Consider the following 57399-nt stretch of genomic DNA (forward strand, 5'->3'; position numbering starts at 1 on the left):
AGCGGTGTGTTGACCGGGCCCGGGCAGAGCGCGTTGACGCGGATGCCCTCGCGGGCGAACTGGACCCCCAGCTCGCGGGACATGGCGAGGACGCCGCCCTTGGACGCGGTGTAGGAGATCTGCGAGGTCGCCGCGCCCATCCTGGCGACGAACGAGGCGGTGTTGATGATGGAGCCCTTGCCCTGGCGCCGCATGTAGGGGATGGCGGCCTTGCAGCACAGGTAGACGGAGGTGAGGTTGACGTCCTGGACGCGCTTCCAGGCCTCCAGGCCGGTGTCCAGGATGGAGTCGTCGTCGGGCGGTGAGATGCCCGCGTTGTTGAAGGCGATGTCGACGGAGCCGTAGGTGTCGTAGGCGGTCCTGAAGAGCGCCTCGACCTCCTCGGCGTCGGTGACGTCGACGCGTACGAAGGTCCCGCCGACCTCCTCGGCGGCGGCCTTGCCCGCGCTCTCGTCGATGTCGCCGCAGACGACGTGGGCGCCTTCGGAGGCGAGGCGGCGCGCGGTGGCGAGGCCGATGCCGCTGCCGGCGCCGGTGATGACGGCGGTGCGGCCGACGAGGCGGCGGCAGATGTTCTCTGACATGGGGTTCAGGCCTCCGTGCTGATGAAGACGTTCTTGGTTTCGGTGAAGGCGTGCAGCGCGTCCGGGCCCAGCTCGCGCCCGAGGCCGGACTGCTTGTAGCCCCCGAAGGGGGTCCAGTAGCGCACGCTGGAGTGCGAGTTGACGGAGAGGTTCCCGGCCCTGACGGCCTCGGAGACCCGCAGGGCCCGGCCCACGTCCCGCGTCCAGATGGAGCCGGACAGGCCGTACGGCGAGGCGTTCGCGAGGCGGATCGCGTCCTGTTCGTCGGTGAAGGGCAGCAGCACCGCGACGGGGCCGAAGATCTCCTCGACGGCGGCGGGTGAGTCGGGCCGCTCGGCGGTCAGGACGGTCGGGGGGAACCAGAAGCCGGGCCCGGTGGGGGCGCTGCCGCGGATGCCGGGCGCCTCGTCCGGCACGAGCGCGCGCACGTTCTCCAGCTGCCGGCGGGAGATCAGCGGACCCATCTGCGTCTTCGCATCCCGCGGATCGCCCACGACGACCTCGCCGAGCGCCTCGGTCAGCAGCGCCGCGACCTCGTCGTACACCGACTCCTGTACGAGGACGCGGGTGCGGGCGCAGCAGTCCTGGCCGGAGTTGTCGAGGAAGGAGAAGGGGTCGGTGGCGGCCTTGAGGTCCGCGTCGGCGAAGACGATGTTGGGGCTCTTGCCGCCCAGTTCCAGGGTGAGCCGTTTGACCTGGCCCGCGCAGCGCTCCATGATCTCGCGGCCGGTGCGCGTGGAGCCCGTGAAGACGATCTTGGCGACGTCGGGGTGGTCGACCAGGGCGCGGCCGGTGATGTGGCCGTGGCCGGGCAGCACCTGGAAGACGTGCTCGGGCAGTCCGGCCTCCAGGGCCAGTTCGGCGAGTCGCAGGGCGGTGAGCGGGGTGGTCTCGGCGGGCTTGAGCAGGACGGTGTTGCCCGCGGCGAGGGCGGGGGCGAAGCCCCAGGCGGCGATGGGCATCGGGAAGTTCCAGGGGGCGATGACGCCCACCACGCTCAGCGGTTCCCGGAAGGTGACGTTCCAGCCGCCGGGCGCCGGGATCTGCTGCCCGGTGAGGCGTTCGGCGCCCCCGGCCGCGTACAGGAGCAGGTCCCGGACGTTGCCCGCCTCCCAGCGGGCGTTGCCCGGCAGGTGACCGGCCTCGCGGACCTCCAGATCGGCCAGCTCGTCGAGGTGGCCGTCGACGGTGTCGGCGAAGCGGCGCAGCAGCCGGGCGCGGTCTGCGGGGGCGACGGCGGCCCAGGCCCGCTGGGCGCCCACGGCCCGCTCCACGGCGCGCCGCACGTCGTCCGCGTCGGCGGCGGGGACGGTCGCGATGACCTCTTCCGTCGCCGGGTTCAGTACGTCGAGCAAGGCTGCCTCACAAGCGTTCGAAGGAGCGGCGGAGCTCCCAGTCGGTCACCGCGGAGTCGAAGGCGGTCAGCTCGACCCGCGCCATGTTGCGGTAGTGCGCGACCACCTCGTCGCCGAAGGCGGCCTTGGCGATGGGGCTGTTCTCCCACAGCTCGGCGGCCTCGCGCAGGGTGGTGGGGACGTGGGCGTAGTCGCCGGTGTAGGCGTTGCCGGTGCACTCGTCCGGCAGTTCGAGCTTGTGCTCGACGCCGTACAGGCCGGCGGCGACCAGCGCCGCGACCGCGAGGTAGGGGTTCACGTCGCCGCCGGGCAGCCGGTTCTCGAAGCGCAGGGAGCGGCCGTGGCCGACGACGCGCAGCGCGCAGGTGCGGTTGTCGTGGCCCCACGCGGCGGCGGTCGGCGCGAAGGAGCCGGGCACGAACCGCTTGTAGGAGTTGATGTTGGGCGCGTAGAGGAGGGAGAAGTCGCGCAGCGCGGCGAGCTGGCCGGCGAGGAAGTGCCGCATGAGGGGCGACATGCCGCCGGGGTCGTCCGGGGAGCCGGCCATGGCGTTGGCGCCGTCGGCGTCCTGGAGCGAGAGGTGGATGTGGCAGGAGTTGCCCTCGCGCTCGTTGAACTTGGCCATGAAGGTGAGCGAGACACCTTCCTGGGCCGCGATCTCCTTGGCGCCCGTCTTGTAGATGGCGTGCTGGTCGCAGGTGACGAGGGCCTCGTCGTAGCGGAACACGATCTCGTGCTGGCCGGGGTTGCACTCGCCCTTGGCCGACTCGACGACGAGCCCGGCGGCCGCCATCTCGTTGCGGATGCGGCGCAGCAGGGGTTCGACGCGGCCGGTCCCGAGGACGGAGTAGTCGATGTTGTACTGGTTGGCGGGCGTGAGGTTCTTGTAGCCGGCGTCCCAGGCCCGCTCGTAGGTGTCCTTGAAGACGATGAACTCCAGCTCGGTCCCCACGTGCGCGCTGTAACCGAGCTCCGCGAGCCGGTCGAGCTGGTGGCGCAGTATCTGGCGGGGGGCCGCGACGACGGGTGAGCCGTCGTTCCAGGCGAGGTCCGCCATCAGCATCGCGGTGCCCTCGTTCCAGGGGACGCGGCGCAAGGTGGTGAGGTCGGCGTGCAGGGCGAAGTCGCCGTAGCCGCTCTCCCAGGAGGACATGGCGTATCCGTCGACGGTGTTCATCTCCGTGTCGACGGCGAGGAGGTAGTTGCAGCCCTCCGTGCCGTGTTCGAGGACCTCGTCGAGGAAGAAGCGGGCGGCGAACCGCTTGCCCTGGAGCCGCCCCTGCATATCGGGGAAGGCCAGGACGACAGTGTCGATCTCGCCGCTCGCGACGAGGGCGGTCAGCTCCTCGACGGCGAGCGGGGGTGTGCGGTCTGCCACGGGAAATGCCTCCTTGGGTCAGCCGGGAGCCATAAGGTATTGCGGAGAACCTTTGCTTGGGAAGGGGGTACGGAGATGTCGCACCCGGAAGAGGGCAGATCTCCCGTGTCGCGGGACGCGGACGGGCTGACTCCGGTACTGCGCCCGGTGCGGGCGGGCAACGGCTTCGAGGAGGCGCTGGAGCAGATCCTCCAGGTCGTCCGCCTCGGCCTGGTGCCGGGCGGCGAACGCCTGCCGTCGGAGCGGGAGTTGGCCGACCGCCTCGGCATCAGCCGGGTCACGCTGCGGGAGGTCCTGAAGGTGCTGACCGACCAGGGCCTGGTCGAGTCGCGGCGCGGGCGGTACGGCGGCACCTTCGTGCGCCCGCGCCCCGAGGCGGCGGGCGAGGACGAGCTGCGCCGGCGGATCGCGGACGTGGACGTGGAGGACGCGCTGCGCTTCCGGGAGGTCCTGGAGGTGGGGGCGGCCGGGCTGTGCGCGGCGCACGGCCTCACCGGCGACCAGGCTGACCGGCTGCGGGCGGCGCTCGCGCGGACGCACGACGCGCCCCTGTCGCAGTACCGCCGCCTGGACACGCTGCTGCACCTGACGCTCGCCGAGCTGTGCGGCTCCCCCACGCTCACCGCACAGTACGCCGCGGTGCGGGCGACCGTGAACGACCTGCTGGACTGCATCCCGCTGCTGGTGCGCAACCTGGAGCACTCGCAGCGCCAGCACACCGCGCTCGTGGAGGCGGTGCTCGACGGGGACGCGGACGGGGCGCGAGAGATGATGCGGGAGCACTGCGCGGGCACGGCGGCGCTGCTGCGGGGGTTCTTGACGTGAGGCGGCCTTTTACCTCTCCGTAACGCACGGGTCTTGCTTTCCCGCCCCCGGCACGGCAAAGGTATGCATCCGTTCCATTGAATCGCCCAGCGGCCCAGCGGCCCAGCCGCCCAGTCGCCAAGCCACTAAGCCGCCCAGCCCTCCCCCTCCCCGCCCCGCAGTGCCGCCGCCGCAGAGGAGCCGTGCCATGACCGTGGAGTCCAGCAAGCCGAGCCCCGCCGAACCGGCGGACGACTATCTGGAGCGCAGGACGCTCCGCCGGGGCAGCGCGGGGTGGCTGCTGCTCACCGGCCTCGGCGTCGCCTACGTCGTGTCGGGCGACTTCTCGGGCTGGAACTTCGGCCTGGCCGAGGGCGGCTTCGGCGGCCTCGGGATCGCCATGGCCCTGATGGGCGTGATGTACGCCTGCATGGTCTTCTCGCTCGCCGAGCTCTCCTCCGTGCTGCCCACGGCCGGCGGCGGCTACGGCTTCGCGCGCCGGGCGCTCGGCCCTTGGGGCGGCTTCCTGACCGGCACGGCGATCCTCATCGAGTACATCCTGGCGCCCGCCGCGATCTCCATCTTCATCGGCGACTACGTCGAGTCGCTCGGCCTGTTCGGCCTCACCTCCGGCTGGCCCGTCTACCTCGCCTGCTTCGTCGTCTTCATCGGCATCCACCTGTGGGGCGTCGGCGAGGCGCTGCGCTTCAGCTTCGTCGTGACCGGCGTCGCCGTGGCGGCGCTGCTGGTCTTCGCCGTCGGCGCGTTCCTGGACTTCGACGCCGCCCGACTGAACGACATACCCGTGGACGCGGACGCCTTCGGCGCCAACTCCTGGCTGCCGATGGGCCTGCTGGGCATCTGGGCGGCGTTCCCGTTCGGCATGTGGTTCTTCCTCGGGGTGGAGGGCGTGCCGCTGGCCGCCGAGGAGACGAAGGACCCGGCGCGCACGCTGCCGCGGGCGATCCGCTGGTCGATGGCCATCCTCGTCGCCCTCGCGCTCCTCACCTTCTTCGCCTCGGCCGGCGCGCGCGGCGCCGACGCGCTCCAGGACGCGGGCAACCCGCTGGTCGAGGCGCTGCAGCCGGACGGCGAGGCGACGGGCCTGAGCCGCGTCATCAACTACGCCGGTCTCGCGGGGCTCGTGGCGTCCTTCTTCTCCCTCATCTACGCGGGCTCGCGCCAGCTCTTCGCGCTCTCCCGCGCCGGCTACCTCCCCCGCTTCCTGTCGCTCACCAGCAGCCGCAAGGCGCCCTACCTGGGTCTGCTCGTGCCCGGCGCGATCGGCTTCGGGCTGGCCGCGGCGACCGGGGACGGCGCCCGCATGCTGAACGTCGCGGTGTTCGGCGCCACCATCTCGTACGCGCTGATGTCGCTCTCGCACATCGTGCTGCGCCGCCGCGAGCCGGGCCTCGAGCGCCCCTACCGCACGCCCGGCGGCGTCCTGACCTCGTCGGTCGCGCTGGTCCTCGCCTGTGCGGCGCTGGTCGCCACCTTCCTGGTGGACGTGACGGCGGCGGTCATCGCGCTCGTGGTGTACGGGGTGGCCATCGCCTACTTCGGGCTGTACAGCCGCCGCCACCTGGTGGCGAGCGCGCCGGAGGAGGAGTTCGCGGCGCTCGCGGCCGCCGAGGCAGAGCTGGAGCGGGACTGAGCACCTCCGCGCGGACAGCGGCGAGGACGACGAGGACCACGAGGACGACGACGAGGGAGAACGCAGTGGGCGGCAGGCCGCTGATCGGTGTCAGCACCTATCTGGAGGAGCGGGCGAGCTGGCGCGTGTGGGAGCTGCCCGCGGCGCTGCTGCCCGCCGCGTACCCGAACCTGGTGCGGCGGGCGGGCGCCCTCGCCGCCCTGCTGCCGCCGGACGACCCGTCGTACGCGCGTTCCGTCGTCGCCCGGCTGGACGGCGTGGTCATCGCGGGCGGGCCCGACGTCGAGCCCGGGCGGTACGGGGCGCGGCGCGAGGAGCTGACCGGGCCGCCCGCGCCGGAGCGGGACACCTGGGAACTGGCCCTGATCGAGGCCGCGCTGGAGTCCGGGACGCCGCTGCTCGGCATCTGCCGGGGCATGCAGCTGCTGAACGTGGCGCTCGGCGGCACGCTGGTGCAGCACCTGGACGGGCACGCGGTGGCGCCGGGCGTCTTCGGCACGCACACGGTGAAACCGGTGCCGGGCACGCTCTACGCGTCCCTCGCCTCGGACGCGGCGTCGGACGTGCCGACGTACCACCATCAGGCCGTGGACCGCCTCGGCGAGGGCCTCACGGTCTCGGCCCACGCGGAGGACGGCACCGTGGAGGCCATCGAACTGGCTCCGCCCGCCTGGGCGTTGGGCGTGCAGTGGCACCCGGAGATGGGGGAGGACACGCGGGTCATGGCGGCGCTGGTCCGAGCCGCCTCCTGAGCGCGGCCCGCTGCGCCCTGCGACTCCGCCGCCCCTACGGCCGCGCCCCCGCTCGGCTCAGCGCCCGCCCCGCGTGAGCGTCAAGAGGTCCCTTCCCGGGCCCGTCGGGCGGTGGCCCGTGGGCCAGACGGCGCGCAGTTCGCGGCGCAGGCGGATCTCCCGCAGGGGGATCTCCACCAGGCGGCGCGCCGCCAGCTCCTCGCCCACGGCGAGTTCGCTCAGGACCGAGGGGCCCGCGCCGCTGACCGCCGCGGCCTTGACCGCCGTCGTCGAGGACAGTTCGATCAGCGGGCGGGCCAGGCCGCCGAGTGCCGCGTCCAAAACCTGGCGGGTGCCCGAGCCCTCCTCGCGCAGGATCAGCGGCGTCGCCGCCAGCTCCTGGGCGCCGAGCGGTTCGCCGCGCCGCGCCCAGGGGTGCCCGGGCGCCGTCACGACGACCAGCCGGTCGTGCGCGATGACCACGTCGTCGAGACCGGCCGGCACCGTGAGCCCCTCGACGAAGCCGAGGTCCGCCTCGTCGGCCAGCAGCCGCGACGCCACGGCCGCGGAGTTGCCCGCGAGGAGCGAGACGGCCGTGTCGGGGCGCTGGCTCCGCAGCGCGATCAGCCAGCCCGGCAGCAGATACTCGGCGATCGTCATGCTCGCCGCCACCCGCAGCCGCGAGTCCCTGCGGTCGCGCAGCGCCTGCGCCCCCGCGTCGAAGGCCTCCGCCGCCTCCACGATCCGCCCCGCCCAGTCGGTGACGAGCGCCCCGGCGTCCGTCAGGCGCGAGCCGCGCGGCGACCGGTCGACCAGCGCGACGCCCAGCTGCCGCTCCATCGCGCGGACCCTGCTGCTCGCCGCCGGCTGCGTGATGCCCAGCTCCCGCGCGGCCCGCCCGAGGCTGCCGAGCCGGGCCACGGCCAGCAGCAGCTGGAGCGCCCCGAGGTCGGGGACGCGGTGGGCGAGCGCCGCCTGCGCCGATGCGGGCGGCGGAGCTGACGGAGAGGGCTGACTCATAAAGCCAGCTTATGTCCTCATAGGAACGTACTCCCTGGCGCGGCCCCCCGTCCGCGTACGACGGTGGAGCCATGGTCACCGTCGCCCGCCCGGCTCCTCCCGCTCCCCCCACCCCCGGCCCCCGGCTCCCCGCCGTCCGCCACCTCGGCCCGAACTGGTACGCGTCCGTCATGGGCACCGCCATCGTCGCCACGGCGGGCGCCACCCTCCCCTACCGGGTCCCGGGCCTGCGGACGGCCTGCACCGCCGTCTGGGCGCTGTCCCTCGTGCTGCTCGCCGTGCTGCTCATCGCCCGCGCCGGGCACTGGGCCCACCACCGCGACCAGGCCCGTGCCCATCTCCTCGACCCGGCCGTGGCCCCCTTCTACGGCTGCCTGTCCATGGCGCTGCTCGCGGTCGGCGGCGGCGCGCTGATCGTCGGCGAGGACTGGATCAGCGCCGGCGCCGCCGTCGCGGTCGACGCCGTGCTGTTCACCCTCGGCACCCTGATCGGCCTCGCCGGCGCCGTCGTCATCCCGTATCTGATGGTGGTCCGCCATCGCATCACCGCCGACCAGGCCTCGCCCGTGTGGCTGCTGCCGGTGGTGGCCCCGATGGTGTCGGCGGCCCTCGGCCCGCTGCTGATACCCCGGCTGCCCGAGGGCACGGCCCAGCGGACACTGCTGTACGCCTGCCTGGCGATGTTCGGCCTGAGCCTGCTCGCCACCCTGGTCGTCCTGCCGGTGGTCTTCGCCCGTCTGGTGACCTCGGGCCCGCCGCCCCTGGCGCTCACCCCGACCCTGTTCCTGGTGCTCGGCCCGCTGGGCCAGTCGACGACCGCCGCCAACAAGTTCGCGGACGCCGCCCCCGGCGTCGTACCCGCCCCGCTCGACCAGGGCTTCCTCGTCCTCGCCGTGCTCTACGGCGTGCCCGTGACGGGCTTCGCCCTGCTGTGGCTGGCACTCGCTCTCGCCCTGGTGCGGCGCGCCCGGCGCGCCGGGATGGGCTTCGCGATGACCTGGTGGGCGTTCACCTTCCCCGTCGGCACCTGCGTGACGGGCGCCGAGGGGCTGGGCGGGCACACCGGCCTGCCGGTGTTCGACTGGCTCGCGGCCGGGCTCTACACCTTCCTCGTCGCCGCCTGGGCGGTGGCGCTGGCGCTCACCGCGCGCGGTGTCGTCACCGGCGAGCTGCTCGCAGGGCCGCGCCGAGCACGGCGGGTGCCTCCGCCAGCGAAGGCCCGTACCAGGTGAGGTGACGGCCGCTGACCAGCGCGACGGGCAGGCCGGGGAACGCCTCGGGGCCGTCCTCGGGCGTGAAGCGGTACGGCTCGTCGGGCAGGACGACCAGGTCGAGACCGGCCGCGCACAGCTCCTCGGCCGGGATGCGCGGATACCGCTCGGCGTGGCCGGCGCAGGCGTTGTCGATGCCCAGGCGGGCGAGCAGGTCCCCCGCGAACGTGTCCCGGCCGAGGACCATCCACGGCCGCCGCCAGATCGGGATCGCCGCCCGCAGCCGGGCCGGCGGGCGGGGCAGCCGCCACGCCGCCTCCGCCGCGGCCGGCCAGCGTGCGGAGCCGGCCCCGCACGCCGCGAGGACCCTGCGCAGTTCCCGGAAGGCCTGATCCAGCGTCCGCACCTCGGTCAGCAGGACCTCGATGCCCGCCGCGCGCAGGGCGGCCAGGTCGGGGGCGCGGTTCTCCTCCTCGTTGGCGATCACCAGGTCGGGGGCGAGGGAGATGATCCGGGGCACGTCGGGGTTCTTCGTGCCGCCCACCCGGGTGACGTCCAGGTCCGGCGGGTGGTCGCACCAGTCCGTGGCCCCGACCAGCGCGCCGGGCACGCTCACGGCGACCGCCTCGGTCAGCGAGGGCACCAGCGAGACGACCCGCAGCGGCCCCCGCGTCCCGGGCACCTCAGCGCCCGCCGTCGTCGATCGCCTCGATGTGGTCCCCCACGGCGACCACCAGGACCCGGGTGTCCGCCACCGTGGCCCGCCAGCGGTGGCGCACCCCTCCGGTGAGGAAGACGCTGTCGCCGCGCCCGAGGCGGTAGGCGCGGCCCTCCGCCTCCATCTCGACGGCGCCCTCGACGACGTACATCAACTCGTCGTTGCGGTGCTGGAGTTCGCGGCCCTCGTCGTGGTCGCCGACGAATTCGAGGACCTGGAGCTGGTGGTGGCCGCGGGCGAGCAGGCGTACGCGCGCCTCGGGTGTGGAGGTGTCGAGGTCCGTGTCGTCGTCGGCGCGCACGACATCGACGGTGCGGGCCGGGTCCGCCGCGGCGAGCAGCTCGACGTCGGTGGTGCGCAGGGCGTCCGCGACGCGCTGGAGGGAGCGTCTGCTGGGCCGGGCGCGTTCGTTCTCGATCTGGCTGAGGAAGGGCACCGACAGGCCGCTGCGCTCGGCGACGACGGCGAGGGTGAGCTCCAGCTGCCGGCGGCGCCGCCGCACGGCCGAGCCCACCCGGAGGGTCTCCTTGTGCTCGTCCATCGCCTCGGCTCCCTTCGGCGCGTCGGTCCACTCTCCACCCTGCGGGGTCCTTGGCACCCTACGCATGTTCACCGGGCGGTTCCGCCCCGTCGGCCGGATGGTCACACGCCCCCGACGCCGATCGAAGCCTGTGCCAGTACAGCAGCTGACCGGCCTCCGCGGGGGCGGAACCCTCGGCCGGGACGAACAGACTGACGAGCAGCGCGGGCCGGCCCCCCGGGTCGGTCAGCAAGGTCGCGGAGGGGTTGGCGAAGGCGCGGCTGCCGCCGTGGGTGCGTACGTCGAGGCTGTCGGCGCGGCCGCTCACGGGATCGTAGGCGTACAGGCCCCAGCTGCCGAAGTCAGCGCGCCGCCCCTGCCCCTCGACGAGGACGGCGCCCTGCCCGCCGAGCGCGACGGGCGTCCGGTCGCCGATGTTGCCGCCGGTGCCCCAGGCGCGCACGGCGCGGTCCAGGCGCCGGTCGGGTTCGGCGTGCCAGTGCCGGAAGCCGGTGAGGGTGGCCCGCAGCTGGCGGTCGGTGTCGCAGGCGGCGCGGTAGTGCCCGGTGAGGTGGATGGTGCCGCCGCGCACGGCGGTGACGCCGGGGGTGCCCTCGGCGCAGCGCGACAGGGTGCGGGGCGCGTCGAAGGCGCGATCCGCGCGGCCGTGGAGCAGCGCCGCCGTGTTCTCGTAGGCGCGGACGGCGATGTGGTTGCGGGGGTCCTTCTCGTACGCGAGGACGTAGCCGCCGCGCCCGTCGTGGGCGAGCGAGGCCTGGTGGGTGCCGGGGCCGAAGTCGTGGCGGCGCCGCCAGTGCCGCAGGTCGGTGGAGGTGGCGACGGCGGCGTGGAAGCGGCCGTCGGGCAGCAGCGTGTGGTAGACGGCGAGGTAGCGGCCGTCCTGGGCCTGCTCGATCTCGGCGGCGTCCATGGTGCGCCCGGTGTGGTCCCGCGCGTCGTAGCGGTGGCCGTCGGCGGTGGTGACGTCGGAGGCGAGCGCGGCCAGGCGGGCGGTGGCCGCGGAGGCGGGGGCGGCGTCCGCGCGGGCCAGCTGCGCGAGGAGCAGGGCGACGGAGAGGGCCAGGGCCGAGGTGACGGCGAGGCGGGGCGTCGTGCGGACGGTCACGGCGGGGCAGCACTTACGTTCGAGTGGAGGGGCGGGTGCCCAGCCTAGGGAGCGGCGGGAGCCCCGGGAACGCCCCGAGGGGTGGGCTTCGCCACAGGGCGAGGCCCACCCCTCGGGAGCGGGACACGGGGAGGAAGGGATCGGCCTACTGCGCGGGCGTCATCTTCTCCTCGAAGCCCGGGTTCTTCTTCAGCCAGGAGTCGACGGCCGCGGGCTCATGGCCCTTGCCCGCCTTGTTGATCTCGTTCTCCAGGCCGGCCAGTTCCTTCTCGCTCATCTTGAAGTGCTTGAGCCACTTCGTGAGCCGCGGGTACTGCTCCGGGAACTCCTTGCTGGAGATCGTCCGGATGGTGTCGCCCTTGCCGAAGGCGGCCTTGGGGTCCTTGAGCTTGGTCAGCTCGTACTCGTTGTACGCCCAGTGCGGCGACCAGAGCAGGACCGCGACCGGCTCCTTCTTGGCGTACGCCGACTTCAGCTCGGAGAGCATCGCGGGCGTCGAACCGGAGACGATCTTGTACTCGTCGTCCAGGCCGTAGCCGGGCAGGACCTTGTCCTTGAGCGCCGTCATCACACCCGTGCCGGGCTCGATGCCGACGATCCTGCCCTTGAACCTGTCGCCCTTGCCCTTGAGGTCCGCCAGCGACTTCACGTCCTTGACGTAGGAGGGGACGGCGACCTCCAGCGACGTCGGGCTGTACCAGGAGCCCAGGTCCTCGAGGTTCGCCTTGTTCTTCTCCCAGTACTGCTTCTGGGCGGTGGGCAGCCAGGCGTCGAGGTCCAGGTCGAGGTCGCCCTGGGCGAGCGCGGTGTAGACGGGGCCGACGTCGGAGGGCGTCAGCTTCATCTTGTAGCCGCGCTTCTCCAGGACCCGCTTCCAGAGATTGGTGACGGCGACGTTCTCGTCCCAGGCGAAGTACGCGGCGTTCAGCGGGCGCTTCGCCTCGGCGGGCGTGGACTTCTCCGGCAGCGGGGCCAGCTTGTCGACGACGCCCGGGTTCTTCTTCAGCCAGGCGCGGACGGCTTCCTGCTGCTTGCCCTTGCCCGCCTTGTTGATCTCCGCCTCAAGGCCCGTGAGCTGCTTCTCGCTCATCTTGAAGTCCTTGAGCCACTTGGCGACCTGCGGGTTCTGGGCCGAGAAGCCCTTGCGCGCCAGCGTGTGCACGCCGTCGCCCTTGCCCCAGGCGCCCTTGGGGTCCTTGAGCTTCTTCAGGTCGAAGTCGCTGTACGCCCAGTGCGGCGACCAGAGCGTGGTGACGATCGGCTCCTTCTTGGCGTACGCGCGCTTCAGCTCGGCCAGCATCGCGGGCGTGGAGCCGTCGACGACCTTGTACTCCTTGTCCAGGCCGTAGGCCCCGAGCACCTTGTCCTTGAGCAGGCCCATCATCCCGGCGCTCGACTCGATGCCGACGATCTTGCCGTGGAACGTGCCGCTCCTGCCCTTGAGGTCCGCCAGCGAGTCGACGCCCTTCACGTACGAGGGCACGGACAGCTCCAGCGAGGTCGGGCCGAACCACGCGCCCAGGTCCTCCAGCTTGTCGCCGTACTTCTTCCAGTACGCGGCGTGCGTCGTCGGCAGCCAGGAGTCGGTCTGGAAGTCCACGCCGCCCTGCGCCAGCGAGGTGTAGAGCGGGCCCGCCTCCAGCTGCTTGGTCTGCGGCTCGAAGCCGCGCTGCTCCAGGATCTCCTTCCAGAGGAAGGTGGAGGCCACGCCCTCGTCCCAGGGGATGTACCCGATGTTGATCTTCGCGCCCCGGCCGACGTTCGCAGCGTCCGCGGTGGTTTCCTCGGACTTCGAGCCGCCGAAGACGCCCATGCCGCCCGCGACGAGGGCGAGGACGACCACGCCGACGACCGCGACCGCGGCCTGCGGCCGGTAGGTCCAGATGTTCAGGCCCCGCGCGGCACGCGCCTTGGCGGCGGCGCGCCGGCCCAGCGGGGAGACCTGGGTGCCCAGCGAGCCGGTCATCCGGTCCAGGTAGATCGCCAGGATGACGATGGCGACGCCGGCCTCGGAGCCGAGGCCCACGTTGAGCTGGCCGATGGCCTCGTTGACGTCGGCGCCCAGGCCCTCCGTGCCGACCATGCCCGCGATGGCGGCCATGGACAGGCCCAGCATGATGACCTGGTTGACACCGGCCATGATCGTGGGGAGGGCGAGGGGCAGCTGGACGCGCAGCAGGATGTTGCGCGGGGTGGTGCCGAACGCGTCGGCGGCCTCGACCAGTTCCTTGTCGACCTGGCGGATGCCCAGCTCCGTCATGCGCACGCCGGGGGCGAGCGCGAAGATCAGGGTGGCGACGATGCCGGCGGGGGCGCCCATCCCGAAGAAGAGGATGGCGGGGATGAGGTAGATCATCGCCGGCAGCGTCTGCATGAAGTCGAGCACCGGGCGGACGATGCCGCTGACCGTGTTCGACCGTGCCGCCCAGATGCCCACCGGCACGGAGACGACCAGCGCGATGACCGTCGAGACGAGCACCAGGGCCAGCGTCATCATCGCGTGGTCCCACAGCTCCAGCGAAACGATGAACGCGAAGCCCGCGAAGGTCAGCACACCGGCGACCACACCGCGCAGCCAGAACGCGATGACGGCGAAGATGCCCGCGAGCAGCAGCGGCTCGGGCGCCTGGAGCACGTCGGCTATGCCGTCGTAGGCGCCCTGGAAGACGGTCTTGAAGAAGTCGAACAGCCACGACATGTGGCTGAGCAGCCAGTCGACGGTGTCGTTGACCCACTCACCGAACGGAATCCTAGGCACCGCTGACCACCTTCTCGCTGTCCCGCGGTTCGTCCTCGGGGCTCATCGGCTCGCCCAGTACGGCCAGCAGCCGCTCCCGCGGCACGACGCCGACGAGCTCGCCGTCCGCGTCGGTCACGGCGACCGGCACCACGCTGGTGGAGCAGGGCGTGAACAGGTCGATGATCGGGGTGTCGGCGGTGACCGCGGCGGGCGCGTCGGCCCGTACGTAGCCGCTGTCCGGGTCCGCCATGATCGCGCCGGCGGTGAGCACCCGGGCGCGGTCGACGTCCTGCGTGAACGCGGCGACGTAGTCGTTGGCCGGGGTGACCAGGATGTCCTCGGCGGTGCCGATCTGGACGATGCGGCCGTCGCGCATGACGGCGATCTGGTCGCCCAGGCGCATGGCCTCGTTCAGGTCGTGGGTGATGAAGACGATCGTCTTCTTCAGCCGCTTCTGGAGTTCGAGGAGCTGGTCCTGCATGTCGCGCCGGATCAGCGGGTCGAGCGCGCTGAACGACTCGTCCATCAGGAGCAGGTCGGCGTCGGTGGCGAGCGCGCGGGCCAGGCCCACCCGCTGCTGCATGCCGCCGGACAGCTCGTCGGGCCAGGACTTCTCCCAGCCCTTGAGGCCGGCGAGCTCCAGCGCCTCCGTGGCGCGCTTCTCGCGCTCGGCGCGCGGCACGCCCTGGACCTCCAGGCCGTAGCCCGCGTTCTCCAGCACGCTGCGGTGCGGGAAGAGCGCGAAGTGCTGGAAGACCATGCTGATCTTCTTGGAGCGCACCTGGCGCATCTGGCGCGCGCTCAGCTCGGTGAGGTCCTGGCCGTCGAAGCGGACGTGACCGGCCGTCGGCTCCGACAACCCGTTGAGCATGCGCAGCAACGTGGACTTACCGGATCCGGAGAGACCCATGACGACGAAGATCTGGCCCGGTTCGACCTCGAAGGAGGCGTCGATCACGGCGGCGGTGGTGCCGTCGGCGCGCAGCTCCTCCCGGTCGGCTCCGTGGCGGAGTCGCTCCACCGCGTCAGCGGGTCGTCTGCCGAACACCTTGTACAAGTGCTCGGCCTGCAGCCTGGACACATACACCTCTCGGGTCGAACCAAGACGGCCCGCCTCCCCCGCCGGCGGGCCGTGGAGCACCGTGGCCTCTGCCCACTTGCCCGGTCAAAATGTTGAATCCTCGACGGGGTGCACTCCGGCGGCGCGCCTGCCCCGACTCATGAGAACCAAACACAGAAGTGACCCAGCTCACTCCACCGCCGGTCCGCATGTCGTCGCCCCAGGTCGGGGGAGGCTGTCGGTGCCGTGCGGCATGATGCGGACCGTGACTCAGCGAACACGACGGCTCATGCTCCTCGACACGGCCTCCCTCTACTTCCGGGCCTACTTCGGCGTCCCGGACTCCGTGAAGGCCCCGGACGGCACGCCGGTCAACGCCGTGCGCGGGCTGCTCGACTTCATCGCCCGCCTCGTCCAGGACCACCGGCCCGACGACCTGGTCGCGTGCATGGACGCGGACTGGCGCCCGCACTGGCGCGTCGAGCTCATCCCCTCCTACAAGGCGCACCGCGTCGCCGAGGAGAGCGCGCAGGGCCCGGACGCCGAGGAGGTCCCCGACACCCTCTCCCCGCAGGTGCCGGTGATCGAGGCGGTCCTGGACGCGCTGGGCATCGCCCGGGTGGGCGTGCCGGCGTACGAGGCCGACGACGTGATCGGCACCTTCGCGGCCCGCGCCACGGGACCGGTCGACATCGTCACCGGCGACCGCGACCTCTACCAGCTGGTGGACGACGCGCGCGGCATCCGCGTCCTGTACCCCCTCAAGGGCGTCGGCACCCTCCAGGTCACCGACGAGGCGTGGCTGCGCGGGAAGTACGGCGTGGACGGCCCGGGCTACGTCGATCTGGCGCTGCTGCGGGGCGATCCGAGCGACGGCCTGCCCGGGGTGCCCGGCATCGGCGAGAAGACGGCGGCCAAACTCCTGGACGCCTACGGCGACCTGGCCGGGATCATGGCCGCCGTGGACGACCCGCGCTCGAAGCTCACCCCCTCCCAGCGCAGGCGCCTGGACGAGTCCCGGCCGTACGTGGCCGTCGCGCCGAAGGTCGTCCGGGTCGCCGCCGACGTCCCGCTGCCCGAGGTCGACGTGGCACTCCCCCGCGCGCCCCGCGACGCGGCGGCCCTCGAAGAGCTGGCCGAGCGGTGGAACCTGGGCGGCTCGCTCCACCGCCTCCTCGCCACGCTCCAGCCCTGAAGTGCTAGCTTAGGTAAGCCTAAGTAGCTGAGGACCAGGGGAGGCCGCCGCCATGGCAGAACGTCCGGCACGCAAAGCGCCGAAGACCCACACGGGGCGGGTCGTGCGCACCGAGCGCCTGACCCCGCACATGCAGCGCGTGGTGCTCGGCGGCGAGGGCCTCGCCGAGTTCGCGGCGGGCGAGTGCACCGATCACTACGTCAAACTGCTCTTCGACGCCGAGGGCGTCACCTATCCGGAGCCCTTCGACATGCAGCGGATCCGCGAGGAGTTCCCCCGGGAGCAGTGGCCGGTCACCCGGACCTACACCGTGCGCTCGTGGGACCCCGGGGCGCGGGAGCTCGCCCTCGACTTCGTGATCCACGGCGACGAGGGCCTCGCGGGCCCCTGGGCGCGGGACGTCCGGCCCGGCGCCACGATCCGCATGCTCGGCCCCGGCGGCGGCTACGCCCCGGACGCGGGCGCCGACTGGCACCTGCTGGTCGGCGACGAGAGCGCCCTGCCCGCGATCGCCGCCGCGGCGGAGGCCCTCCCCGAAGGCGCCGTCGCCCGGATCTTCGTGGAGGTCGAGGGCCCCGAGGAGGAGCAGAAGATCGCCACGGACGCGGAGGTCGTCTGGCTGCACCGCGCCGGCCGCCCGGTGGGCCGGGCATTGATCGAGGCCGTGCGTTCCCTGGAGTGGCCCGCGGGCGACGTGCAGGCCTTCGTGCACGGCGAGGCGGGCTTCGTGAAGGAGCTGCGCCGCCTGCTGCGCGTCGAGCACGAGGTGCCGCGCGAGCGCCTGTCCGTCTCCGGCTACTGGCGCCTCGGTCACAACGAGGACGGCTGGCAGGCCTCCAAGCGGGAGTGGAACGCGCAGGTGGAGGCGGAGCAGGAAGCCGCCGCGTAGGCGCTGGGCCCGCAAGCACGCGTTGGCGGCCACCCTGGAAGCGGGGGGCCGCCTTCTGCCGTACGCGTCCCCGGTGGCACCCCGCCCCCGTCATGCCACTTCGGCGTCGCCCGCGATCCGCGCGTGCAGATGCATGTCGTGCCAGCCGTCCGCGTGCAGCAGCGCGCTGCGCTTGGTGCCCTCCGCGGGGAAGCCGGCCTTCAGGGCGACCCGGCACGACGCCTCGTTGGCCGTCGCGTGCGTCAGTTCGAGGCGGTGCAGGCCCACCTCGTCGAACGCCCACCGCGTGAGGCGGTCGACCGCGCGCGGCGCGATGCCCCGGCCGCGCGCCGACGGCATCGTCCAGTAGGCGATCTCGGCCTGTCCGTCCCCCAGGCGGATCTGCCGCAGGGCGACCCGGCCCAGGACCTCGTCCGTCACGGCGTCGGCGATCGCCCAGTACGCGTCGTCCTCACCGGCCCACGCCGCGCGCCAGTCCGCGATCCAGCCGAGCACCTCGCTCGCGGAGTCGGCCACGCGGGCGTGCCACCGCTGGAGCAGGGGGTCCTGGAACGCCTCGTACACGGCGGGAGCGTCGGCGTCCGTCCAGGGCCTGAGGACCAGGGCGCCGGGGACGGGAAGCGCGGGCTGCGCCCGGCGGGCGAGCGTGCCGGGCGCGACCACGTCGGAGATCGTGAAGGGCATGGCCCCATCGTGGCAGCGCGGCCCGCGCGACGGCACCGGTTTTCCGCCCCCGCACCGACGCATGCCCTGACCTGCGCCGCCCCGTACGCTGGCCCCCTGATGAGACGCAAGACCCGCATTCCGCCCGCCCCGCTCCCCCAGCGCGAGGGCGTCGACCCCGTGCGGGTCAGACTGCCGGCCGACGGGGCGTGGCCGACCGTGCGCGACCACCTCGTGGAGCGGCTCTCGGCCGGGCCCGGGGTCATCGACGCGATGCTCCGGGACGGCCGGATCGTGGGCGCGGACGGTGTTCCGGTGGCGCCCGACGCGCCCTACGCGCCGGGCGCCTTCGTCTGGTTCCACCGGGACCTGCCCCCGGAGGTCCCGGTGCCGTTCGCCCTCGACGTCGTCCACCGGGACGAGCACATCGTGGTCGTGGACAAGCCGCACTTCCTCGCCACGATGCCGCGCGGCGGCCACGTCACCCAGACGGCGCTCGCCCGGCTCCGCACGGACCTGGGCATCCCGGCGCTGAGCGCCGCGCACCGTCTGGACCGGCTGACCGCCGGGCTGCTGCTGTTCACCGTGCGGCCGGACGAACGCGGCGCCTACCAGACGCTGTTCCGCGACCGCCGCGTCCACAAGGAGTACGAGGCGATCGCGCCCCACGACCCCGAGGTGCCGCTCCCGCGCACCGTGCGCAGCCACATCGTGAAGGAACGCGGCGTCCTCGCGGCGTACGAGGTCGAGGGCGCCGAACCGAACAGCGAGAGCCGCGTCGAACTGGTCGAGGTCCGCGGCGGCCTCGGCCGCTACCGGCTGACCCCGCACACCGGCCGCACCCATCAACTGCGCGTCCACATGAACGCGTTGGGGCTGCCGATCCTCGGCGACCCGCTCTACCCGGTGGTGACCGGACCCGTGGCGCCGGACGACTTCCGGCGGCCCCTGCAACTCCTGGCGCGCGTCCTGGAGTTCACGGATCCGGTCACGGGCCACCCGCACCGCTTCGTCAGCGGGCGCACCTTGGCGGCCTGGTCGGTCTGAACCGCACCGGTCACTTGCTCGGGCAGGTCTCCTGGGTCACCTTGCCGCCCGACTTGTCGGCGGTGGCCGGGTCCATCGACAGGCACATGCCCGTCCAGTTGTTGACGAACTTGTAGGCCTGCTCTTCACCGTTCGAGGTGGTGACCTTGACCGGGACGATGTTCCACATCTGGCTGCCGGAGAACCAGCGGGTCTCGCAGTCCCACCAGAACATCTGGGTGCCGGAGCCGGGCGGGGTGCCGTTGTTGTAGGGCACGGTCAGGCACTTGCCGTTGCTCGCCTTGATCCAGAAGTGGCCCTTGTCGTCGAACGAGGAGGGCTTCTCGGCTCCCCACTGGTGGCTGCTGGGCGGGCTCGACTGGCACTCGCGCTGGGTGACCTCACCGCCGGACTTGGAGTCGTCGAATTCGGGCCCCCGCACCATGCAGCGGCCGTACAGCGTGTTCACGTAGGTCTTGTCGCCCTTGACCTGCCAGAGCATCCGGTTGCCGCTGCTGCGGGCATCGTCCTTGTTGTGGTCGATGATCGCGTTGACCAGGCCCCAGCCCGGGAAGTCCATCATGACGATGCCGACGCGGCCCCGCGTCTTGTTGAGGTGCTTCATCAGGTGGTAGTTCACCCCCGGGACCTCGGTGCTGTCGCCGTTCTGGACCTTCGTGTACCCGCCGGCGTAGTGACGCGGCGACCCCCCGCCGGGGGCCCTGCTCGCGGACGCGTACGTCACGTACATGTTGGACGCGGCGGACATGGCCTCGTCGACGTTCTTCTTGACGTAGTTCCACTTCTCCGTGATGTCCGAAGCGTTGTAGTGGTCCTCGTTGCGGTCGTTGAAGCCCGCGAGCCCGTACTTCGAGTCCTCGACGCTGTCGAAGCTGCCCAGGACCAGCTTGCCGCGGACCTCCCCGAGCTTGGGGATCGTCGCCGGGCCGGTGCCCGTGATCGACGGCGCCCAGAACAGCTTGGAGTACTCGTCCTTCTTCGCGTAGAAGCCGAAGATGTCCTTGACGTTCTTCGCGGTCATCGTGTCCGGGTCGTGCTTGCACTCGAACGGCGTGGCACCCGAGTAGGGGCACTCGGACTTCAGCCGCATCACGACCGTCTCGGTCGGATGCGCCTTGAGGAAGGACTTCGTCTTCTTCAGGACGTCGTCGAAGTTGGCGTTCTGGTAGAAGGCGGCGTGGTGGATCGCGAAGTCCTGGCCGTCGTTGACGACGCGGACCCGGATGTCGATGGCACGGATACCGCGCTCGTACTGCGCCGTCAGCGTATTCGCGCTGTCGCCGTAGTCCTCCTGCGTCTGCACGGCCGCCCCGCCGTGGAGGGAGAGCGTGTCATGGGTACCGGGGATGGACATCGCCGACAGCCTGGTCTCGCTGGCGACGCCCGACATCCACTCGTCCCGGTCCGGCTGCCCGAGGTTGTCGAAGGCGTCCCTGTTGGTCGACCCGGCCGCCCCTGCGGCCGTGGGCGTCAGCAGTGCCGCGCCCAGCGCGACACTGACCGTCATCAAAGCTGCCAGCGTGCGGGACCGTCTGCGCGATCCCGCGCCGGTGGCGCGGGGGGTGGGGCTGGGCATGGGACTCCTGTCCAAGCGGGGCAATAGGTGCCCAGCTTCCACCCTGCCGCTCACGCTTCTCTCACGTTTCCCTTACGCCCGCCTCAGAGGTGTGCCCGCGTTGACACCGCTGCCGCACCAGGGCGGATCAGTAGCCGCGCCACCAGCTGAGGAAGCGCCGCCAGGCACCCTGGGCCGGCACGGGCTCAAGCGCGGTCTCGGTCGTGGTCGCGGAGGGTGTCGCCGCGGGCCGCGGGGCCTGCGCGGCGGGCTGCGGCGCGGGCGGTGGCGGGGTGGAGACCTGCCAGTCCGTGCGCGGCCTCGGCAGCTGCGCCGAGGGCCGGGCCATGACGTCCTGCGGCGGGCGCGGCGCGAATCGCACCGGCAGCTCCACCAGGTGCCGCGACAGGATGGACGAGGTCCACCGCAGGTCCCGCTCGTCGATGTCCAGTTCGACGTCCGGCAGGCGCATCAGGAGCGCGTCGACGCCGGTGTCGGCGATGGCGCGCCCGATGTCCTGCCCGGGGCACTCGTGGGGCCCGCCGCTGAACGCGAGGTGCGAGCGGTTGCCCCGCATGTTCGCGGCCAGGTCGGGGCGGACGACGGGATCGACGTTGCCCGGCGCGATGCCCATGATCAACCCGTCGCCCGCCCGGATGTGCCGGCCGCCCAGCTCGGTGTCCTGCTTGGCGAAGTAGCCGACCATCGCGCTGAAGGGCGGTTCGTCCCACAGGGACTGCTCGACCGCCTCGGGGACCGTCATCTGGCCGCCACTGAGCTGGGCGCGGAAGCGGGGGTCGGTCAGGACCATCCGCAGGACGTTGGCGATGAGGTTGGCGGTGGCCTCGTAGGCCGCGATGAGCACCAGGCGCAGATGGGCGCCGACCTCGTCGTCGGTGAGCTGCGCCGGGTGCGCGATGAGGCTGCTGGTGAAGTCCTCGTCGGGTTGGGCGCGGCGCCGCGCCACGAGGCCCATCAGGACCTCCATGATGTACGCGTTGCTGGCGATGGCGGTCTCGGTGCCCTTGATCATGTCGCGGGCCGACTGCACGATCCGCTCGTTGTACTCCTCGGGCATGCCGAGGACGTGGCACATCACCATCATCGGCAGATGCTCGGCGAACCGGCTGACCAGGTCGGCCTCGCCGTCCTCGCAGAAGTCGTTGATCAGGTGGTTCGTGTAGCGGTTGATGTGGCGCCGGATGCCGCGGTGGTCGATGCCGGACATGGCGCCGGTGACCGCCCCGCGCAGCCGCTGGTGCTCGTCGCCCTCGGCGAAGCTGCACATGGGCTGCCAGGTGAAGACGGGCGCGAGCGGGTGGTCGGGCCCGGCGCTGCCGTCCTGCACGGCGCGCCACAGGCGCGAGTCCCGGGAGTAGTGCGAGGGCGTGCGGACCATGTGGAGGTTCTCGCTGTGCCCGAGCACGGCCCAGATCGGCACGTCGTTGTGGATCAGTACGGGTGCCACCGCGCCGTACTCGGCGCGCAGCTTCTCGTACAGGCCCGCGAGGTCGGTGTCCGCCTCGGGCCCGTACAGGCGGCGCAGGCCGCCGGGGCCGAGGCCGTGGGCGGGACAGCCGGGGGGCGCGGCGAGGTGGTCGGCGCCGGGCCAGGAGGGGGAAGGGGTCGTCACGGTCGTCGCTCCGGGTTCGCGGAAGGGGTTCCGGGGGTGCAGAGGTCGGTGGGTGTCAGACGCGGGTCACCGTCAGGGAGTGCAGGTAGCGCATCAGGGTCATCAGGACGTCCCGGCTGGACTCCCTGCGCCGGGCGTCGCAGGGCATGATCGGCACCGCGGGCTCCAGGTCCAGGGCCCTGCGCAGGGTCTCGATCGGGTGCTGCGGGGCGTCCGGGAAGTCGTTGACGGCGACGACGAACGGCACGCCGCGCTCCTCCAGGCGGCCGATCACGTCGAAGCTGACCTCCAGGCGGCGGGTGTCGATGAGCACGACCGCGCCGAGCGCGCCCTCGAACAGGCCGTTCCACAGGAACCAGAAGCGCTCCTGGCCGGGGGTGCCGAAGAGGTAGAGGACCAGTTCGTCGGAGATGCTGATGCGGCCGAAGTCCATGGCCACGGTGGTGGCCGTCTTGGACTCGGAGCCATAGTTGTCGTCGACGCCGATGCCCGCCTGGGTCATGGTCTCCTCGGTCGTCAGCGGGCGGATCTCGCTGACCGAACCGACCATCGTCGTCTTGCCGACCCCGAACCCGCCGACGATCACGACCTTCACGGCGGCCGTGGCCGTGTGCGGCAGGACGTCCTCGCTGCGGGGGCCGGTGATCGTGTCAGAGCTTTTGAAGTCCATGCATCACCGCTTCGAGGAGGGAACGGTCGGGGATCGCGGAGCGGACGATGGGGGCGCGCGCCTGTACGAGACCGGTGGCGAGTAACTCCGTCAGGACGACGGTCACCACGCTGAACGGCAGCGCCAGATAGGCGGACAGCTCGGCGACGGAGATCGGTGTGGTGCACAGCCGCAGCACCGCGGAGTGCTCCGGCTGGGCCAGTGGGGACGCCTCGCCCTGGGCCACGATGAGGGTGACGAGGTCGAGCGGCGCCCGCTCGGAGTCCTCGCCCGTCAGGATGTACAGCCGCTCGGGGTTCTGGGGGTCGCGGCGTTCACGCTGCGCAGGGGCGTCCGGGTCGGGGGCGTCCCGGGCGGAGGGGACGTCCCCGTTCGAAGGGCCGTGCGAAGGGCCGTGCCGAGGAGTCATACGGCCTGCCCGTCACGCCGTGGCGGGCTCGTCAGATGCGCTCCGATGCGTACGACGAGGTCGCGCATCCGGGTGGCGACGAGGCCCGCGTCGACGGTCTCGTCGGCGAGCACCGCGAGATAGGCGCCGGTGCCGGCGGCCATCAGGTAGAAGTAGCCGCCGTCGATCTCGATGATGACCATCTTCATGCCGCCGTCGCTGCGGGGGATCTCCGTGGCCACGGCGGCGGCCAGGCTCTGCAGTCCGGCGCAGGCGGCGGCGATGCGGTCGGCGGCGTCCGGGTCGCCGCCGTAGCGGGCGATGCGCAGGCCGTCGGCGGAGAGCACCACGATCTGCCGCGTCTGCGGCACCCCGTCGGCGAGCTCCTTCAGCATCCAGTCGAAATTGGCGCGCTGTTGGATCACTGCCACTCCCCCTCGTCGGCGTTGCCGTGGTTGTTCCGGTCGGTTCCCTGCGGAGGGGTGCTGCCCTGCGGGGCCGAGGGGTCGGGGCCGGCCTGGCCGTCGCCCTTGACGCCCTTCATGAACGCCTCGACCCACAGGCCCGGTTCGGCCCCTTCCTTCCTGGGCGGAGGCGGTGCGGTCGTCGCGGCGTGGGCTTCGGCGGCCCGCTGGGCCTCGGCCTCCATGGCGTAGCGCTCCTTGAGCGACATCGTCACGCGGCTGCGGCGCTGCGGCAGGCCGTTCTCGGTCCACTCGGTGACCTCGGGCACGTCGTCTTCCCGCACGGTCGCGGTCGCGGTGAGCGGGGAGCGCAGCGGCGGGCCGGCGGTGACGACGCGCGGCTTCTTGCGGCGGATGTTGCGCGCGGGCTCCTCGATGAGGTTTCCGACGCTGTCCACGCGGGGCACGGCGGAGGCGCCGATGCCGTGGGCGAGGCCGGGGGCGGGCTCGGTGGTCATCATGTCGCGCGGCACGATGAGCACCGCGCGGACGCCGCCGTACGCGGACTGCCGCAGGGAGATCTGCATGCGGTACATCTGCGAGAGGCGGCCGACGACCGCCATGCCCAGGCGGGGCGTCTCGCCGAGGTCGTTGAGGTCGATGCCGGCCTGTGCCTGCGCCAGCATGCGCTCGGCGCGGGTGCGGGCCTCCTCGCTGAGGCTGACGCCGCCGTCCTCGATCTCGACGGCGATACCGGTCTGCACCTCGACGGCGGTGACGTGGACCTTCGTGTGCGGGGGCGAGTAGCGGGTGGCGTTGTCGAGGAGTTCGGCGCAGGCGTGGATGAGCGGCTCGACACTGGTGCCCTTGATCGCGACGTCGGCGATCGAGTGCAGTTCCACGCGCGGGTAGTCGAGGATCCGGGACATCGCGCCGCGCAGCACGCTGAACAGCGGTACGGGGTTGGGCCACTGGCGGCCGGGGCGGCCGCCGCCGAGCACGGCGATGGAGTCGGCGAGGCGGCCGATCAGCGCGGTGCCGTGGTCGATGCGCAGCAGGTCGTCGAAGACCTCGGGGTTGCGGCCGTGGAACTCCTCCATCTCGCGCAGTTCGGCGGCCTGCTGGTGGACGATCGACTGGACGCGCCGGGCGATGTTCACGAAGGCGCGCTGGGCGGACTCGCGCAGCGCTCCCTCGTGGTCCAGGATCTCCAGGACCGAGCGGAGCAACTGGCGCTGGGCGTCGGGCAGGTCGCGGTAGGCCTCGTCCTTGTCGACGACGTTGCGCACCACGTCGACGGGGGTCTCGCCCTGCCTGAGGCGCCAGAGCGCCTCGGGCAGGATCTCCTGCCCGAGGCGGACCGTCTCGTCGTCGTGGGAGGCGATGCGCCCTTCGAGGTGGGCGATCCGCTGTGCGTACTGTGCGCGCTGCCCCTTGATGGTGCGGCCGCGCCGCACGGCTTCGACGCCGACCACGATGACCATGAGGGTCGCGACGGCGCCGCACCAGCCGACGGCGGGCCGGGCCGGCTCCGTCACCGTGGCGACGGCGGCTCCGGTCGCCGCGGCCATGAGCATGGCGGGCAGCAACAGCACGCGCGCGTAGGGGACTTCTCGGCCACCGGGAGGCGATTGAACACTCACCATGTATGCCCTCTGAACAGTCGTCTTGGGGAAGGGGGTGGGGAGGTACGGGAGAGCTGGTCGGACGGGAGCGCGAAAGCGAACAATCACAAGATTGGGGAACAAGCATGCGAACTCGTCGCAACTCGTTCCAACTCGCCGCGCTCCGGGCGAGCTTAGTCCGCCGAAATCATCGCCGAGTCATATTCGGCAACCCTCTGCACAGCCCCCGCCGCCGGGCATACACTCGCCCCATTTACACGCGTGGCGATCACCCGAACACATGGAGTGACACCCCCGAACGCGCAAAAGGCGGCGCGCCCAGGAGCAGGACGCGCCGCCTCTTCCTTGCCGTGTCAGCCCACGGAGCTGTACGCCACCACGCCGCGGAGCAGCTGGTCGACCGCCTTGCGGGCGTTCTTGGCGACCGTGCTGCCGCCCTCCCGGGGAGCCGCCGCCGAGATCTGGCCCAGGACGTCGATGACCTGCTTGCACCAGCGCACGAAGTCGCCGGCCGGCATCTCGGCCTCGCGGAGCACCTCGTCCAGGCCCTTGCCGCTCGCCCACATGTACGCCGCCCACGCGAAGCCCAGGTCCGGTTCGCGCTGGCCGACGCCCTCGGCCTGGCGGATCCTGAAGTCCTCCTCCAAGGCGTCGAGCCGGCCCCAGATCCGCACCATCTCGCCGAGCGCCGCCTTCGCGGCCCCGGACGGCAGCTTCGGCGCGAGCGCGTCGTCGCCGACCCGGGACTCGTAGACCAACGCCGAGACGCACGCGGCCAGTTCGCCGGGGCCGAGCCCCTCCCAGACGCCCGCGCGCAGGCACTCGCTGGCCAGCAGGTCCAGCTCGCCGTAGAGCCGGGCGAGCCGCTTGCCGTGTTCGGTGACCTCGTCGCCCCGCAGGTAGTCCAGCTCGGTCAGGAGCGCCACGATGCGGTCGAAGGTGCGGGCGATGGTGTTCGTCCGCCCCTCGATGCGGCGCTCCAGCTGCGAGGTGTCCCGCTTGAGCCGGTGGTAGCGCTCGGCCCAGCGCGCGTGGTCCTCGCGCTCGTCGCAGCCGTGGCAGGGGTGGGCGCGCAGCTCGGTGCGCAGCCGGGCGATCTCCTGGTCGTCGGCGGCCGCCGCGCGCCCCTTGCGGTGCCGGTCGGGCACGATGTGCCCGGCCTTGGTGCGCAGCGCGGACGCCAGGTCGCGGCGGGACTGCGGCGAGCGGGCGTTGAAGGACTTCGGGACGCGCATCCGCTCCAGGGCCTCGACCGGCACCGGGAAGTCCATCGACGCGAGCCGCTTGACCTGGCGCTCGGCGGTGAGCACCAGCGGCCGCGGGCCGTCGACGTGGTCGAACCCGCGGTGGCCGTTGGCCCGGCCGGCGGGCAGCCCGGGGTCGAGGACGAGGGCGAGCCCCGCGTACTTCCCCGTGGGCACGTGGATGACGTCCCCCGGCTTGAGCTTCTCCAGGGAGGCCGCGGCGGCGGCCCTGCGCTGGGCCGCGCCCTGCTTGGCCAGCTCGGTCTCGCGGTCCGTCAGCTGACGCCGCAGGCGCGCGTACTCCTCGAAGTCGCCGAGGTGGCAGGTCATGGAGGCCTGGTAGCCCGCCAGGCCCTCCTCGTTCTTCTGCACCTGCCGGGAGATCCCGACGACCGACTTGTCGGCCTGGAACTGCGCGAAGGACGTCTCCAGGAGCTCGCGCGAGCGGTGCCGCCCGAACTGCTCCACGAGGTTCACCGCCATGTTGTACGACGGCTTGAAGCTGGAGCGCAGCGGATAGGTGCGGGTGCCCGCGAGACCCGCCAGGTGTTCGGGGCTCATGGCGCGCTGCCACAGGACCACCGCGTGGCCCTCGACGTCGATGCCGCGCCGCCCGGCCCTGCCGGTCAGCTGGGTGTACTCGCCGGGGGTGATGTCGGCGTGCTGCTCGCCGTTCCACTTGACGAGCTTTTCCAGGACCACGCTGCGCGCGGGCATGTTGATGCCGAGCGCGAGGGTCTCGGTGGCGAACACGGCCTTGACCAGGCCCCGGACGAACAGCTCCTCGACGACTTCCTTGAAGGTGGGCAGCATGCCCGCGTGGTGCGCCGCGATGCCGCGCTCCAGCCCCTCCAGCCACTCGTAGTAGCCAAGGACGTGGAGGTCCTCGTCCGGGATGGAGGACGTGCGCTCCTCCACGATCTCGCGGACCTTCGCCCGCGCCTCGTCGTCGTTCAGCCGAAGGCCGGCGTACAGGCACTGCTGCACGGCCGACTCGCAGCCCGCGCGGCTGAAGATGAACGTGATCGCGGGCAGCAGGCCCTCGGCGTCGAGCCGCTCGATGACCTCGGGGCGCCCCGGGGTCCAGATCCGCGACCGCTGCCGACGCTCGCGCTCGCGGTCGGCCTCGCGGACCATCTTGCCCTTGCGGCGCTCGCGCGGGTTGTACGAGCGGCTGGCCTCCATGCGCGCCATGCGGGTGAGGTCGGGGTTGACCGCCTTCTTGTGGCCCTCGCCCTCCTCGAAGAGGTCGTACATCCGGCGCCCGGCGAGCACGTGCTGGAAGAGCGGCACGGGCCGGTGCTCGGAGACGATCACCTCGGTGTCGCCGCGCACGGTGTCGAGCCAGTCGCCGAACTCCTCGGCGTTCGACACGGTGGCCGAAAGGGAGACGAGCGTGACCGACTCCTGGAGGTGGATGATCACTTCCTCCCAGACGGCGCCGCGGAAGCGGTCGGAGAGGTAGTGCACCTCGTCCATGACCACATAGCCGAGGTTCACCAGCGCCTGCGAGCCCGCGTACAGCATGTTGCGCAGGACCTCGGTGGTCATCACGACCACCGGGGCGTCGGAGTTGACGCTGTTGTCGCCGGTGAGGAGGCCGACCTTGTCGGCGCCGTAGCGTCTGGCGAGGTCGGCGTACTTCTGGTTCGAGAGCGCCTTGATGGGCGTGGTGTAGAAGCACTTCTTGCCCTGGAGGAGCGCGAGGTGCACGGCGAACTCGCCGACGATCGTCTTGCCCGAGCCCGTGGGGGCGGCCACGAGCACGCCCTTGCCCGCCTCCAGCGCCTGGCAGGCCTCGATCTGGAAGGGGTCGAGGCCGAATTCGTACATCTCGCGGAAGGACGCGAGTGCGGTGGCCTGCTCGACAGCGCGCTTGCGCGCCGCCGCGTACCGCTCGGCCGGTGAGAGGTCCTCTGTCATCGTGCTTTCGAGACTACCGGGCACCACTGACAACGGACGATCATTAATCGGGAGGTGCCAGGACCCGCACGGCCCCCGGCACGCACTCGGCCCGCAGCGGCAGCGCCCCCAGCGGCTCCCCGTCCGCGTACCCGGTGACCCCGGGCGCCGCCAGCTCCACCGCGGCGGCCCGGTGCACGGTGACCCGGGGATGCCCGAGGTGCGTGCCCCGGTAGACCCGCGGGAACACCGTGAGCAGCGTCGTACGGCTGCACGCCCCCACCACGCTCACGTCGAAGAGGCCGTCGCCCATGTCGGCCCCGGCGCAGATCCGCATGCCACCGCCGTACGACGGTCCGTTGCCGACGGCGACCAGCGTGGCCTCGACCTCGTGGACGGCACCGCCGTCCAGGTTGATCCGGTACGGGACGGGCCTGAAGGCCGCCAGCTCGGCGACCATCGCGAGGTCGTACTTGAAGCGCCCCGTGGGCCACCGCAGCCGGTTGCCCCGGTCGTTGACCCGCGAGTCGAAGCCGGAGGCGAGCACGGTCGCGAACCAGGTCCCGCCGACCCGCCCCAGGTCGATGTCGCGGGTGCGCGCCCCTTTGAGCGCCTCGGCCACACCCTCCCCGGCCGCCGCGGCGTCCCGCACCGGCAGCCCGAGGGCCCGCGCGAAGTCGTTGCCGGTGCCCACCGCGATCACCCCGAGCGGGGTCCGCGTCCCGGCGACGGCCTGGAGCGCGAGGCTCGCCGTGCCGTCGCCGCCGACGGCTATCAGCGCCCCGGTGCCGCCCGCGACGGCCTCGCGCGCCCGCCGCAGGGCGTCGGGGGCGTCCGCGCCGATGACGGTGCCCACGCGGAAGCCGCGGGCCCGCAACGCCGAAGCGGCCGGCCGCGCCGCCCTGGCGCCCCGGCCGCGTCCCGCGGTGGGATTGACGAAGAGGGTGATCTCGCTGGTCACGGCCGGACCCTACAAGGTCAGGTCACGTCGTCGTAACCGTTCACCCGGTGATCGGCCCGTGCCGTGGCCGCCTGCTCGGGGAGCGCCCTGGGCGGGGCGACGGGCTCGATGCCGCCGATGGCCTCGGGGGTGAGGTCGATCGCGGACGCCTCGTCGTCGTCGAGTTCGGCGTCGGGGTCCTTGCGACGGCGGCGCCTGTCGTTCAGGAGGGAGATGCCCACCGCCATGAAGTACAGGACGACGATCGGTCCGGCGAGCGCGATCATGCCGACGGGGTCGGTGGTCGGGGTCGCCACGGCGCCGAAGATGAAGACGCCCATGACCACGCCGCGCCACCAGGTCGCCATGCGGCGGCCGGTCACCATGCCGGTCATGTTGAGCATCACCAGGAGCAGGGGTAGCTCGAACGAAATGCCGAAGACGAGGACCATCCTGACGGTGAAGTCGAGGATCGTGTCCATCGGGAGGAGGTTCTCGGCGCCGTCGGGCGTGATGCCGAGCAGGACGCGCATGCTGACCGGGAGGATCGTGTAGGCCAGCCAGGCGCCTCCGAAGAAGAGCGGCACGGCGGCGGCGACGAACCAGTAGGTGTACTTCCGCTCGTGCTTGTGCAGACCGGGGGCGACGAACGCCCACAGCTGGTAGAGCCAGACCGGACTGGAGACGATGATGCCGACCATGAGGCTGACCTTCACCGTGGTGGTGAAGGGCGACAGCAGGTCGTTGAACGTCACCTTCGCGCAGTGGCCGCCGGTCTGCTTCATGCCGGGCTCGCAGCGCGGCACGGGATCAGCCAGGAACTCCATCAGCTCCTGGCTGTAGAACGCGGCCACGATCGACACGACCGTGATCGCGAGAAGCCCTTTGGCGAGCCGGTTGCGGAGCTCGCGCAAATGCTCCGCGAGGGGCATCCGCCCCTCGGGGTCCTTCTCCTTCTTGCGGGCAGACTTGAGCAACCCACGTCCTCATCTCGTGCGGCAGGCCGGCCGTCGCCGGCCCTGGATCAGCGCTTCGTCGTGTCGGTCGGCTCGGTGACCGGGCGCGAGCTGGTCACATCGCCGGGGGCCGCCTGGATGGTGCGCTGCTGGACGGCGGGGTCGCTCGGCGGGTCGGCCGGGACGGCGTCGTCCGCCTTGCTCTCGGACTTCATGGCCTTGGCCTCACTCTTGAGGATGCGGGCCGACTTGCCGAGGGAGCGCGCCATGTCGGGCAGCTTCTTCGCTCCGAACAGCAGGATGACGATGACGAGAATGAGGACGATCTCGGTGGGGCCGAGCCTACCCATAGCTTTTTACCTTCTTCACCGAGGCGACAGGAGTCTGGTTGCCAGGCAGACCGGACATACATCCGATCTCCGCTGTCAGCGATCGTAACCCCCCGGGGTAAACGCTCGGCAATCCCCGCGCGTCCTCCGGGTGCGGCCCCCGCCTCGATCCGGGCCGCGTTCGCAGCGTACCCGCCCCTCTCGGGCACTCGACAGGTCGCGGAGCTAAGGAGCCTCTCGCCCCGCGCGGGCCACCTGGGCCGCGGCCTTCTCCAGATCCTCGGCCGCCCGGTTGATCCTCCGAGTGGTCTCGGACACCTGCAGGCCGAGGCGCTGCGCCTCCACGAAGACCTTGATCGCCATCACGCCGAGGACGGCGAGGCCCAAGAAGCCCGCCGCGATCGCGAGCATCGCCCAGAACATGCGCCGAGCCTAGACGGTGGAGTGCAGACGCAGGGTCCGCACCCCGCCGCCGGTGAGGAGTTCGACGATGCGCTCGCCCGCGGGCTTGCGCACCGCCGCCCCGCACTCGGGGCAGGTGAAGGAGTAGAAGGTGGTGCGGGGGCTCGCGCCCATCACCAGGCGCAGCGCGCCCGCGGAGAGTTCGAAGCGGGCGCGGCAGTCGGTGCAGGCGGCGGTGAACAGGACGGGGCCCCGCCTCGGCTGCGCCGGCACTCCCGACAGCCCGGACCTGGTCGGTGTGCTCAACGCCCTTGCTCCTGCCGTTCGTGGGGCCGGCCGTACGGCCCCGGGGCCGATCCGTCACCCGGCTCGCCGCATGACTCGTACGGCTGATCACTCTCCCGGCCGTAGGCGGCGAGCGCCTCGCGGGCCGCCTGGCGCGCGCTGTCCGCCAGCTGGACGGGGGTGACGATCCGGCCGTCCCTGCCGAGCCGCAGCGCGAGGCGGCGCAGCGAGGCGGGTTCGGGGGTGCGCAGCGTGATCCGCAGACCGCCGTCGGGCAGTTCCTCCGCGCTGTCGTGGGGGTAGTACTCGGCGACCCAGCGGCCGCCGGGACCGACCTCGACGACGACCTCCGGGTCCTCGGCGGCGGGCTGCACCAGGCCTTCGGAGAGGTCGCGCAGCTCGACCTCGGGCGGCGCGGACGGCTCGTCGAGGATCTTGATCTCGGCGACGCGGTCCAGGCGGAAGGTGCGGCGCGCCTCGGAGCGGCGGCACCACGCCTCCACGTAGGTGTGTCCGACGCTGACCAGGCGGATCGGGTCGATCTCGCGCTCGGTGAGCTCGTCGCGCGCGGGCGAGTAGTAGCGGATCCAGAGTCTGCGGCGCTCGGAGATGGCGCGGTCGACGTCGGCGAAGACGCCGCCCTCGGACTCGAAGGTCACCGAGAGCCGGGCGCTGGCGCCCGCCGCCTCGCCGGCCGCCGTCTCCAGCTTGGCGGTGGCGCGCAGCAGGGCGAGCCGGTCGCTCTCCCGCAGGCCGGGCAGGGTGGCCACCGCGCGGGCGGCCACGAGCAGCGCGGTCGCCTCGTCGGCGGCGAGCCGCAGCGGGGCCGCCACGTCGTCGGGGTTGTGCCACCAGATGCGGTCGCCGTCGGTGTCGATGTCGAGCAGGTCGCCGCCGCGGAAGCTGGTCCCGCACATCGGCAGCACGTCGAGGTCGGAGATCAGCTCGTCCGGGGTGATGCCGAAGGCGCGGGCGACGTCGCCGACGTGGGCGCCGGGGCGCTCGCGCAGATAGGTCACCAGCGACAGCATGCGCCGCGTCTGGTCGATGGCGTTCGAGGCCATTGCTCTTCGCTCCCCCTCAGCCCTTGGCCACGGCGCGCAGCCGGTCCACGACGTCGGCCCGCAGTTCGGCGGGCTCCAGGACCACCACGTCGGGCCCGAACTCCACCAGCCAGGCGTCCAGCCCATGTCCGTAGGGAATCTCCAACTCGTCCCAGCCGTCGCCCAGTTCCCGCACCGAGCCGGCCTTGGCGCGCAGCGGGTAGCCGGCGCCCGTGCGCAGCCGGATCCGGGCCGTGCGGTCGGCGCTCTCCCCCGCCCAGCCCGCGACCGTCTCGCGGACCGTGACGACGTCCGGTACGTCGGCGGTGTACTTCCCGGCGCGGGCGCGGACCTTGCCGGTGATGCGGGAGAGGCGGAAGACGCGCTCGGCCCTGCGGTCGCGGTCCCAGCCGGCGAGGTACCAGTGGCCGCGCCAGCATTCGAGCGCCCACGGCTCGACGTGCCGCTGCTCGGGGCGCGCGGCGGTGGCCTTGCGGTAGTCGAAGACGACGGGGCGGCGGTCGCGGCAGGCCAGCATCAAGGGCTCGAAGGCCGCTTCGTGCGCGGGGATGCGGGGCTCGAGGGCGCTGTGCGTGCCGTAGGGGTCGGCGTCCTCGGGCAGGCCCGCGGCGCGCAGCTTCTGCAGGGCGCCGCTGGCGGCTCCGGCCAGGCGCGCCTGCTGCCAGACCTTGGCGGCGAGGCCGAGGGCGGCGGCCTCCTCGGCGTCGATGGTGATGGGCGGCAGGCGGTTGCTGTCGCGGCGGGCGAGGTAGCCGACCTCGCCCTCGACGTTCTCCACGGTCTCGATGACCAGGCCCAGCTCACGCAGGTCGTCCTTGTCGCGTTCGAACATCCGGTTGAAGGAGTCGTCCGACCCCGCTTCCAGATAGGCCTCGATGGACTCCCGCAGCTCCCGCTTGCTGAGCGGCCGCCGGGTCCCGAGCAGGCACAGCGCAAGGTTCATGAGCCGCTCGGCCTTGGCAATGGCCATCGACGCCCTTTCTCGGCTGTTCAGATTGTGCTTCCGACCGATGACCGTACCGCCCCGGGGTGTCCGGGCAAAAGCCGAGGGCCCATGCCCGGTCAGGCATGGACCCCCGACGAAAGGATCAGGTCAAGGACGTGATCAGACGGCGACCAGGTCGCAGACAAAGATCAGCGTCTCGCCCGGGGCGATGCGGCCGCCGCCGGCGCCGCGGTCGCCGTACGCGAGGTTCGCGGGGATGATCAGCTCGCGCCGGCCACCCACCTTCATGCCCTGCACGCCCTGGTCCCAGCCGGAGATGACCTGGCCGGCGCCCAGCTGGAACTCCAGCGGGTTGCCGCGGTTCCAGCTGGCGTCGAACTCCTCGCCCGTGCTGAAGGCGACGCCAACGTAGTGGACCTTGACGAAGTCGCCCGCCTTGGCGACCGCCCCTTCGCCCTCCCAGATGTCCCTGATCTGCAGCTCGGTCGGCGGCTCGCCACCGGGGAAGTCGACCTCGGGCTTCTCAATGCTCACGAAAGTGCTCCTGCTTGGTACGGAAAGTCAGCGCGGACAGTCTTACATCCTCGCGGGCTCAGGCCTTCGCGAGGATGTCCACGCAGAAGACGAGCGTGGAGTCCTTCTTGATGGCGCTGTTCTGCGGGGGCTTGTCGCCGTAGCCCAGCTTCGGCGGGATGACGATCAGGACGCGGCTGCCGACCTTCTTGCCGGTCAGGCCCTGCCCCCAGCCCTTGACGACCTGCGCCAGCTGGAACTGCGCGAGCTGCTTCCTCTTGTACGAGGAGTCGAACTCCTTGCCGTCGGCCCAGAGCACGCCCTTGTACTGGCACAGGAGGCTGTCGGTCTCCTTGATCACATCGCCGTCGCCCTCCAGGACGTAGGACGCGACGAGCTTGTCGGGCGCGTCGGCCTTGGGGATGTCGATGGCAGGGGCCTTGCCGTCGGTGTTCGTGCCGACCTTGGGCAGGTCCTTGTTGGACTGGGCGACCTCCTTGCCCTTCGCCGAGCTCTTGGCGTTGAAGCTGTCCACGAGGTCGACGACGAACACGAGCGTGTCCGAGCCCTTGATGCCCGCCTGCTTGTTGCCCTCCTCGCCGTACCCCATCTTCGGGGGGATGGCCAGCTCCACGCGGCTGCCGAGCTTCTTGCCGACGAGCGCCTGGTCCCAGCCCGGGATGACCTGTCCGACGCCGATCGGGAAGACCGTGGGGCTGCCGCGGTCGTAGGAGTTGTCGAAGACCTTGGCCGTGGCCCAGATCTGGCCGAGGTAGTCGGCCTGGAGGTGGTCCCCCTTGGCCACCTTCTCGCCCTTGCCCTCGATCAGGGTCTTGACCGCGAGGTCGGGGGACGCCTTGCCGGGGCCCTTGGCGACAGTCGGCTTCTGGCGGAACTTGTCGCCCTTGGTGATCTCGGGCAGCGGTCCGTCCACGATCTTCGCCGTCGGCGCGGCCGACGGGGAGTTGGTCGGGCTGTCGCTGGGCTTGGACTTGGCCTTGTCGGCCTTGTCGTCACCACAGCCTGCCAGCGTGAGCAGGCCGGCCGGGACGGCAAGGAGGAGTGAGCGTCGGCGCACGGTGGGGGCCTCGTATCGGTCGATCTTGTCGGTTGGCGTGCGCGCAACTCTACGGCGTGAGAAGGGCGCCGTACGAGGAACGTACGGCGCCCGTGTTGCGTTCCCACAACGCCACCGGCTTCACCCGGACCACATTGTCATCCGGTCACATTCCGGCGATGAGCTTCTCCACCCGGTCGTCCACGGACCGGAACGGGTCCTTGCACAACACGGTGCGCTGCGCCTGGTCGTTGAGCTTCAGGTGCACCCAGTCGACCGTGAAGTCACGGCGCTGCTCCTGGGCGCGTCGGATGAAGTCGCCGCGCAGCCGCGCCCGGGTGGTCTGGGGCGGCACCGACTTGCCCTCGAAGATCTTCAAGTCGTTGCAGATGCGGGCGGCTTGGCCCTTCCTCTCCAGGAGGTAGTAGAGGCCGCGACGGCGGTGGATGTCGTGGTAGGCGAGGTCTATCTGGGCGACCCGCGGATGCGACATGGTCATGTTGTTCTTGGCGCGGTAGCGCTCGATGAGCTTGTACTTCATGACCCAGTCGATCTCGGTGCCGATGCGGTCGAGGTCCTCCGCCTCGATGGCGTCCAGCGTGCGGCCCCACAGTTCGAGCACCTGCTCGACCGTGCCGGTGCGGATGCCGCGGCGGTCGACGAAGTCCACCGCCTTCTCGTAGTACTCGCGCTGCACTTCGAGGGCCGAGGCCTCGCGGCCGCTGGCCAGGCGCACCTTGCGGCGGCCGGTGATGTCGTGGCTCACCTCGCGGATGGCCCGGATGGGGTTCTCCAGGGTGAGGTCGCGCATGACCGTGCCCGCCTCGATCATGCGCAGCACCAGGTCGGTGGCGCCCACCTTGAGGAGCATGGTCGTCTCGGACATGTTCGAGTCGCCGACGATGACGTGGAGCCTGCGGTAGCGCTCGGCGTCCGCGTGCGGTTCGTCGCGGGTGTTGATGATCGGCCGGGAGCGGGTCGTCGCCGACGAGACCCCTTCCCAGATGTGCTCGGCGCGCTGGCTCACGCAGTACACGGCGCCGCGCGGGGTCTGCAACACCTTGCCGGCGCCGCACAGCAGCTGCCGGGTGACGAGGAAGGGGATGAGGATGTCCGCGAGCCGGGAGAACTCCCCGTGCCGGGCCACCAGATAGTTCTCGTGGCAGCCGTAGGAGTTTCCCGCCGAGTCGGTGTTGTTCTTGAAGAGATAGACGTCGCCCGCGATTCCCTCCTCGTGCAGGCGGCGTTCGGCGTCGACGAGCAGGCCTTCGAGAATGCGCTCGCCCGCTTTGTCGTGGGTGACCAGCTCGGTCACATTGTCACATTCGGGTGTGGCGTATTCCGGATGTGATCCCACGTCAAGATAGAGGCGGGCGCCGTTCCGCAGGAATACGTTGCTGCTGCGGCCCCATGACACAACACGGCGGAAGAGGTAGCGCGCCACCTCGTCAGGCGACAGGCGGCGCTGTCCCCTGAACGTGCACGTGACGCCGTACTCGTTCTCCAGCCCGAAAATGCGGCGGTCCATGACTGAACATTACGCCTGATGCCCGGCACTGAAACCGGGTTCGGCCGTACCGTTTCGATCATTTTCCGATGAACTCGCAACGACCTCTGTTTCCCGGGCCGACGGGACCGGCACCAGTACCCGTGAGGTGGCCAGCAAAACCAACAGGGCGGCCGCTCCCGCGAGAGAGGGAACGGCGAACCCCCAGCCGGTCCCGCCCCACTCGACCACCGGACCGGCACCGGCCGTGCCCAGCGAGGTCCCCACCGTGAACGTGGTCACCAGCCAGGAGAACGCCTCGGTGACCGTGCCGCGCGGGGCGTGTCGGTCCACGATGATGAACGCGCAGGCCAGCGACGGCGCGAGGAAGACACCGGCGACGGCGCAGAGCGCGGTCATGGCCGGCGCGCCGGGCATCAGCGTCAACGGCACGTAGCCCAGGGCCAGCAGGGCCACGAGAACGCTCAGCCGCCGCTCCGGCACGCCGCTCCACCGCCGCGCCCCGTAGACGGAACCGCCGACCAGGGCGCCGAGTCCGATCGCCGCCATCATCCAGCCGTACACCACGTCGCCGCCGTGCGCGTCCGCGTACGACACACCGGCGACGGTGATCGAGCCGAGCGCCACGCCGACGAAGAGGAACGCCCCGAGGAGCGCGAGCAGCCCCGGCGAGCGCAGGGCGCCGAGCCAGTGCGCCTCCCGGGGGTCCGAACGCCACGCCCGGGACGGCGCCGAGGCCACCACGGACAGGGCGCCCAGCACGCCGATGGCGTTCACGACGAGCAGGGCCGCCTGTTCCGACCACAGGGCCACGCAGCCGGTGACGAAGAGCGGGCCGACGGTGAACATCACCTCCTGGGCGACCGCGTCCATGGCGTACGCCGCGTGGACCTGCTCCTCCTTGCCGAGCACATGGGGCCACAGGGCCCGCAGCCCGCCTTCCAGCGGCGGTGTGCACAGGCCCGCCACGCCCACCGCGAGGTGGGCGAGGAGCAGCCGGTCGGGGCCGGTGAAGGCGAAGGCCGCCATGGCGAGCGCGGAGAGCAGGGCGGCGGGCAGCTGGACGCGCGGCTGGCCGTACAGGTCGACCAGGCGGCCGAGCAGCGGCTGGCCGACCGCGTTGGCCACGCCGTACACCGCGGCGAGGGCGCCGGCCAGGCTGTAGGTGCCGCCCTCGGCCCGGATGAACAGCACGATGGTGATCGCCGCCGTGGCGTTGGGCAGCCGGCCCACCAGCGTCCCCGCGAGCAGGCGCGTCGCGTACCGCGTCCGGAGGATCTCCGCGTATCCCGCAGCCATGCACTACCGCCCCTCCCCCACGCCGCCACGGCCGGGGTTTTACGTATAACGTCGAGCGTCATACGTACCATGAGCGCTGTACGCGGGTCCACCGTGCGCGCGGGACGCGGGCACGAGCAGGGAGGTGACAGTGGCCGGGCCACAGCAGGAAGCCGGCGCCCCCCGGCCCCCCACGAGCCGCGACGTCGGACGCGCCGCCGGTGTCTCCCAGGCGACCGTCTCCCTGGTGCTCGGCGACAAGTGGCGCGGCCGGGTCGCCGAGCCCACCGCCGAGCGCGTGCGGACCGCCGCCCGGCAGCTCGGCTACCGCCCGAACCTCGCCGCCCGCAATCTGCGGCTCGGCAGGACCCGGACGGCGCTGCTCGTCGTCCCCGCCCTGACCAACGAGTTCTTCGCGCACGTCCACACCGGCGCCGCCCGCGTCGCCGCCCGGCACGGCTTCGGCGTCCTGCTCTACCCCTCCCCCGAGGGCCCCGGCCCGGCCCGCGACCCCTTCGACTCGGCGCGCGCATCCCTGGACGGCGTGCTCGCCTCCTCCATGGCCTCCGACGCGCTCGCCACCATCCGCGGCGACGACCTGCCGCTGGTCATGCTCGACAGCGACCCCGCCCGCAGCCTCGGCGCCGCCACCGTCAACCTCGACCTGGCCGACGGCATGCGGCAGGTGACGGAGCATCTGCTGGCCCTCGGCCACCGCGACTTCCTGCACCTCGCGGCGGCGGTGGACTCCTGGACCTTCGACGTGCGCGCGGACGCCCTCGCGGCGGCGCTGCACGGCACGGGCGCGACCGTGCGCCGGATCACCGCCCCGCTGACCGTCCAGGCGGCCCGCACGGCCGCGGAGGCCGCCCTGGCCGCTCCCGGCCCACGGTCCACGGCGGTCGTCTGCGACGACGACTTCCTCGCCGCCGGTGTCTGCAAGGCCGCGCGCCGGCTCGGGCTGCGCGTCCCCGAGGACCTGTCGGTGACCGGCTTCGACGATCTGACCCTCGCCACCGCGGTCGAGCCCGAACTGACGACGGTGCGCCTGCCCGCCGAGCGCTTCGGCGAGCGCGGCATGGAGGCGCTGGTCGCCGTCGTCGAGGGCCGCACCCCGCAGGCCGGCCCGCTCCCCGTCGAACTGGTCGTCCGCGACTCGACGGGCCCCGCCCGCTGACGCGGGTGCGCCCCGCGCACGCGAACGCCCCGCGTCCCGGCCACGGGGCCGGAGCGCGGGGCGCACACCGCGGCGGACTACTCGATGTCTCCGCCGGACCGCTGAACTGGCCCGGGGCCCTCGTCCGTGTCACTGGCGGCGTCCGTCGCGCCGCCCTCGTCGAGCAGCCGCGCCAGCTGCCGCCCGACGATCCGCTTGAACTTGCGCTGCTGCGGACGCGTGCGGTCGAGCACCGCGACCTCGAGGCGCTCGGCCGGGATCTCCCGCTCGGTGCCGTTGGTGTCGCGCGAGAGCGCCCGCACGGCCAGCTTCAGGGCCTCCGCCAGCGTCATGCTGTCGTTGTGGTGCTGGTCGAGGTACTGGCTGATCTGCTCGGCGTTGCCGCCCACGGCCAGCGAACCGTGCTCGTCCACGATGGAGCCGTCGTGCGGAAGGCGGTAGATCTGGTCGCCCTCGCGCGTCTCGCCCACCTCGGCGACGACCAGCTCCACCTCGTAGGGCTTCTCGGCCGCGCTGGAGAAGATCGTGCCCAGCGTCTGCGCGTACACATTCGCCAGGCCGCGCGCCGTCACGTCGTCGCGGTCATAGGTGTAGCCCCGCAGATCGGCGTAACGGACGCCGCCGATCCGGAGGTTCTCGTACTCGTTGTACTTGCCGGCGGCGGCGAAACCGATCCGGTCATAGATCTCACTGAACTTGTGCAGCGCCCGGGAGGGGTTCTCGCCGACGAACACGATGCCGTCGGCATACTGCAGGACGACCAGACTGCGACCGCGCGCGATGCCCTTGCGGGCGTATTCCGCCCGGTCGGCCATCTGCTGCTGGGGTGATACATAGAACGGCGTCGACACCGGATCCGTCCCTTTCTGTCAAAAAACTTCAGTCGGTAACGAATTCGGTCCGCTCAGAGCAGCGCGGCGCGCGGGCCCTCGGGCTGTTCCAGCCGCTTGTCCAGGACCGAGCGCGCGATCGCGGAGGTCTCCTCGTCCGTGAGGCGCCGGAAGCCCTCGTCGGAGATGACGGTGACGATGGGGTAGATGCGCCGGGCCACGTCCGGGCCGCCGGTCGCCGAGTCGTCGTCGGCGGCGTCGTACAGCGCCTGGACCACCAGGGTCGTCGCCTGGTCCTCCGTGAGACCGTCGTGGTAGAGCTTCTTCAGGGCGCCGCGCGCGAAGACCGAGCCGGAGCCGGTCGCCGCGTACCCGCGCTCCTCGGAGCGGCCGCCCGTGACGTCGTACGAGAAGATGCGCCCCTTCTCGCGGTCCACGTCATAGCCGGCGAAGAGCGGCACCACGGCCAGGCCCTGCATGGCCATGCCGAGATTGCCGCGGATCATCGTGGAGAGACGGTTCGCCTTGCCCTCCAGGGAGAGCGTGGCGCCCTCCACCTTCTCGAAGTGCTCCAGCTCCAGCTGGAAGAGCTTCACCATCTCGATGGCGAGGCCCGCCGTGCCGGCGACGCCCACCGCCGAGTACTCGTCGGCCGGGAAGACCTTCTCCATGTCCCGCGAGGCGATGACATTGCCCATCGTGGCCCGGCGGTCACCGGCGAGGACCACGCCGCCGGGGAACGTCACGGCCAGGATGGTGGTGCCGTGCGGGGCTTCGATCACGCCCTGCGTGGGCGGCATCTGGCGATTGCCGGGCAGGATCTCGGGCTGGTGCTCGGACAGGAAATCCATGAAGGACGACGAACCAGGCGTCAGGAAGGCAGCCGGTAGACGCCCGGTGCTACGAGTATTGACTTCCACGAGGATCCCTCCAGATAGGCGGCAGCCCGACGAACAGCGTCGGGATCGTCTCCCAACTTGCCGATGGCCGAATTGCAGTTGAAGCGTGTTACGCCACGGACCCTACCCGGCACGCGGCGGTGATCCACATGGATTGCGCGAGCGATGCGGAGGCTGCCCGCGGCGCGTCCGCACGGCGCCGCGGGCGCGGGCCGGACCGGCTTACTGGCCGCCCTTCTGGACGAAGGACCTCACGAAGTCCTCGGCGTTCTCTTCGAGTACGTCGTCGATCTCGTCCAGCACGGAGTCCACGTCGTCGCTCAGCTTCTCCTGGCGCTCCTTGAGGTCCTCGGACGCCTGCGCGTCCTGCGCCTGCTCCTCGGTCTCCTCGGTGGAGCGCGTCGCCTTCTGCTGTCCGCCGCCGGTGTCCTTGGTCGCCATCTGCCTCACCCCGCTCGCTCGGTTGGACGTATCTTGATCAGACCCTACAAGCCGGGTCCGACATCGGCCCCGCGTTCGCGCGATCTACGGGGCCCACCTCTGTGATTCCCCCGCCGGTGACCTTTCAGCCGCCCGACAGGACCCGAACCAGTTCCTCTGCCGAGCGGCAGCGGTCCAGGAGCTCCTTGACGTGGTTCCTGGTGCCGCGCAGGGGCTCCAGGGTCGGCACCCGTTGCAGAGAGTCACGGCCCGGCAGGTCGAAGATGACCGAGTCCCAGGACGCCGCGGCCACGTCGTCCGCGTACTGCTCCAGGCAGCGCCCGCGGAAGTACGCACGGGTGTCCTCCGGCGGCTTGGTCCTGGCCCGCTCCACGTCCGCCTCGTCCAGGAGCCGCTTCATCTTGCCGCGCGCCACCAGGCGGTTGTACAGGCCCTTCTCGGCCCGTACGTCGGCGTACTGGAGGTCGACCAGGTGCAGCCGCGCCGCGTCCCAGTCCAGGCCGTCACGGCGGCGGTAGCCCTCCATCAGCTCGCGCTTGGCGACCCAGTCCAGCTCTCCGGACAGGCTCATCGGGTCGCTCTCCAGGCGGCCGAGCACGTCCTCCCAGCGGGCCAGGACGTCCTTGGTCTGCTCGTCGGCGTCGGAGCCGTAGCGCTCCTCGACGTACTTGCGGGCCAGCTCGAAGTACTCCATCTGCAGCTGCACCGCGGTCAGTGAGCGGCCGCTGCGGAGCGTGACCAGATGCTGGAGCGTGGGGTCGTGGGAGACCTCGTGCAGGGTGCGCACCGGCTGGTCCACGGCCAGGTCGACGGCGATGAAGCCGTCCTCGATCATGGCCAGGACGAGCGAGGTGGTGCCCAGTTTGAGGTAGGTGGAGATCTCCGAGAGGTTCGCGTCGCCGATGATGACGTGCAGCCTGCGGTACTTCTCCGCGTCCGAGTGCGGCTCGTCCCGGGTGTTGATGATGGGCCGCTTCAGCGTCGTCTCCAGGCCCACCTCGACCTCGAAGTAGTCGGCGCGCTGGCTGAGCTGGAAGCCGTGCTCGTGTCCGTCCTGGCCGATGCCGACGCGTCCGGCGCCGGTGACGACCTGCCGGGAGACGAAGAAGGGCGTGAGGTGGCGCACGATGTCCGAGAAGGCGGTCTCCCGCTTCATCAGGTAGTTCTCGTGCGTGCCGTAGGAGGCGCCCTTGTTGTCGGTGTTGTTCTTGTACAGGTGGATCGGCTGGGCCCCGGGGAGCTGGGCCGCGCGGTCGGCGGCCTCGGCCATGATGCGCTCGCCGGCCTTGTCCCACAGGACGGCGTCCAGGGGGTTGGTGATCTCCGGCGAGCTGTACTCGGGGTGCGCGTGGTCGACGTACAGCCGCGCGCCGTTGGTGAGGATGACGTTGGCGAGGCCGATGTCCTCGTCGGTCAGCTGGCTGGAGTCGGCGGCCTCGCGGGCGAGGTCGAAACCCCGCGCGTCCCGCAGCGGGTTCTCCTCCTCGAAGTCCCAGCGGGCGCGTCGCGCCCGGTGCATCGCCGCGGCATAGGCGTTGACGATCTGGGACGAGGTGAGCATGGCATTGGCGTTGGGGTGGCCGGGGACGGAGATGCCGTACTCCGTCTCGATGCCCATTACTCGCCGTACGGTCATGCGGCCCTCCTTGCCCGGCGGCGCTCCCGTCCGGGAACGGCGCTCAAGTACCGCTGGTGCTCCGGTGCGTGTGCGGTGCCCGTCCCCGCACTGCGCGACTCGGCGGTACCGCAGAGCCTAGAACGCCTTTGCGCTGGTGGGCAGATCATTGCCTTCGTTGAAAAGCAGACGGCCGCGGGTACCCGTGAAGGACACCCGCAGCCGCCCTGGGTTCTACAGGTACTGACCGGTGTTGGCCACCGTGTCGATGGAGCGTCCGGTGTCCGCGCCCTGCTTTCCGGTGACAAGGGTGCGGATGTACACGATCCGCTCGCCCTTCTTGCCGGAGATGCGGGCCCAGTCGTCGGGGTTGGTGGTGTTGGGCAGGTCCTCGTTCTCCTTGAACTCGTCGATGCAAGCCTGGAGGAGGTGCGAGACCCTGATGCCCTTCTGGTTCGCCTCCAAGAAGGCCTTGATGGCCATCTTCTTGGCGCGGCCCACGATGTTCTCGATCATGGCGCCGGAGTTGAAGTCCTTGAAGTACAGGACTTCCTTGTCGCCGTTGGCGTACGTCACCTCGAGGAAGCGGTTCTCCTCGGACTCCGCGTACATCTGCTCGACGACGGACTGGATCATGCCGTGCACGGTGGCGTGCCGGTCGGCACTGTGCTCGGCCAGATCGTCGGCGTGCAGCGGGAGCCGCTCGGTGAGGTACTTGGCGAAGATGTCCTTCGCGGCCTCGGCGTCCGGGCGCTCGATCTTGATCTTGACGTCGAGTCGTCCGGGCCGCAGGATCGCGGGGTCGATCATGTCCTCGCGGTTGGAGGCGCCGATGACGATGACGTTCTCCAGCCCTTCCACGCCGTCGATCTCGGCGAGCAGCTGGGGGACGATGGTGTTCTCCACGTCCGAGCTGACACCGGATCCGCGGGTGCGGAAGAGGGATTCCATCTCGTCGAAGAAGACGATGACGGGGGTGCCCTCGCTCGCCTTCTCCCGGGCACGCTGGAAGACCAGGCGGATGTGGCGCTCGGTCTCGCCGACGTACTTGTTGAGGAGCTCGGGGCCCTTGATGTTGAGGAAGTAGCTCTTCCCCGCGGGCTGGCCGGTGACCTCGGCGACCTTCTTGGCAAGGGAGTTGGCGACGGCTTTGGCGATCAGTGTCTTGCCGCAGCCGGGGGGCCCGTACAGCAGCACACCCTTGGGCGGCCGCAGTTCGTGCTCCTTGAAGAGGTCGGGATAGAGGTACGGAAGCTCGACGGCGTCCCGGATCATCTCGATCTGGCCGCCGAGACCACCGATCTTCTCGTAGCTGATGTCGGGCACTTCTTCGAGGACGAGTTCCTCGACCTCGCTCTTCGGCACGACCTCGTAGACGTACCCGGAGCGGGGTTCGAGCAGCAGGGCGTCGCCCGGGCGGATGGTGACGTCGAGGAGGGGTTCGGCGAGCCGCACCACTCTCTCTTCGTCGGTGTGTCCGACCACCAGGGCTCGGTCGCCGTCCTCGAGGATCTCCTTGAGGGTGACGATGTCGCCGACGCTCTCGTACTCCATGGCCTCGACCACGTTGAGCGCTTCGTTGAGCATTACTTCCTGGCCGCGCTTGAGCTCTTCGAGCTCCACGCTGGGGCTGACGTTCACCCGGAGCTTGCGGCCCCCGGTGAAGATGTCCGCCGTGCCGTCCTCGTTGGCCACGAGGAAGACCCCGAAGCCGGCCGGCGGCTGCGCGAGCCGGTCGACTTCCTCCTTGAGGGCCACGATCTGGTCGCGGGCCTCGCGGAGCGTGTTGGCGAGCCGCTCGTTCTGCGCGGACACGCCGGCCAGGTTGGTCTGCAGCTCGACGATCCGCTCTTCGAGAATCCTCGTATGACGCGGAGAGTCGGCGAGCTTGCGTCGCAGGACGGCGATTTCCTGCTCGAGATAGGCAACCTGACCGGCGGGGTCCTCAGACCCTCGTCCCGGCCGGATGCCGCGGTTGTTGTCGTCGTCGTGGGCTGCCACGGTCCTCACCTCCTCCAAGGGGAGCTGGACGCTTCCAGACCCTACCTGGGTGGGTGTCGATTGAAACCCCTAGATCACAAAGACAAAGGGGTGTGTCCGATCTTCACCCTTGCGCTTCCCCTCACACCAGGTGAATACCCACCCAACAACATCGGAAAGCGGGCGGTTGTATCGTCGAAGCGTTCAACACCCGTCAGAGCTGGCCCGACTTACCGATCAGTCGGGCGGCTCGACGAAACGACCGGCAGGAGAGATGACCGTGCGGCACGACGCCGAGACCGGCAGTGAGGGCCACGATCTGCTGGAGGTCTGGATCGACCAGGACCTCTGCACCGGGGACGGCATCTGCGCGCAGTACGCGCCCGAGGTCTTCGAGCTGGACATCGACGGACTGGCTTATGTGAAGAGTGGCGAGGACGAGTTGCTGCAGGCCCCCGGGGCCACCACACCCGTCCCCCTGCCGCTGCTCCAGGACGTCGCCGACTCCGCGAAGGAGTGTCCGGGCGACTGCATCCATGTACGGCGCGTTTCGGACAGGGTCGAGGTGTACGGGCCCGACGCCGACTGAGCCGCCGCGCCCCGCGCCTCAGACGCTGCGGGCCCCTGCGGGCGCCGTCCGCTCGAACGCGCCGTTTCGCCATCGCCACTTGGCCGCTTCCTCGCGGTCGGGGCAGCAGCGGGGGACGTCGAGCGAGGAGTAGCCGAGGAGGGTCGCGGTGACCGCGCCGTCACGGACGGCGAAATCGGTCGCGGTCAGCTGGTCCTTCGGGTCGAGGAGGGTGGCCACCACGCGCGCCTTGCCCGTGCGCTCGCCGGTGAGCACATAGATCCCGTCGGGCGGGGTGCCCGAACCGGCGCGGCAGTGCACGACGGCCACGGTCTCGGCCCTGCCGTCCCCGTCGAGGTCGCCGGTGGCCTTCTTCTTCACGACGGGGCGCACGGTGCCGCAGTCGAGGGGGAAGGTGACCGAGGCGGGGTCGGGCGCGGCGGCCGGCGCGGGCGCGCCCGCGAGGGCTCCGCCCCGCGTCTGCGGCGTCGACTGCGCGGCGGTCGCCGGGTCGGGCTGGAGGAAGGCCGCGCCCGTGACGACGGCGGCCAGCGCGGCGGCGATGGCCAGCCAGTGGGCGGGGCGGGCGGTGGTGTGCGCCTGGGCCGGGACGGCGGGGTGCTGCACGAGGAAGTGTCTCCTGTGAGAGCTGTGCCGGTGGGGTGGCCAGCATCGTGCCATACGTCACAGTGAGGTGGAACACCGGGGTCCCCGGGTACCCGGATCTCTTTTGGTGCGCGGCGGTACGCGGCTGGTGTCCCGTCAACGAAACGACGCCGCCGCCGAGTTCCCCGGTCGGTCGGGGAACTCGGCGGCGGCGCCCGCTTCTTGGCCGTAAGGCGGCCGCGCGGGTCAGCGCGGGGTGCCGCCGTCGGCGTTCGGGCCGGAGTAGTCGTCGCCGTAGGCGCCCTTGGCGGGGCGACGGCGGCGCATGGGGGGCTCCACGCCGTCCGCGAGGCGGCGGGCGGTGAGCAGGAAGCCGGTGTGCCCGATCATGCGGTGGTCGGGGCGGACGGCGAGGCCCTCGATGTGCCAGTTGCGGATCATCGATTCCCAGGCGGTCGGCTCGTTGAAGCCGCCGATCTCGCGGATGGACTCCACGGTCCTGGCGAGCTGGGTGGTGGTCGCCACGTAGCAGCACAGGATGCCGCCGGGGACGAGCGCCTTGGAGACGGCCTCCAGGCACTCCCAGGGGGCGAGCATGTCGAGGATGACGCGGTCGACCTCGGTGTCGCTGAGGTTGTCCTGGAGGTCGCCGACGGTGAGCTGCCAGGCGGGGTGGGGGCCGCCGAAGTAGCGCTCCACGTTCTGCCGGGCGATGTCGGCGAAGTCCTCGCGGCGCTCGTAGGAGTGCAGCATCCCCTGGTCGCCGATGGCGCGCAGCAGGAAGCTGCTGAGCGAGCCGGAGCCCACACCCGCCTCGACGACGCGGGCGCCGGGGAAGATGTCGGCGAAGGCCAGGATCTGCCCCGCGTCCTTGGGGTAGACCACGGCGGCGCCGCGGGGCATGGACAGGACGTAGTCGGGGAGCAGGGGGCGCAGCGCCAGGTAGGCGACGTTCCCCGTGGTACGGACAACACTGCCCTCGGGAGCGCCGATCAGCTCGTCGTGGGGGAAGGAACCCTTGTGGGTGTGGAAATTCTTCCCGGCCTCGAGCGTGAACGTGTAGTGGCGTCCCTTGGGGTCGGTGAGCTGGACCTGGTCCCCGACCTTGAAGGGCCCGCGACGGCGGGCGGCACCGGTCGGTTCGGACATGCGAACAGACTACCGGCCGCGCGGGGGGCTTCGGACCATCCCCGAGGTCAGGCGGGCGGGGGACGGCGCACGCCCCAGCCCTTCGCCGGTAACCGCGTGAGGGGGGCGGGGCTCAGGACGGCCGGGCCATCGCCTTGACGAAGGCGCGCTCGACGTCGGCGGTGGAGAGCACTCCGTAGATCTCCCCGGACTCCTCGATGACCAGGTACTCCGTGGCGGGGGTGGCCCGCAGCGTGTCGAGCAGCTCCTCGCCGACCAGCTCGGCGGAGATCCGCATGCCCTCGGTGATGTCCTGGGCGAGGCCGCTGACCGCGACCCAGGGGCGGCGGTGCTGGGGCACGGAGACGATGGCCGCCTCGCGGACGACCGCCATCGGGTCGCCGTCGGGGTCGACGACCACGAGGGCGCGGGCCCCGGCGTCGTTGGCCCGGCGCAGCGCCTCGGAGAGGGGGGTGTGGGACTCGACGGGGACGGCCCGGCGGGTCAGGGTGCGGGCGCGCAGTTCGGGCAGGTGTTCGCGCAGCCGGGCCATGCGCAGGCTGTTCCCGGCGCCGGTCCAGATGATCGCGGCGAGGATGGCGGCGAGCAGGGCGTCGGTGACGGTGTTCATGCCGCCGATGTCCTGGGGTTCGCCGCCGAGGGCGCCGGACTGGTTGAGCAGGGGCAGCCCGATGAGCACGGAGACGGCGAGGACGCGGCCCACCCAGGCGGCGGCGACGGTACCGCTCATGGGCCGCCCGGTGATCTTCCAGACGACGGCGCGCAGCATGCGGCCGCCGTCGAGGGGCAGGCCGGGCAGGAGGTTGAAGGCGGCGACGATGAGGTTGGAGACCATCAGGCCGGCGAGGAGCACGCCGGGGACGGTGCCCGGCTCGACGACGCGCATGCCGGCGTAGAAGACGGCGGCGAGCACGAGCGAGAGCAGGGGGCCGACGAAGGCGAGGACGAACTCCCTGCCCGGGGTCTCGGACTCCTTCTCGATCTCGGAGACTCCGCCGAAGAACTGGAGCTGGATGCGGCGCACCGGCAGCTTGAAGCGCAGGGCCGCGACGGTGTGGGCCAGCTCGTGCACCAGGACGGAGGCGTAGAAGGCGACGGCGAAGAAGAGGGAGACGAGGTAGCGGGCGCCGCCCAGCTCGGGCAGGACGCGGTCGAGCTGGCCGCCGAAGACCCAGGTGATGAGGGCGGCGACGAGGAACCAGCTGGGCGCGACGTAGACGGGCACGCCGAAGGGCCTGCCCATGAGCAGCCCGCCGCCGGGGTTCTTGCGCTCCTTGCCGGGGCCGGGCCTCGGCGGCCCCTTCCTGGTGGGGCGCGGCCCGTCCTCGGGTGGCCCGGGCCGGGGGATCTCACGCAGGGCCTTGGTCAGGGAGGCGGGGATCTCCTCCTCCTGCTCCTGCCGCTTCGTGGGGGGCGGGGTGTCCGCGGCCCCGGGGCGGGGCGTTCCTCCGGGTCCGTCCGCCTCGTCCGGCGCGGCGGCCTCGTCGGCCTTGTCGGGGTGCCGCGTCTTTGGGCGCGTCGACTCGGAGGGGGCGGCCGTGTCGCCCTGCCGCGGGCCCTGTGCGCCGTCGGACTGCGGCCTGCCGCTCTCGCCGCTCTCGTCCACGATGTCCCCTCGTTCGATGCGTCCCCCGCCCGGAATGGCGCGATCACCCACACGATCATGCAGGGCGAGAGGGTCTGCCGTCGATGGTATGCGGCTGTTGTCGGTGGCGGGTCGTAGGGTCTGTCCCTATGGAAACCAGCACCGAAGGTGTCGCGGCGGCCGTGCGCCCGGCATCCCTGTCGCCCTCGCGCGCGGGCGATTTCATGCAGTGCCCCCTGCTCTACCGGTTCCGGGTGATCGACAAGCTGCCCGAGAAGCCGAGCGAGGCCGCCACCAGGGGCACGCTGGTCCACGCCGTTCTGGAAAGACTCTTCGACGCGCCCGCGAGTGAGCGCACGGCGCCGCGCGCCAAGTCGCTCATCCCCGGCCAGTGGGACCGGCTGCGCGAGGCCAGGCCCGAGCTGACCGAGCTGTTCGCCGACGATCCGGAGGGCGAGCGGATGGCGCGCTGGCTGTCGGACGCCGAGAAGCTCGTCGAGCGCTGGTTCACCCTGGAGGACCCGACCCGCCTGGAGCCCGCCGAGCGCGAGCTGTTCGTGCAGGCGGAGCTGGAGTCGGGCCTGAGGCTGCGCGGCATCATCGACCGCGTCGACGTCGCCCCCTCGGGCGAGGTCCGCATCGTCGACTACAAGACGGGCAAGGCCCCGCGTCCGCAGTACGCGGAGGGCGCGCTGTTCCAGATGAAGTTCTACGCCCTGGTGGTCTGGCGGCTGAAGGGCGTCGTCCCGCGCCGCCTCCAGCTGGTGTACCTGGGCAGCGGTGACGTCATCACGTACGACCCGGTCGTCGCGGACCTGGAGCGGGTCGAGCGGAAGCTGCTCGCGCTCTGGGAGGCGATCGAGCGGGCGACGGCGACCGGTGAGTGGCGCCCCCGGCCGACGAAACTGTGCGGTTGGTGTGATCATCAGGCGGTGTGTCCGGAGTTCGGCGGGACTCCCCCGCCGTATCCGCTTCCGGTGAGGGTGCCCGAGTCCGCCGAGGGCGAGCAGGGCAGAATGGGGCCGGGCTAGCTAAGGAGAGTTACGTGGCGATCCGCGTCCTACTGGTCGACGACCAGCCGCTGTTGCGCACCGGGTTCCGGATGATTCTGGAGGCCGAGCAGGAGATCGCGGTCGTGGGCGAGGCCGGAGACGGCCTCCAGGCTCTTGACCAGGTGCGGGCGCTGCAGCCCGATGTGGTGCTGATGGACATCCGCATGCCGCGGATGGACGGCGTCGAGGCGACCCGGCAGATCACCGGGCCCGGCCGGGACGGTCCGGCGAAGGTCCTGGTGCTGACCACCTTCGACCTGGACGAGTACGTGGTGGAGGCGCTGCGCGCCGGTGCCAGCGGTTTCCTCCTCAAGGACGCCCCGGCGAACGAGCTGGTGCAGGCGATCCGCGTGGTCGCCGCGGGCGAGGCGATGCTCGCGCCGAGCATCACGCGCCGGCTGCTCGACAAGTACTCGGCGCATCTCCCCTCGGGCGACGAGCCGGTGCCGGACACCCTGCACACGCTCACCGACCGCGAGGTGGAGGTCCTGAAACTGGTGGCGCGGGGCCTCTCGAACGCGGAGATCGCCGCGGACCTCTTCGTCAGCGAGACGACGGTGAAGACCCATGTCGGCCATGTGCTCACGAAGTTGGGCCTGCGCGACCGGGTGCAGGCCGCGGTGTACGCGTACGAGAGCGGGCTGGTGCGTCCCGGCGCGCAGTAGGCCGGGGCCGAGGGTGTGAGGCAACGACGACGGTGGCCGTCCCCCGAGGGGGGCGGCCACCGTCGTCATGCGGTCTCCCGCGCTCAGCCCTTGCTGATCTCCCAGAACCGGAAGACCGTCGAGGCGTCCAGGCAGGACTCCACGCCGTAGACGTTGTCGCGGACGACGGCGTACTGCTTGGCCTGCCAGACCGGCAGGATCGGCAGCTGCTCGGCCACGATGTCCTGGAGCTCGGCGTACTGCTTGTCGGTCCTGCCGCGGTCGCTCTCGGTCGCCGTGCGGGGGATGATCTTCGTGGTGATGTCGCTGTTCTCGAAGTGGTTCCCGAGGACGTTGCCCTTGCCGAAGAAGGGCTGCGTGAAGTTGTCCGGGTCCGGGTAGTCCGGCACCCAGCCCTTCACGTAGACGCCGTACTTGCCCGCCGCGATGTCCTTCTCGTACTGCTCGAACTCGACGGACTTCACGTCGGCGTCGAACAGGCCCGAGTCGTTGAGCTGCGCGGCGATCGCCTTCATCTCCTGGTCCGTGGCCGGACCGTAGCGCGAGGGCGTCGACCAGAGCGTGAGCTTGACCTTGCCCTCGACGCCGGCGCCGCGCAGCGCGGAGAGGGCCTTCGCGCGCTGCGGACGGGCGCCGTAGGTGTCGAAGAAGGCGGTGTTGTGGCTGCCGATGCCCGCCGGGACGATCGAGTACAGCGGCGTGGCCGAGTTCTGGTAGACCTGCTGGACCAGGGCGTCCCGGTCCAGCAGGTAGGCGATGGCCTTGCGCACGCCGAGCTTGCCGGCCACCGGGTCCTTCATGTTGAAGACCAGGTGCTGCACCTCGGCGCTGGTGCCCTCGACGATGTCGACGTCCTTGCCGGCCGCGGAGGTGTCCTGCTCGATGTCCGCGATGTCGGCGGCGGCGAGGCCTCGGTAGGCCAGGTCGACGTCGTTGTCCAGGAGCGCCTTCTTCAGGCCCTTCTGGTCGCCGTGGAAGAACTTGAGGGCCACGCCCTCGTTCTTGGCCGTGGCGGTGCCCTTGTAGGAGGAGTTGACGGAGAAGGTCGCCTGCTCCTTGCCGAACGAGTCGAGCGTGTACGGGCCGGAGCCGACCGCCTTGTCGTCCTCGCGCAGCTTGTCCAGGGCGTACTCGCGGTGGTCCACGATCGAGCCGGCGCCCGAGGCGATCTTGCTGGGGAAGGTCGCGTCGGCGTACTTGAGCCGGAAGACGACGGTCTTGGCGTCGGGGGTGCGGACGCTGTCCAGCATCGGGAACATGATCGCCGGACCGGCGGCGTCGTTGATCTTGCGCATGCGGTCGAAGGAGAACTTGACGTCCTTCGAGGTCAGGGCGTTGCCATTGCTGAACTTCAGCCCGTCACGCAGCTCGCACTTGAAGACCTTGGTCTCCGTGTCGGTGAAGCCGCAGCTCTTGGCCGCCTCCGGCTCGGGCTCGGTGGCGCCCTTGGGGAAGCTCAGGAGGGACTGGAAGACGTTGTTGAACAGCAGCCACGAGCCGGGGTCATAGCCGGATGCCGGGTCGGTGGCGAGGACGTCGTCCGACATCCCCATCACGACGGCGTCGCCCGTGTCCCCCGCCCCGCCCGACTCCGTTCCGCAGCCGGTCAGCAGGGCGGCGGCGAGCCCACCCGTGAGGGGGAGGGCCAGCCACTGGTTACGAGATTTCACGTACGTGCCTTTGGTGTTGTGGTCGTGCGGTGGGGGGGTGGGAGCCGGTGGGGCTCAGCCGCTCACGCCGCGGCCCAGCTCCCAGAGCTGGAGGTTGGAGGAGGCGTTGAGGGCCCACTGCGCGCCCGTGATGTCGTCCCGCGCGGCGATGTACTGCTTGCCCTGCCACAGCGGAAGCACCGGGACGTCCTCGGCGACGATGTCCTGGATCCTGCGGATGCTCTTGGACGCGGCCAGCCGGTCGGCCTCACGGCGCGAGGTGGGGATCAGCTGGTCGTTGATGTCGCGGTTGACGTACGGCGAGCCGAGGAAGTTGTCCTTGTCGAGGAACGGCGCGAGGAAGTTGTCGGCGTCGGGGAAGTCGGGGAACCAGCCCATGCCGTACACGTCGTACTTGCCGTCGCGCTCGGCCGCGCGGAACGTGCTCCACGGCGTGCCCTTGATGGAGACGTCGAACACCCCGGAGTCGTTCAGCTGCTCGCGCAGCACCTCGAACTCCTTCTTGGTGCCCGGGCCGTAGTGGTCCGTGGTGTAGTGCAGGGTGAGCTTGACCGGCGTGGAGATGTTCGCCTTGTTCAGCAGCGAACGGGCCTTGGCCGGGCTCGGGTTGTTGTACTTGTTGAAGAACGAGTTGGCGTGGCCCGTGATGGTGGAGGGCACCAGCGAGTACAGCGGTTCGGCCGTCGAGCCGTACACCGCCGAGGCCAGCGCGCCGCGGTCGACGACCTGGGCCATGGCCTGGCGCACGGCCTTGCTCTTGACCGTGGGGGCGTCGGTGTCGAACGCGAGGTAGCGGATCTCCAGGCCCTGCATCTCGATCAGGTCGATCTTCTTGTGCGAGGAGCCGTCGAGCTCCTTGACCTGCTCGGGCGACATGGTGCGCGTCATCAGGTCGATGTCGCCGTCCTCGAGCGCCTTGCCCATGGCCTCGGCGTCCGCGAAGGTGCGCAGCTCCACCTTGTCGCTCTGCGGCTTGAACGAGCCCTTGTACTTGGGGTTCTTGGTGAACACCGTCTTGACCAGGCGGTTGTCCTCGACCTCCTGCTCGGCCAGGTACGGCCCCGAGCCGGAGACCTCGAAACCCTCGCGCAGCTTGTTCTTGCCGTACTGCTCCTTGCTGACGATGCCCGCGGTGGGCGTGGCCAGCTTGTACGGGAACGTCGCGTCCGGGGTCTTGAGATGGAAGACGACCTCGCGGTCGCCCTGGGTCTCGATCTCTTCGACGTTGGCGACCAGGGCGTCCGAACCGCTGGGGTACTTGAGCTTGATGTCCCGCACGCGCTCGATGGAGAACTTCACGTCGGCGGCCGTCAGCGGCTTGCCGTCGGAGAACGTCAGGCCCTTGCGCAGGGTGCAGGCGTAGCGCTCGTTGCCCGTGTCGGTGAAGCCGCAGCTCTCGGCCGCCTCGGGCTGGGGTTCGCCGTCGCCGCGCGGCTGGGCCATGAGGGTCTGGATGGTCTGGCGCAGCAGGTTCCAGGACCCGGCGTCATAGGCGTACGCGGGGTCGAACGGCGCCGGGACCTCCTTGGAGATGGCGAACGCGTCCGTGGTGCCGACGGCGATCGCGTCGTCACCGTCGCCGCTGCCCGAGCCACCGCACGCGGCGAGCGCGGGGGCGAGCAGACCTATGACGGCCGGCAGCACCAAAGTCTTGCGGTTCATGCTCGACGTTCTCCAGAGCTCTTGGATCCCGTGAATCCCGCAACGCGGGGTGTGGGTTGGTGGGGCACGGGGGTGGGGCGATGTTCTCGCGACGACATTAGTCCGCACCGGTTGAGCGCCGGATGGGGGTGGAAGGAGTGCCCCCATCACGCAGCGAAACCGGGCGTGGACGCACCGATAACCCGACACCGGAAGGTTTCGTGCACGCCCCCACCAAACCCGGACCAAACGCCACGCCTTCCGACACCCCCCAGGGGGGTTCTGCACATGCCGATCCTGCTGTCGACCCCCCTCGAAGTGGGAAACGTCACAGCCCCCAGCAGGCGTGAAACGGAACTGTCAGAGGGTCATGAGCCCTTGCAGGAAAGGAAGGTTGACGTCTTCGAGGGAGGAGACGACCGTGCGCCCCGCCACCGCGGGGATGGGCGCGACCGAGGGGACGGCCACCACGCGGCAGCCGGCGGCCTCCGCGGCGGCGACCCCGGTCGCGGTGTCCTCGACGACGGCGCACCGGGCGGGGTCCGCGCCGAGCCCCGCGGCCGCCAGGAGGTAGGGGTCGGGGTGGGGCTTGGTGCGGGCCACCTCGTCGCCCGCGACGGTCAGTTCGAAGTGGTGGGCGCCGATCGACTCCAGGACGCGGTCGATGATGCGCCGGTGCGAGGCGGAGACGAGCGCCGTCGGCACCTCGTGGGCGGCCAGCTCGGCCAGCAGCCGCGCGGCGCCCGGCATCAGCGGCAGGGAGCGGCTGATGCGCTCCTCGAAGCCGTCGTTGAGCAGCACGGTGAGCTCCGCGAGGGAGATGTCGGCGCCCGTGGAGTCGATGAGGAAGCCGGCGCTGCGCGTCATGGGGCCGCCGACGACGACGTCCCGCCAGGCCTCGTCGAGCGTGTGGCCCAGCCGCTTGAACACCTCGACCTCGGCGTCCCACCAGAAGCCCTCGGTGTCCACGAGGGTGCCGTCCATGTCGAGGAGGACGGCCTGGAGAGCGGAGCCTTCGGCCGTTCGAGTGCCGAGCGCAGGAACCGTACTGGTCATGCGACCACACCTTCCGTGGGGGACGACAAGGCCGGTCGCCTGCTGGGAGCAAGGAAGCGACCGGCCTCTGCTGGACCGACCAGTGTACGACCGGGCCGGATCAGCGCGCGTTGAAATACTTCGCCTCGGGGTGGTGGATGACGATCGCGTCCGTGGACTGCTCCGGGTGGAGCTGGAACTCCTCGGAGAGCTGGACGCCGATCCGCTCCGGCCGCAGGAGTTCGGCGATCTTCGCGCGGTCCTCCAGGTCGGGACAGGCGCCGTAGCCGAGCGAGAAGCGGGCGCCCCGGTACTTCAGGGCGAACATGTCCTCCACGTCGCCGGGGTCCTCGCCGCCGAAGCCCAGCTCGGCGCGGACCCGGGCGTGCCAGTACTCGGCGAGGGCCTCGGCCAGCTGCACGGACAGGCCGTGCAGTTCGAGGTAGTCGCGGTAGGAGTCGGCGGCGAACAGCTCGGCCGTCGCCTCGCCGATCTTCGAGCCGACGGTGACCACCTGCAGGCCGACGACATCGCGCTCGCCGGACTCCTCCGGGCGGAAGAAGTCCGCGAGGCACAGGCGGCGGCCGCGGCGCTGGCGCGGGAAGGTGAAGCGGGTGCGCTCCGAGCCGTCGTCGTTCAGGATGATCAGGTCGTCGCCCTTGGACACGCACGGGAAGTAGCCGTGCACGACGGCCGCCTCCAGCAGGTTGCGGGTCTGCAACTCGTCCAGCCAGCCGCGCAGCCGCGGGCGGCCCTCGGTCTCGACCAGTTCCTCGTACGAGGGTCCGTCGCCGGTGCGCGCCTGCTTCAGGCCCCACTGGCCCTTGAAGAGGGCGCCCTCGTCGAGCCAGGAGGCGTACTCCTTGAGCTGGATGCCCTTGATGACGCGGGTGCCCCAGAACGGCGGGGTGGGCACGGGGTTGTCGGTGGCGACGTCCGAGCGGGCGGGCCCCTCGTCCTGCGCCTCCAGGACGGCCGCGGTGGCCTTGGTGGGCACGCGGCGCTGCTTCAGCTCGGGCAGGGACGCGCCGGGCACGCCGCGCTTGACGGCGATGAGGGCGTCCATCAGGCGCAGGCCCTCGAAGGCGTCGCGGGCGTAGCGCACTTCGCCCTCGTAGATCTCGTGGAGGTCCTGTTCGACGTAGGCGCGGGTGAGGGCGGCGCCGCCGAGGATCACCGGGAAGTCGGCGGACATGCCGCGCTGGTTCAGCTCCTCCAGGTTCTCCTTCATGATCACGGTGGACTTGACCAGGAGGCCGGACATGCCGATGACGTCGGCCTTGTGCTCGGCGGCGGCGTCCAGGATCGCTCCGACGGGCTGCTTGATGCCGAGATTGACGACGTTGTAGCCGTTGTTGGACAGGATGATGTCGACGAGGTTCTTGCCGATGTCGTGCACGTCGCCGCGGACGGTGGCGAGCACGATGGTGCCCTTGCCCGCCTCGTCGCCCTCGACCTTCTCCATGTGCGGTTCGAGGTAGGCGACGGCCGTCTTCATGACCTCGGCGGACTGGAGCACGAACGGCAGCTGCATCTGGCCGGAGCCGAACAGCTCGCCGACGACCTTCATGCCCTCCAGGAGGGTGTTGTTGACGATGTCGAGGGCGGGCGTGTCGGTCAGGGCCTCGTCGAGGTCGGCCTCCAGGCCGTTCTTCTCGCCGTCGATGATGCGGCGCTTGAGGCGCTCCTCCAGCGGCAGGGCGAGCAGTTCCTCGGCCTTGCCCGCCTTCATCGACTTCATGTTGACGCCCTCGAAGAGCTGCATGAGCTTCTGCAGGGGGTCGTACCCCTCGGCGCGGCGGTCGTAGATGAGGTCGAGGGCGGTGGTGACCTGCTCGTCGTCGAAGCGGGCGATGGGCAGGATCTTGGAGGCGTGGACGATCGCGGAGTCCAGGCCGGCCTTGACGCACTCGTCCAGGAAGACGGAGTTGAGCAGGACGCGGGCGGCGGGGTTGAGGCCGAAGGAGATGTTGGACAGGCCGAGTGTGGTCTGCACGTCCGGGTGGCGGCGCTTGAGTTCGCGGATGGCCTCGATGGTGTGCAGGCCGTCCTTGCGGGACTCCTCCTGACCGGTGCAGATGGTGAAGGTCAGGGTGTCGACGAGGATGTCCGACTCGTGGATGCCCCAGTTGCCGGTCAGGTCCTCGATCAGGCGTTCGGCGACGGCGACCTTGTGCTCGACGGTGCGGGCCTGGCCCTCCTCGTCGATGGTGAGCGCGATCAGGGCGGCGCCGTGCTCCTTGGCGAGGGCGGTGACCTTCGCGAAGCGGGACTCGGGGCCGTCGCCGTCCTCGTAGTTGACGGAGTTGATGACCGCGCGGCCGCCGAGCTTCTCCAGACCGGCCTGCAGGACGGGGAGTTCGGTGGAGTCCAGGACGAGGGGCAGGGTGGAGGCGGTGGCGAAGCGGCCGGCCAGCTCCGCCATGTCCTTGACGCCGTCCCGGCCGACGTAGTCGACGCAGAGGTCGAGCATGTGCGCGCCCTCGCGGATCTGGTCGCGGGCCATCTCCACGCAGTCGTCCCAGCGGCCCTCCAGCATGGCCTCGCGGAACTTCTTCGAGCCGTTGGCGTTCGTGCGCTCGCCGATCGCCATGTAGGCGGTGTCCTGGCGGAACGGCACGGTCTGGTAGAGGGACGCGGCGCCCGGCTCGGGGTGCGGGTCGCGGGCCGGGGCCCGCACACCGCGCACGCGCTCGACGACCTGGCGCAGGTGCTCGGGGGTGGTGCCGCAGCAGCCGCCGACCAGGGAGAGGCCGTACTCGCGTACGAAGGACTCCTGGGCGTCGGCCAGCTCGGGCGCCGTCAGCGGGTAGTGGGCGCCGTTCTTGCCGAGGACGGGCAGGCCCGCGTTGGGCATGCAGGAGATCGGGACGCGCGAGTGGCGGGCCAGATAGCGCAGGTGCTCGCTCATCTCGGCGGGGCCGGTCGCGCAGTTCAGGCCGATCATGTCGATGCCGAGCGGCTCCAGGGCCGTCAGGGCGGCGCCGATCTCCGAGCCGAGCAGCATGGTGCCGGTGGTCTCGACGGTGACCGAGCAGATCACCGGGAGGTTCGCGCCGGTGGCCTCCAGGGCGCGGCGGGCGCCGAGGATCG

General features: G+C 71.2%; 51 protein-coding genes and 1 pseudogene (2 of these 52 running past the window's edge). 11 read left to right on the forward strand and 41 right to left on the reverse strand.

From position 1 onward, the window contains the following. The 3 genes in view from ABZ385_RS23160 to ABZ385_RS23170 are tightly spaced (at most 7 nt apart) and all read right to left on the reverse strand, a layout consistent with a single transcriptional unit that may run on beyond the window. Positions 1-584, reverse strand: the 5' portion of a protein-coding gene (locus ABZ385_RS23160) for a 3-oxoacyl-ACP reductase (RefSeq protein ID WP_358588510.1). It extends 196 nt beyond the left edge of the window; 584 of the gene's 780 nt are visible here — the first part of the coding sequence; it begins with the start codon at positions 582-584; its stop codon lies off the left edge, out of view. Positions 585-589: 5 nt separating this feature from the next. Next, complete coding sequence (locus tag ABZ385_RS23165; RefSeq protein WP_358912942.1) at positions 590-1939, reverse strand: aldehyde dehydrogenase family protein; 1350 nt, start codon at positions 1937-1939, stop codon at positions 590-592. 7 nt (positions 1940-1946) lie between these two features. Next, positions 1947-3317, reverse strand: coding sequence for a glutamine synthetase family protein (locus ABZ385_RS23170; RefSeq protein ID WP_358588505.1), 1371 nt, complete (start codon positions 3315-3317; stop codon positions 1947-1949). Positions 3318-3392: 75 nt separating this feature from the next. Here ABZ385_RS23170 and ABZ385_RS23175 point away from each other — a divergent pair, with 75 nt between their 5' ends. From ABZ385_RS23175 to ABZ385_RS23185, 3 genes are all read left to right on the forward strand, one after another. Continuing rightward, entirely contained in the window at positions 3393-4142 is a 750-nt protein-coding gene (locus tag ABZ385_RS23175; protein WP_358588502.1) for an FCD domain-containing protein, read from the forward strand. A gap of 187 nt (positions 4143-4329) precedes the next feature. Next, positions 4330-5775, forward strand: a complete 1446-nt coding sequence (gene eat, locus ABZ385_RS23180) for an ethanolamine permease (RefSeq protein WP_358912943.1) — start codon at positions 4330-4332, stop codon at positions 5773-5775. Between the two features lie 65 nt (positions 5776-5840). Continuing rightward, a complete protein-coding gene (locus ABZ385_RS23185; RefSeq protein ID WP_358700223.1) occupies positions 5841-6527 on the forward strand; it encodes a gamma-glutamyl-gamma-aminobutyrate hydrolase family protein in 687 nt (228 codons plus the stop codon). 57 nt (positions 6528-6584) lie between these two features. Here ABZ385_RS23185 and ABZ385_RS23190 read toward each other — a convergent pair whose 3' ends face one another. Beyond that, complete coding sequence (locus tag ABZ385_RS23190) at positions 6585-7526, reverse strand: LysR family transcriptional regulator (protein ID WP_358912945.1); 942 nt, start codon at positions 7524-7526, stop codon at positions 6585-6587. A gap of 71 nt (positions 7527-7597) precedes the next feature. On the opposite strand from ABZ385_RS23190, the gene ABZ385_RS23195 reads away from it, so the two are divergent. Next, the gene (locus ABZ385_RS23195) at positions 7598-8758 is read left to right on the forward strand and encodes a TDT family transporter (protein ID WP_358912947.1); all 1161 of its coding nucleotides are present in this window, start codon (positions 7598-7600) and stop codon (positions 8756-8758) included. Here ABZ385_RS23195 and ABZ385_RS23200 read toward each other — a convergent pair. The 5 genes from ABZ385_RS23200 to ABZ385_RS23220 form a co-directional block, all read right to left on the reverse strand. Next, on the reverse strand, positions 8685-9398 hold the full coding sequence (locus tag ABZ385_RS23200; RefSeq protein ID WP_358912996.1) for a helical backbone metal receptor: 714 nt from the start codon (positions 9396-9398) through the stop codon (positions 8685-8687). The genes ABZ385_RS23195 and ABZ385_RS23200 overlap by 74 nt on opposite strands. Before the next feature lie 22 nt (positions 9399-9420). Then, positions 9421-9996 (reverse strand): XRE family transcriptional regulator, encoded by a 576-nt coding sequence (locus tag ABZ385_RS23205; RefSeq protein WP_358579073.1) that lies wholly within the window; start codon positions 9994-9996, stop codon positions 9421-9423. A 58-nt stretch (positions 9997-10054) separates the two neighbouring features. Further along, entirely contained in the window at positions 10055-11101 is a 1047-nt protein-coding gene (locus ABZ385_RS23210; RefSeq protein WP_358579071.1) for a hypothetical protein, read from the reverse strand. Between the two features lie 145 nt (positions 11102-11246). Then, positions 11247-13859 carry an ABC transporter permease/substrate binding protein gene (locus tag ABZ385_RS23215; RefSeq protein WP_358579069.1) on the reverse strand — a complete coding sequence of 871 codons (2613 nt, stop codon included), beginning with the start codon at positions 13857-13859 and terminating at the stop codon, positions 11247-11249. Continuing rightward, positions 13852-14922, reverse strand: coding sequence for a glycine betaine/L-proline ABC transporter ATP-binding protein (locus ABZ385_RS23220; protein ID WP_358579066.1), 1071 nt, complete (start codon positions 14920-14922; stop codon positions 13852-13854). Before ABZ385_RS23220 ends, ABZ385_RS23215 begins: the two co-directional genes overlap by 8 nt. Before the next feature lie 235 nt (positions 14923-15157). Here ABZ385_RS23220 and ABZ385_RS23225 point away from each other — a divergent pair, with 235 nt between their 5' ends. Together ABZ385_RS23225 and ABZ385_RS23230 are read left to right on the forward strand one after the other, a co-directional pair. Further along, positions 15158-16096, forward strand: coding sequence for a 5'-3' exonuclease (locus ABZ385_RS23225; protein WP_358579081.1), 939 nt, complete (start codon positions 15158-15160; stop codon positions 16094-16096). A gap of 52 nt (positions 16097-16148) precedes the next feature. Beyond that, on the forward strand, positions 16149-16985 hold the full coding sequence (locus ABZ385_RS23230) for a siderophore-interacting protein (RefSeq protein ID WP_358912949.1): 837 nt from the start codon (positions 16149-16151) through the stop codon (positions 16983-16985). A gap of 90 nt (positions 16986-17075) precedes the next feature. Here the strand turns inward: ABZ385_RS23230 and ABZ385_RS23235 are convergent, their stop codons facing one another. Continuing rightward, a complete protein-coding gene (locus tag ABZ385_RS23235) occupies positions 17076-17669 on the reverse strand; it encodes a GNAT family N-acetyltransferase (RefSeq protein WP_358579062.1) in 594 nt (197 codons plus the stop codon). 99 nt (positions 17670-17768) lie between these two features. Here ABZ385_RS23235 and ABZ385_RS23240 point away from each other — a divergent pair, with 99 nt between their 5' ends. Continuing rightward, entirely contained in the window at positions 17769-18695 is a 927-nt protein-coding gene (locus ABZ385_RS23240; protein WP_358912951.1) for an RluA family pseudouridine synthase, read from the forward strand. Between the two features lie 10 nt (positions 18696-18705). Here the strand turns inward: ABZ385_RS23240 and ABZ385_RS23245 are convergent, their stop codons facing one another. The 18 genes from ABZ385_RS23245 to ABZ385_RS23330 all read right to left on the reverse strand — a co-directional run bounded on the left by ABZ385_RS23245 (position 18706) and on the right by ABZ385_RS23330 (position 37414). After that, positions 18706-20271, reverse strand: coding sequence for a phosphatidylinositol-specific phospholipase C domain-containing protein (locus tag ABZ385_RS23245; protein WP_358912953.1), 1566 nt, complete (start codon positions 20269-20271; stop codon positions 18706-18708). Positions 20272-20398: 127 nt separating this feature from the next. Continuing rightward, the gene (locus ABZ385_RS23250; protein ID WP_358912955.1) at positions 20399-21883 is read right to left on the reverse strand and encodes a cytochrome P450; all 1485 of its coding nucleotides are present in this window, start codon (positions 21881-21883) and stop codon (positions 20399-20401) included. Positions 21884-21938: 55 nt separating this feature from the next. Then, positions 21939-22553 (reverse strand): ATP/GTP-binding protein, encoded by a 615-nt coding sequence (locus ABZ385_RS23255; RefSeq protein WP_358579054.1) that lies wholly within the window; start codon positions 22551-22553, stop codon positions 21939-21941. Continuing rightward, a complete protein-coding gene (locus tag ABZ385_RS23260) occupies positions 22534-22962 on the reverse strand; it encodes a DUF742 domain-containing protein (RefSeq protein ID WP_358579051.1) in 429 nt (142 codons plus the stop codon). Before ABZ385_RS23260 ends, ABZ385_RS23255 begins: the two co-directional genes overlap by 20 nt. Further along, positions 22959-23366 carry a roadblock/LC7 domain-containing protein gene (locus tag ABZ385_RS23265; protein ID WP_358579048.1) on the reverse strand — a complete coding sequence of 136 codons (408 nt, stop codon included), beginning with the start codon at positions 23364-23366 and terminating at the stop codon, positions 22959-22961. The genes ABZ385_RS23260 and ABZ385_RS23265 overlap by 4 nt, the downstream gene beginning before the upstream one ends. Continuing rightward, positions 23363-24991 (reverse strand): ATP-binding protein, encoded by a 1629-nt coding sequence (locus tag ABZ385_RS23270; protein WP_358699077.1) that lies wholly within the window; start codon positions 24989-24991, stop codon positions 23363-23365. Before ABZ385_RS23270 ends, ABZ385_RS23265 begins: the two co-directional genes overlap by 4 nt. Before the next feature lie 332 nt (positions 24992-25323). Continuing rightward, a complete protein-coding gene (locus ABZ385_RS23275) occupies positions 25324-28137 on the reverse strand; it encodes a DEAD/DEAH box helicase (RefSeq protein ID WP_358579043.1) in 2814 nt (937 codons plus the stop codon). Between the two features lie 43 nt (positions 28138-28180). Beyond that, positions 28181-29077: a diacylglycerol kinase gene (locus tag ABZ385_RS23280; protein WP_358912957.1), complete on the reverse strand. Its 897-nt coding sequence runs from the start codon at positions 29075-29077 to the stop codon at positions 28181-28183. Between the two features lie 17 nt (positions 29078-29094). Next, a complete protein-coding gene (gene tatC, locus ABZ385_RS23285; RefSeq protein WP_358579080.1) occupies positions 29095-29988 on the reverse strand; it encodes a twin-arginine translocase subunit TatC in 894 nt (297 codons plus the stop codon). Between the two features lie 92 nt (positions 29989-30080). After that, positions 30081-30362: a Sec-independent protein translocase subunit TatA gene (gene tatA, locus ABZ385_RS23290; protein ID WP_358579039.1), complete on the reverse strand. Its 282-nt coding sequence runs from the start codon at positions 30360-30362 to the stop codon at positions 30081-30083. Between the two features lie 204 nt (positions 30363-30566). Continuing rightward, the gene (locus ABZ385_RS23295; RefSeq protein ID WP_358579037.1) at positions 30567-30764 is read right to left on the reverse strand and encodes a hypothetical protein; all 198 of its coding nucleotides are present in this window, start codon (positions 30762-30764) and stop codon (positions 30567-30569) included. Between the two features lie 9 nt (positions 30765-30773). After that, entirely contained in the window at positions 30774-31025 is a 252-nt protein-coding gene (locus ABZ385_RS23300) for a hypothetical protein (RefSeq protein ID WP_358579077.1), read from the reverse strand. 20 nt (positions 31026-31045) lie between these two features. After that, a complete protein-coding gene (locus ABZ385_RS23305) occupies positions 31046-32092 on the reverse strand; it encodes a WYL domain-containing protein (protein ID WP_358912959.1) in 1047 nt (348 codons plus the stop codon). 16 nt (positions 32093-32108) lie between these two features. Continuing rightward, entirely contained in the window at positions 32109-33062 is a 954-nt protein-coding gene (locus ABZ385_RS23310; RefSeq protein WP_358579031.1) for a WYL domain-containing protein, read from the reverse strand. Positions 33063-33197: 135 nt separating this feature from the next. After that, the gene (locus ABZ385_RS23315; RefSeq protein ID WP_358698338.1) at positions 33198-33572 is read right to left on the reverse strand and encodes an FKBP-type peptidyl-prolyl cis-trans isomerase; all 375 of its coding nucleotides are present in this window, start codon (positions 33570-33572) and stop codon (positions 33198-33200) included. A 58-nt stretch (positions 33573-33630) separates the two neighbouring features. After that, complete coding sequence (locus ABZ385_RS23320; RefSeq protein WP_358579027.1) at positions 33631-34629, reverse strand: FKBP-type peptidyl-prolyl cis-trans isomerase; 999 nt, start codon at positions 34627-34629, stop codon at positions 33631-33633. Positions 34630-34774: 145 nt separating this feature from the next. Further along, positions 34775-36136, reverse strand: a complete 1362-nt coding sequence (pafA, locus tag ABZ385_RS23325; RefSeq protein ID WP_055550703.1) for a Pup--protein ligase — start codon at positions 36134-36136, stop codon at positions 34775-34777. A gap of 9 nt (positions 36137-36145) precedes the next feature. Then, a complete protein-coding gene (locus ABZ385_RS23330) occupies positions 36146-37414 on the reverse strand; it encodes an MFS transporter (RefSeq protein ID WP_358912961.1) in 1269 nt (422 codons plus the stop codon). 130 nt (positions 37415-37544) lie between these two features. Here ABZ385_RS23330 and ABZ385_RS23335 point away from each other — a divergent pair, with 130 nt between their 5' ends. Further along, positions 37545-38570: a LacI family DNA-binding transcriptional regulator gene (locus tag ABZ385_RS23335; RefSeq protein WP_358579022.1), complete on the forward strand. Its 1026-nt coding sequence runs from the start codon at positions 37545-37547 to the stop codon at positions 38568-38570. Positions 38571-38647: 77 nt separating this feature from the next. On the opposite strand, the gene prcA is transcribed toward ABZ385_RS23335, so the two are convergent. The 6 genes and pseudogenes from prcA to arc form a co-directional block, all read right to left on the reverse strand. Beyond that, complete coding sequence (gene prcA, locus ABZ385_RS23340; RefSeq protein WP_358579019.1) at positions 38648-39421, reverse strand: proteasome subunit alpha; 774 nt, start codon at positions 39419-39421, stop codon at positions 38648-38650. Positions 39422-39474: 53 nt separating this feature from the next. Continuing rightward, positions 39475-40320 (reverse strand): proteasome subunit beta, encoded by an 846-nt coding sequence (gene prcB / locus ABZ385_RS23345; RefSeq protein WP_358579017.1) that lies wholly within the window; start codon positions 40318-40320, stop codon positions 39475-39477. Then, positions 40272-40472: pseudogene (locus tag ABZ385_RS23350) on the reverse strand (endonuclease domain-containing protein); the annotation flags it as partial. The pseudogene ABZ385_RS23350 and the gene prcB, both read right to left, overlap by 49 nt. A 49-nt stretch (positions 40473-40521) precedes the next feature. Beyond that, complete coding sequence (locus ABZ385_RS23355) at positions 40522-40740, reverse strand: ubiquitin-like protein Pup (protein WP_030782898.1); 219 nt, start codon at positions 40738-40740, stop codon at positions 40522-40524. A gap of 124 nt (positions 40741-40864) precedes the next feature. Beyond that, on the reverse strand, positions 40865-42376 hold the full coding sequence (dop, locus tag ABZ385_RS23360) for a depupylase/deamidase Dop (protein ID WP_358579014.1): 1512 nt from the start codon (positions 42374-42376) through the stop codon (positions 40865-40867). A 213-nt stretch (positions 42377-42589) separates the two neighbouring features. Then, on the reverse strand, positions 42590-44356 hold the full coding sequence (gene arc, locus ABZ385_RS23365; RefSeq protein WP_358579011.1) for a proteasome ATPase: 1767 nt from the start codon (positions 44354-44356) through the stop codon (positions 42590-42592). A 253-nt stretch (positions 44357-44609) separates the two neighbouring features. Here arc and ABZ385_RS23370 point away from each other — a divergent pair, with 253 nt between their 5' ends. Then, a complete protein-coding gene (locus ABZ385_RS23370; RefSeq protein ID WP_358579009.1) occupies positions 44610-44924 on the forward strand; it encodes a ferredoxin in 315 nt (104 codons plus the stop codon). A gap of 18 nt (positions 44925-44942) precedes the next feature. On the opposite strand, the gene ABZ385_RS23375 is transcribed toward ABZ385_RS23370, so the two are convergent. From ABZ385_RS23375 to ABZ385_RS23385, 3 genes are all read right to left on the reverse strand, one after another. Then, positions 44943-45530 (reverse strand): hypothetical protein, encoded by a 588-nt coding sequence (locus ABZ385_RS23375; RefSeq protein WP_358912963.1) that lies wholly within the window; start codon positions 45528-45530, stop codon positions 44943-44945. 225 nt (positions 45531-45755) lie between these two features. Next, entirely contained in the window at positions 45756-46658 is a 903-nt protein-coding gene (locus tag ABZ385_RS23380) for a tRNA (adenine-N1)-methyltransferase (protein ID WP_358579005.1), read from the reverse strand. 112 nt (positions 46659-46770) lie between these two features. Beyond that, positions 46771-48264: a site-2 protease family protein gene (locus ABZ385_RS23385; protein WP_358696637.1), complete on the reverse strand. Its 1494-nt coding sequence runs from the start codon at positions 48262-48264 to the stop codon at positions 46771-46773. 128 nt (positions 48265-48392) lie between these two features. Between ABZ385_RS23385 and ABZ385_RS23390 the strand changes: the two genes are divergently transcribed. Further along, complete coding sequence (locus ABZ385_RS23390) at positions 48393-49274, forward strand: RecB family exonuclease (protein WP_358696636.1); 882 nt, start codon at positions 48393-48395, stop codon at positions 49272-49274. Between the two features lie 14 nt (positions 49275-49288). Next, positions 49289-49960: a response regulator transcription factor gene (locus tag ABZ385_RS23395; RefSeq protein ID WP_358578999.1), complete on the forward strand. Its 672-nt coding sequence runs from the start codon at positions 49289-49291 to the stop codon at positions 49958-49960. 83 nt (positions 49961-50043) lie between these two features. Here ABZ385_RS23395 and ABZ385_RS23400 read toward each other — a convergent pair whose 3' ends face one another. From ABZ385_RS23400 to metH, 4 genes are all read right to left on the reverse strand, one after another. Then, complete coding sequence (locus tag ABZ385_RS23400) at positions 50044-51630, reverse strand: ABC transporter substrate-binding protein (protein WP_358696635.1); 1587 nt, start codon at positions 51628-51630, stop codon at positions 50044-50046. Positions 51631-51684: 54 nt separating this feature from the next. Next, complete coding sequence (locus tag ABZ385_RS23405; protein ID WP_358912965.1) at positions 51685-53292, reverse strand: ABC transporter substrate-binding protein; 1608 nt, start codon at positions 53290-53292, stop codon at positions 51685-51687. 339 nt (positions 53293-53631) lie between these two features. Then, on the reverse strand, positions 53632-54327 hold the full coding sequence (locus ABZ385_RS23410) for an HAD family phosphatase (protein WP_358578991.1): 696 nt from the start codon (positions 54325-54327) through the stop codon (positions 53632-53634). A gap of 100 nt (positions 54328-54427) precedes the next feature. After that, positions 54428-57399, reverse strand: partial view of a methionine synthase gene (gene metH, locus ABZ385_RS23415; protein ID WP_358912967.1) — the 3' portion only. 568 nt of this gene lie beyond the right edge of the window; the window shows 2972 of its 3540 coding nt (coding positions 569-3540); its start codon lies off the right edge, out of view; its stop codon occupies positions 54428-54430.

Origin of the sequence: Streptomyces sp. NPDC005898 (assembly GCF_040629635.1) — a bacterium.
Classification (GTDB): Bacteria; Actinomycetota; Actinomycetes; order Streptomycetales; family Streptomycetaceae; genus Streptomyces.

Coding starts and splice junctions, on each gene's coding strand:
- ABZ385_RS23175 (WP_358588502.1), top strand. CDS start 3,393: ATGTCGCACCCGGAAGAGGGCAGATCTCCCGTGTCGCGGGACGCGGAC.
- eat (WP_358912943.1), top strand. CDS start 4,330: ATGACCGTGGAGTCCAGCAAGCCGAGCCCCGCCGAACCGGCGGACGAC.
- ABZ385_RS23190 (WP_358912945.1), bottom strand. CDS start 7,526: ATGAGTCAGCCCTCTCCGTCAGCTCCGCCGCCCGCATCGGCGCAGGCG.
- ABZ385_RS23195 (WP_358912947.1), top strand. CDS start 7,598: ATGGTCACCGTCGCCCGCCCGGCTCCTCCCGCTCCCCCCACCCCCGGC.
- ABZ385_RS23205 (WP_358579073.1), bottom strand. CDS start 9,996: ATGGACGAGCACAAGGAGACCCTCCGGGTGGGCTCGGCCGTGCGGCGG.
- ABZ385_RS23225 (WP_358579081.1), top strand. CDS start 15,158: ATGCGGACCGTGACTCAGCGAACACGACGGCTCATGCTCCTCGACACG.
- ABZ385_RS23230 (WP_358912949.1), top strand. CDS start 16,149: ATGGCAGAACGTCCGGCACGCAAAGCGCCGAAGACCCACACGGGGCGG.
- ABZ385_RS23235 (WP_358579062.1), bottom strand. CDS start 17,669: ATGCCCTTCACGATCTCCGACGTGGTCGCGCCCGGCACGCTCGCCCGC.
- ABZ385_RS23240 (WP_358912951.1), top strand. CDS start 17,769: ATGAGACGCAAGACCCGCATTCCGCCCGCCCCGCTCCCCCAGCGCGAG.
- ABZ385_RS23245 (WP_358912953.1), bottom strand. CDS start 20,271: ATGCCCAGCCCCACCCCCCGCGCCACCGGCGCGGGATCGCGCAGACGG.
- ABZ385_RS23255 (WP_358579054.1), bottom strand. CDS start 22,553: ATGGACTTCAAAAGCTCTGACACGATCACCGGCCCCCGCAGCGAGGAC.
- ABZ385_RS23260 (WP_358579051.1), bottom strand. CDS start 22,962: ATGACTCCTCGGCACGGCCCTTCGCACGGCCCTTCGAACGGGGACGTC.
- ABZ385_RS23270 (WP_358699077.1), bottom strand. CDS start 24,991: ATGGTGAGTGTTCAATCGCCTCCCGGTGGCCGAGAAGTCCCCTACGCG.
- ABZ385_RS23275 (WP_358579043.1), bottom strand. CDS start 28,137: ATGACAGAGGACCTCTCACCGGCCGAGCGGTACGCGGCGGCGCGCAAG.
- tatC (WP_358579080.1), bottom strand. CDS start 29,988: ATGCCCCTCGCGGAGCATTTGCGCGAGCTCCGCAACCGGCTCGCCAAA.
- tatA (WP_358579039.1), bottom strand. CDS start 30,362: ATGGGTAGGCTCGGCCCCACCGAGATCGTCCTCATTCTCGTCATCGTC.
- ABZ385_RS23295 (WP_358579037.1), bottom strand. CDS start 30,764: ATGTTCTGGGCGATGCTCGCGATCGCGGCGGGCTTCTTGGGCCTCGCC.
- ABZ385_RS23305 (WP_358912959.1), bottom strand. CDS start 32,092: ATGGCCTCGAACGCCATCGACCAGACGCGGCGCATGCTGTCGCTGGTG.
- ABZ385_RS23310 (WP_358579031.1), bottom strand. CDS start 33,062: ATGGCCATTGCCAAGGCCGAGCGGCTCATGAACCTTGCGCTGTGCCTG.
- pafA (WP_055550703.1), bottom strand. CDS start 36,136: ATGGACCGCCGCATTTTCGGGCTGGAGAACGAGTACGGCGTCACGTGC.
- ABZ385_RS23330 (WP_358912961.1), bottom strand. CDS start 37,414: ATGGCTGCGGGATACGCGGAGATCCTCCGGACGCGGTACGCGACGCGC.
- ABZ385_RS23355 (WP_030782898.1), bottom strand. CDS start 40,740: ATGGCGACCAAGGACACCGGCGGCGGACAGCAGAAGGCGACGCGCTCC.
- dop (WP_358579014.1), bottom strand. CDS start 42,376: ATGACCGTACGGCGAGTAATGGGCATCGAGACGGAGTACGGCATCTCC.
- ABZ385_RS23370 (WP_358579009.1), top strand. CDS start 44,610: ATGACCGTGCGGCACGACGCCGAGACCGGCAGTGAGGGCCACGATCTG.
- ABZ385_RS23380 (WP_358579005.1), bottom strand. CDS start 46,658: ATGTCCGAACCGACCGGTGCCGCCCGCCGTCGCGGGCCCTTCAAGGTC.
- ABZ385_RS23390 (WP_358696636.1), top strand. CDS start 48,393: ATGGAAACCAGCACCGAAGGTGTCGCGGCGGCCGTGCGCCCGGCATCC.
- ABZ385_RS23405 (WP_358912965.1), bottom strand. CDS start 53,292: ATGAACCGCAAGACTTTGGTGCTGCCGGCCGTCATAGGTCTGCTCGCC.
- ABZ385_RS23410 (WP_358578991.1), bottom strand. CDS start 54,327: ATGACCAGTACGGTTCCTGCGCTCGGCACTCGAACGGCCGAAGGCTCC.